Origin of the sequence: Streptomyces sp. NPDC097107, assembly GCF_044762405.1 — a bacterium.
GTDB classification, from domain to species: Bacteria; Actinomycetota; Actinomycetes; order Streptomycetales; family Streptomycetaceae; genus Streptomyces; species Streptomyces thinghirensis.
The window spans coordinates 112771-169537 of sequence record NZ_JBIWEF010000007.1 but is presented as its reverse complement, the minus strand read 5'-3'; the positions used below and the strand labels follow the sequence as shown (position 1 = coordinate 169537).

Genomic DNA, 56767 nt, shown 5'->3' with positions numbered 1-56767 from the left:
CTCCGGGTCCTCGGCGGCGGGCTGCACCAGCCCCTCCGACAGGTCCCGCAGCTCCACCTCGGGCGGCGCGGACGGCTCGTCCAGGATGCGGATCTCGGCGACCCGGTCGAGCCGGAAGGTGCGCCGGGCCTCGGAGCGGCGGCACCAGGCCTCCACGTACGTGTGCCCGACGCTGACCAGGCGGATGGGATCGATCTCGCGCTCGGTGACCTCGTCGCGGGCCGGTGAGTAGTAGCGGATCCACAGCCGGCGGCGCTCCGAGATCGCCCGGTCGACGTCGGCGAAGACGCCGCCCTCCGACTCGAAGGTGACGGACAGGCGCGAGCTGGCGCCCGCGGCCTCGCCGGCCGAGGTCTCCACCTTGGCGGTCGCCCGCAGCAGTGCCTGCCGGTCGCTCTCGCGCAGGCCGGGCAGGGTCGCCACGGCCCGGGCGGCGACGAGCAGCGCGGTGGCCTCGTCGGCGGCCAGCCGCAGCGGCTCGGCGGCGTCCGCGCCGAGGGCGGCCGGGTTGTGCCACCAGATGCGCTCGCCGTCGGTGTCGATGTCGAGCAGGTCGCCGCCGCGGAAGCTGGTGCCGCACATGGGCAGCACGTCGAGGTCGGAGACCAGCTCGTCCTCGGTGATGCCGAAGGCGCGCGCGACGTCCTCGACCCGGGCGCCGGGGCGCTCCCGCAGATACGTCACCAGGGACAGCATCCGTCGGGTCTGGTCGATGGCGTTCACTGGCCTGACCGGTTTGCCTGCCACTGTGTTGTCCGCTCCCCCTCAGCCCTTGGCGACGGCACGCAGCCGGTCCACCACGTCCGCACGCAACTCCGCGGGCTCCAGCACCACCACGTCCGGTCCGAACTCGACCAGCCAGGCGTCCAGGCCGTGCCCGTACGGAATCTCCAACTCGTCCCAGCCGCCACCGAGTTCCCGGACTCCGGTGGCCTTCGCACGAAGGGGGTATCCCGCGCCCGTACGCAGCCGGATCAGCGCGGAACGGTCGGCGGTCTCCCCCGCCCAGCTCGCGACCGTCTCACGGACCGTGACGACGTCGGGCACGGGCGCGGTGAACCGCGCGCCGCGCGAGCGCACCCGGCCGGTGATCCGGGAGAGCCGGAAGACCCGCTCGGCACCGCGGTCGCGGTCGAAGCCGGCCAGGTACCAGTGGCCGCGCCAGCACTCCAGCGCCCAGGGCTCCACGTGCCTGGGCTCGGGCTGGGCGGCGTTGGCCTTGCGGTAGTCGAAGAGGACCGGCCGCCGGTCCCGGCAGGCCAGCATCAGCGGCTCGAACGCGGCCTCGTGCACCGGGATGCGCGGCTCCAGGGCGCTGTGCGCCTCGTACGGGTCGACATCCTCGGGCAGCCCGGCCGCGCGCAGTTTCTGCAGCGCGCCGCTCGCGGCACCGGCCAGCCGGGCCTGCTGCCACACCTTGGCGGCGAGGCCCAGCGCGGCGGCCTCCTCGGCGTCCAGGGTGATGGGCGGCAGACGGTTGCTGTCGCGGCGGGCCAGGTAGCCGACCTCACCGTCGAGACCCTCGACGGTCTCGATGACCAGTCCGAGTTCCCGCAGGTCGTCCTTGTCCCGCTCGAACATGCGGTTGAAGGAGTCGTCGGAGCCCGCCGCGCCCTGGCCCGGCCTGGAGGCCTCGACGTAAGCCTCGATGGAGTCACGCAGCTCACGCTTGCTGAGTGGCCGCCGCGTCCCGAGCAGACACAGCGCCAGGTTCATCAGCCGCTCGGCCTTGGCAATGGCCATCGACGCCCTTCTCCCTATGGTGCTTACGACGGATGACCGTACCGCCCCGCGGTGGCCCGGCAAAAGCCGAGGGCCCATGCCCGGACAGGCATGGACCCCAGGTGACCGGCTCTGATCGCTGTCCGCTCGGACTTCGATCAGACTCCGAGCAGATCGACCACGAAGATCAGCGTCGAGCCGGGCGGGATCGCCGGGGTCGGGCTCTGGTCGCCGTAGGCGAGGTGCGCCGGGATGGTCAGCTGGCGGCGGCCGCCGACCTTCATGCCCTGCACGCCCTGGTCCCAGCCCGCGATGACGCGGCCGCCACCGAGCGGGAAGCGGAACGGCGTACCGCGGTTCCAGCTGGCGTCGAACTCCTCGCCCGTGCTGAAGGTCACGCCCACGTAGTGGACGGTCACGGTCTGACCGGCCTGCGCAACCGGGCCGTCGCCCTCCCAGATGTCCTTGATCTCGAGGTCCGCCGGGGGCTCGCCGCCCGGGAAGTCGACCTCGGGCTTGTCGATGCTCACGTGTTCAGCTCCTGCTTGTCTGCGGAAAGGCAACGGCCCAAGTCTTACATCTCGAAGGCGTCACATCTTCGCCAGGATGTCGACGGAGAAGACCAGCGTGGAGTCCTTCTCGATTCCGCTGCCCTCCGGCGGGCTGTCGCCGTACCCCAGGTCCGGCGGGATGACGATGAGGACGCGGCTGCCGACCTTCTTGCCGGTCAGGCCCTGGGACCAGCCCTTGACGACCTGCTGGAGCGAGAACGACGTCAGCTGCTTCCTGCCGTACGTCGAGTCGAACTCCTTGCCGCCGTCCCAGACCACGCCCTTGTACTGCACGAGCACGCTGTCCTCGGCGCCGACCTCGGTGCCCTCGCCCTCGAGGACGTACTCCGCCACGAGCTTCTTCGGCGCGTCGGCCTTCGGCAACTCGATGGAGGGCGCCTTGCCGTCGGTGTTGGTGCCGACCTTGGGCAGGGCGGCGTCCTCCTGGGGGACTTCCTTGCCCTTGGCTGAGCTCTTGGCGTTGAAGGTGTCCTGCACGTCGACCACGAAGACCAGCGTGTCGGAGCCCTTGATGCCCGCCTGCTCGTTGCCCTGCTCGCCGTACCCCCAGGTGGGCGGCACGGAGAACTGGACGCGGCTGCCGGTCTTCTTGCCGGCGAGCGCGTACCGCCAGCCGTCGATGATGCTGCCCTGGGCGAGCTGGATGACCAGCGGGGTCTTGCGGTCGTAGGAGTTGTCGAAGACCTTCGCGCTCTCCCAGATCTGGCCCAGGTAGTTCGCCGACACGAAGTCGTTCTCCGCGATGGCCTTGCCGCCACCTGCGACGACCGTCTTGACCGCGAGGTCCTTGGACGGCTCGCCGCTGCCCTTGGCGACGGTCGGCTTCTCGTCGAACTTCGTCCCCGCGGTGATCGCCGGCAACGGACCGTCGACGATCTTCGGCGGCGGCGGTGCCGACGTACCCGACGCCTCGGGCGTCGCGCTGTCGCCGGTGCTGCTCGAGCCGGAGTCTTCGTCACCGCATGCGGCGAGCGTGACCAGTCCGGCGGGGACGGCGATGAGGAGTGAGCGTCGGCGCACGGTGGGGGCCTCGTATCGGTGTCGGTCGGTCCTGTTGAAGTGCGCGCAACTCTACGGCGTGAGAAGGGCACCGTACGGCTAACGTACGGTGCCCGTGTGGCGTTCCGCCCTTTCGTGCGGAAACGCGTGTCTCACCTCGGCCGGCTCACATTCCGGCGATCAGCTTCTCCACCCGGTCGTCCACCGAACGGAACGGGTCCTTGCACAACACGGTGCGCTGCGCCTGGTCGTTGAGCTTGAGATGCACCCAGTCGACGGTGAAGTCCCGGCGCTGCTCCTGGGCCCGTCGGATGAAGTCGCCGCGCAGCCGGGCCCGAGTGGTCTGCGGCGGAACGGACTTGCCCTCGAAGATCTTCAGGTCGTTGGCGACCCGGGCGGCCCGGCCCTTCTTCTCGAGCAGGTAGTACAGGCCACGGCGGCGGTGGATGTCGTGGTAGGCGAGGTCTATCTGCGCGACCCGCGGGTGCGACATGGTCATGTTGTGCTTGGCCCGGTACCGCTCCAGGAGCTTGTACTTCATGACCCAGTCGATCTCGGTGTCGATGCGGTCGAGGTCCTCGGCCTCGATCGCGTCCAGTGTGCGGCCCCACAGCTCCAGCACCCGCTCGACGGTGCCGGTGCGGATGCCGCGGCGCTCGCAGAAGTCCACCGCCTTCTCGTAGTACTCCCGCTGCACCTCCAGCGCGGACGCCTCGCGGCCACTGGCCAGGCGCACCTTCCGGCGCCCGGTGATGTCGTGGCTCACCTCGCGGATCGCCCGGATCGGGTTCTCCAGGGTGAGGTCGCGCATCACCGTGCCCGCCTCGATCATGCGCAGCACCAGGTCGGTGGCGCCGACCTTGAGCAGCATGGTCGTCTCGGACATGTTCGAGTCGCCCACGATGACGTGCAGGCGCCGGTAGCGCTCGGCGTCGGCGTGCGGCTCGTCGCGCGTGTTGATGATGGGCCGGGAGCGGGTGGTCGCCGAGGAGACGCCCTCCCAGATGTGCTCGGCCCGCTGGCTGACGCAGTACACGGCACCGCGCGGCGTCTGCAACACCTTGCCGGCGCCGCACAGCAGCTGCCTGGTCACCAGGAACGGAATAAGGATGTCCGCGAGCCGGGAGAACTCCCCGTGCCGGGCCACGAGGTAATTCTCGTGGCAGCCGTAGGAGTTGCCGGCGGAGTCGGTGTTGTTCTTGAAGAGGTAGACGTCGCCCGCGATTCCCTCCTCGTGCAGGCGTCGTTCGGCGTCCACCAGGAGTCCTTCGAGAATGCGCTCGCCTGCTTTGTCGTGGGTGACGAGTTCGGTCACGTTGTCACATTCGGGTGTGGCGTATTCCGGATGTGATCCCACGTCGAGATAGAGGCGGGCCCCGTTGCGCAGAAAGACATTGCTGCTGCGGCCCCATGACACGACACGGCGGAAGAGGTACCGCGCCACCTCGTCAGGCGACAGGCGGCGCTGTCCCCTGAACGTGCACGTGACGCCGTACTCGTTCTCCAGCCCGAAAATGCGGCGGTCCATGACTGAACATTACGCCTGATGACCCGAACTGAAACGGGGTTCGACGGCACGGTTTGGATCATTTTCCGATGAAGCCGCAACCACCGCTCCCCCGGCGGGAGCTGCGAGGACCCGGCCCGTGCACGCCAGCACGAGCAGGGACACGGTCCCTGCCGCCCCGGGCAGCGCGAAGCCCCACAGCACCCCGCCGTGCTCCACGACGGGCCCGGCGAGGCCCGTACCCACCGAGGCGCCCACGGTGAACGTCGTCACCAGCCACGAGAACGCCTCCGTCACCGTGCCGCGCGGCGCGTGCCGGTCGACGAGGACGAACGCACAGGCGATGCACGGTGCGAGGAAGACGCCCGCGAGCACCGTGAGCAGCACCATGGCGACGGCGTCCGGCATCAGCAGCAGAGGCAGGTAACACACCGCCAGCAGGGCCACCAGCACGCGCAGTCGGCGCGCGGGATCGCCGGTCCACTGGCGGACCCCGTAGACGGCCCCGCCGACGAGCGCCCCGAGCCCCAGGGCAGCCATCAGCCAGCCGTAGACGGCGTCGCCGCCGTGCTCGTCCGCGTACGGCACGGAGGCGACGGTGATGGACCCGAGCGCCATACCGATGAACAGGAAGGCGCCCAGCAGCGCGAGCAGCCCGGACGAGCGCAGCGCGCCCAGCCAGTGCGCCTCGCGCGGCGCCGACCGCCACGCGCGCGAGGGAGGCGACACCACCACCGACAAGGCGCCCAGCACACCCACCGCGTTCAGCACGAGCAGGGCGACCATCGGCGACCACAGCGACACGCACACCGTCACGAGCAGCGGCCCGACGGTGAACATGACCTCCTGCGCGATGGCGTCCACGGCGTACGCCGTGTGCACCTGGTCGTCCTTGCGCAGCACGCTCGGCCACAGCGCCCGCAGCCCGCCCTCCAGCGGGGGCGTGAACAGCCCCGCCGCTCCCACGGCCACGTACGCGAGCGCGACCGTCCCGGTGCCCGCGAGGGCGAACACGGCCATGGCCAGGCCCGACAGCAGGGCGGCCGGCAGCTGCACCCGCGGCTGACCGTGCAGGTCCACGAGCCGCCCGAGCACGGGCTGTCCCACGGCGTTGGCCACCCCGTACACGGCGGCCAGCGCTCCCGCGAGGCTGTAGGAGCCGCCCTCGGCCCGCACGAACAGCACGATCGCGATGGCCGCGGTGGCGTTGGGCAGCCGCCCCACGAGCGTGCCGACGAGCAGCCTGACGGCATGCCGCGCCCGAAGAATGTCCAGGTACCCGGCGACCACGACCCACCCCCTCCTCCGAACCGACCACTGAGGTTTTACGTATAACGTCTGTCGCCATACGTACCATGTCGCCTGTTCACGAGTCCAGACGAAAGCGCAGGCGAACGGTGGCACGAGGCAGCACCCGCCCCACGAGCCGGGACGTCGCCCAGGCCGCCGGCGTCTCCCAGGCAGCGGTGTCCCTGGTCCTCGGCGACAAGTGGCGCGGCCGCGTGTCGGAGCCCACGGCCCAGCGGGTCCGGGAGGCCGCGCAGGAACTGGGCTACCGCCCGAACCTGGCCGCCCGCAACCTGCGCCTCGGCCGCACGCGGACGGTGCTGCTGGTCGTCCCCGCGCTGACCACGGAGTTCTTCGCGGAGGTGTACACGGGCGCCGCGCGGGTCGCCGCCGAGCACGGCTTCGGGGTGGTCCTGTATCCCTCCCCCGAGGGCGTCGGCCCGGCCCGGGACCCCTTCGCCTCGTCCCAGGCCGCCCTGGACGGTGTCATCGCGTCCTCGATGGCGGCCGACGCGCTCAGCGCGATCCGGGGCGACCAGCTTCCCCTCGTCATGCTGGACAGCGATCCGGAGGGCAGCCTGGGCGCCGCGACGGTCAACCTGGACATCGCCGACGGCATCCGCCAGGTCGCGGAGCACCTTCTGGCCCTCGGCCACCGCCGCTTCCTCCACCTCGCGGCGGACGTCCCGTCCTGGACCTTCGAGGTGCGCGCCCGGGAACTGGCCGCACGGCTGGCCGCCGCCCCCGGCACCGACCTCCGCACCGTCCACGCCCCCATCTCCATCGAGGGCGCCCAGAGCGCCACGGAGGCCGCGCTCGCCGCTACGGGGCCCCGGCCCACGGCGCTGGTCTGCGACGACGACAAACTCGCGGCCGGCGCCTACAAGGCGGCCCGGCGGTCCGGGCTCCGCGTCCCCGACGACCTCTCGGTGACCGGTCTGGACGACCTCGGCCTCGCCACGGCCGTCGACCCCGAGCTGACGACCGTACGCCTGGACGCGGAACTCTTCGGTGAGCGCGGGATGCGCGCCCTGCTGGCGGTCATGGAGGGCCGGGCACCCGAGGAGGGCGACATCCCGGTGCACCTGGTCGTACGGGGCTCCACGGCACCGCCACCGCCAGACTGAGCGGCGCCGGGGCACATGGCACCCGGCGCCGCGCGAAGGCTTCCGTGCAGCGGCTGGCCGCTACTCCTCGCCCTTGTCCCCGCCCTCGTCCTCGTCCGGCAGGGGCAGGTCGTCAGTGCCGGCGGCTCCCGCCGCCGCTCCCGAATCCAGCAGTCGCGACAGCTGCGCCCCCACGATCCGCTTGAACTTCCGCTTCTGGGGCCGCGTGCGGTCCAGCACCGCGACTTCCAGCCGCTCCGCCGGGATCTCCCGCTCGCTGCCGTTCGTGTCGCGGGACAGCGACTGCACGGCCAGCTTCAGCGCCTCGGCCAGTGTCATGCCGTCCCGGTGCCGCTGGTCCAGGTAGCCGCTGATCTGCTCGGCGTTGCCCCCGACCGCGACCGAGCCGTGCTCGTCCACGATCGAGCCGTCGTGCGGCAGCCGGTAGATCTGGTCACCGTCGGCGCTGTCGCCGACCTCGGCGACGACCAGCTCCACCTCGTACGGCTTCTCGGCCTGGCTGGAGAAGATCGTGCCCAGTGTCTGGGCGTACACGTTGGCCAGGCCGCGAGCCGTCACATCGTCACGGTCGTACGTGTAGCCGCGCAGGTCGGCATAGCGCACGCCGCCGATCCGCAGGTTCTCGTACTCGTTGTACTTGCCGGCGGCCGCGAAGCCGATCCGGTCGTAGATCTCGCTGAACTTGTGCAGCGCGCGGGACGGGTTCTCGCCGACGAACACGATGCCGTCGGCGTACTGCAGCACGACCAGGCTGCGGCCACGGGCGATGCCCTTGCGGGCGTACTCCGCCCGGTCGGCCATGGCCTGCTGGGGTGAGACATAGAACGGCGTCGACACCGGTTATCCATCCCTTTCTGGAGACGTCACTGGACCACCTGACAACACGGCCGCACCCGCTACAGCAGCGCGGCCCGCGGGCCGTCGGGGTGTTCGAGCCGCCGCTCCAGCACCGCGCGGGCGAGTGCCGAGCCCTCGTCCTCGCTCAGCCGGCGGAAGCCGTCCTCGGTGATCACAGTGATGATCGGGTAGATCCGGCGGGCGACATCGGGACCACCGGTCGCCGAGTCGTCGTCTGCCGCGTCGTACAGCGCCTGGACCACGAGCGTCGTGGCCTGCTCCTCGGTCAGGTCCTCGCGGAAGAGCTTCTTCATCGCGCCCCGGGCGAAGATCGAGCCCGACCCGGTGGTCGCGTAGTTCTGCTCCTCGGAGCGCCCGCCCGTCACGTCGTACGAGAAGATGCGGCCCCTGCCCCGGTCCACGTCGTACCCGGCGAACAGCGGCACCACGGCCAGCCCCTGCATGGCCATGCCCAGGTTGGACCGGATCATCGTGGACAGACGGTTGGCCTTGCCCTCCAGGGACAGCTGGGCCCCCTCGACCTTCTCGAAGTGCTCCAGCTCCAGCTGGAACAGCTTCACCATCTCCACGGCCAGTCCCGCCGTGCCGGCGATGCCCACCGCCGAGTACTCGTCGGCCGGGAAGACCTTCTCGATGTCCCGCTGAGCGATCATGTTGCCCATGGTGGCCCGCCGGTCACCGGCGAGGACGACACCGCCGGGGAACGTCACCGCCACGATCGTGGTGCCGTGCGGCGCCTCGATCACACCCTGCACCGGCGGCAGCTGCCGGTTGCCCGGGAGCATCTCCGGCTGGTGCTCACCGAGGAAATCCATGAACGAAGAGGACCCGGGCGTCAGGAAGGCAGCTGGTAGACGCCCGGTGCTGCGAGTGTTGGCTTCCACGCGATTCCTTCCACGTATGCGACAGCTATGCCACGGACCCTACCCGGCTGCGGGCAGTGATCCACATACTCGGCGGGAACCATGGAACGAACACCCCGGCCCCCGTCTCGGGCCGCGCGCGGCACGGTTTCCCACCGCACCGCGCGCGACACCCTCACGTTCTGCTCGTCCGCCCCTCATACGGCCCGCGGGCCTGTGAAGCGAAGGAGAAGCAGGCCCTCAGCAGGCCTACTGGCCACCCTTCTGCACGAAGGACCGCACGAAGTCCTCCGCGTTCTCCTCGAGGACGTCGTCGATCTCGTCCAGGACGGAGTCCACGTCGTCGTTCAGCTTCTCCTGGCGCTCCTTGAGGTCCTCGGAAGCCTGCGCGTCCTGCGCCTGCTCCTCGACCTCCTCGGTGGAACGCGTGGCCTTCTGCTGCCCGCCGCCGGTGTCCTTGGTCGCCATAACCCTCACCCCGCTCGGTTCGCCCGACACAGTTGCTCGGTCAAGATCAGACCCTACAAGCCGGGTCCGACATCGGCCCCGCACTTTCCTCAACGTACGGGTGCCACCTCGATGGTTCCCGGACCCGGGTGTTTCCACCCTGTCCGGCCGATTCTCCCGTGTACCCGCTCGGCCCGGTCACCCGCCCGACAACACCTTGACCAGGTCTTCCGCGGTGCGGCAGCGGTCCAGGAGCTCCTTGACGTGATTACGCGTTCCGCGAAGCGGTTCAAGGGTTGGCACCCGCTGGAGCGAGTCCCGGCCCGGCAGATCGAAGATCACCGAGTCCCAGGAGGCCGCCGCGACGTCGTCCGCGTACTGCTCCAGACAGCGCCCGCGGAAGTACGCGCGCGTGTCCTCCGGCGGCTTCGTACGGGCCCGCTCGACCTCCGTCTCGTCCAGCAGCCGCTTGATGCGGCCGCGGTCCAGCAGACGGTTGTACAGGCCCTTGTCGGGCCGTACATCGGCGTACTGGAGGTCCACGAGGTGCAGCCGGGCCGCGTCCCAGTCCAGGTCGTCGCGGCGCCGGTAGCCCTCCATGAGCTCCCGCTTCGCCACCCAGTCCAGCTCGCCGGCCAGGCTCATCGGGTCGTTCTCGAGCCGGTTGAGGGTGTCCTCCCAGCGGCCCAGGACGTCCTTGGTCTGGTCGTCGACGTCCGCGCCGTACCGTTCCTCGACGTACTTGCGGGCCAGCTCGTAGTACTCCATCTGGAGCTGCACCGCGGTCAGTGTCCGGCCGCTGCGCAGCGTGACCAGGCGCTTCAGGGACGGGTCGTGCGAGACCTGGTGGAGGGTGCGCACCGGCTGGTCCACGGCCAGGTCGACGGCGATGAACCCGTCCTCGATCATCGACAGCACCAGGGCCGTCGTACCCAGCTTCAGATAGGTCGAGATCTCCGACAGGTTCGCGTCGCCGATGATCACGTGCAGTCGCCGGTACTTCTCGGCGTCCGCGTGCGGTTCGTCGCGCGTGTTGATGATGGGCCGCTTCAGCGTCGTCTCCAGGCCCACCTCGACCTCGAAGTAGTCCGCGCGCTGACTGAGCTGGAAGCCGTGCTCGTGTCCGTCCTGGCCGATGCCGACGCGGCCGGCGCCGGTGAAGACCTGGCGGGAGACGAAGAAAGGCGTCAGGTGGCGCACGATGTCCGAGAAGGCGGTCTCCCGCTTCATCAGGTAGTTCTCGTGCGTGCCGTAGGAGGCGCCCTTGTTGTCGGTGTTGTTCTTGTAGAGGTGGATCGGCTGGGCACCGGGCAGCTGGGCGGCCCGCTCGGCGGCCTCGGCCATGATCCGCTCGCCGGCCTTGTCCCACAGCACGGCGTCCCTCGGATTGGTGACCTCCGGAGCGCTGTACTCGGGGTGGGCGTGGTCGACGTAGAGGCGTGCCCCGTTGGTGAGGATCACATTGGCCAGGCCGATGTCCTCGTCGGTGAGCTGGCTGGAGTCGGCGGACTCGCGGGCGAGGTCGAAGCCCCGCGCGTCCCGCAGCGGATTCTCCTCCTCGAAGTCCCAGCGGGCCCGGCGGGCCCGGTGCATCGCCGCCGCGTAGGCGTTGACGATCTGGGACGAGGTGAGCATGGCATTGGCGTTCGGGTGGCCGGGGACGGAGATCCCGTACTCCGTCTCGATGCCCATTACTCGCCGTACGGTCATGCGGCCCTCCTTGCCCGGCGGCGCCCGTCGTGGGCGCCGCTCAAGTACCGCTGGCGCTCCGATGCGTGTGCGGTGCCCGTCCCCGCACTGCGCGACTCGGCGGTACGGAAGAGCCTAGAACGCCTTTGCGCTGGTGGGGAGATCATTTGCGGCATTGCCTTGCTCCAGTCGGGGCTCCGGAAAACAGTCGGCTGCGGGTACCCGCTGAGGGCACCCGCAGCCGCCCCGCCTTTTACAGGTACTGACCGGTGTTCGCCACCGTGTCGATGGAGCGTCCGGTGTCCGCGCCCTGCTTTCCGGTGACGAGCGTACGGATGTAAACGATCCGCTCGCCCTTCTTTCCGGAGATCCGGGCCCAGTCGTCCGGGTTGGTGGTGTTGGGCAGGTCCTCGTTCTCCTTGAACTCGTCCACGCAGGCCTGGAGGAGGTGGGAGACGCGAAGGCCCTTCTGGTTCGCTTCCAGGAAGTCCTTGATCGCCATCTTCTTGGCGCGGCCCACGATGTTCTCGATCATGGCGCCGGAATTGAAGTCCTTGAAGTAGAGGACTTCCTTGTCGCCGTTGGCGTAGGTGACCTCCAGGAAGCGGTTCTCCTCGGATTCGGCGTACATCTGTTCCACCGCGGTCTGGATCATGCTCTGGACGGTGGCCGCCCTGTCCTTCTCGTGCTCCGTGAGGTCGTCCACGTGGAGCGGGAGGCGCTCGGTGAGGTACTTGCCGAAGATGTCCTTGGCCGCCTCGGCGTCCGGACGCTCGATCTTGATCTTCACGTCGAGCCGGCCGGGCCGCAGGATGGCGGGGTCGATCATGTCCTCACGGTTGGAGGCACCGATCACGACCACGTTCTGCAGGCCCTCCACACCGTCGATCTCGGCGAGCAACTGCGGGACGATGGTGTTCTCCACGTCCGAGCTGACACCGGAGCCACGGGTACGGAAGAGGGACTCCATCTCGTCGAAGAAGACGATGACGGGCGTGCCCTCGCTGGCCTTCTCGCGGGCCCGCTGGAAGACCAGACGGATCTGCCGCTCGGTCTCACCCACGTACTTGTTGAGCAGCTCGGGACCCTTGATGTTGAGGAAGAAGCTCTTGCCCGCGGCCTGGCCGGTCACCTCGGCGACCTTCTTGGCCAGCGAATTGGCGACCGCCTTGGCGATGAGCGTCTTGCCGCATCCGGGAGGCCCGTAGAGCAGGACGCCCTTGGGCGGACGCAGCTCGTGCTCCCGGAACAGGTCCGGGTAGAGATAGGGGAGCTCGACCGCGTCGCGGATGGCCTCGATCTGTCCGCCGAGGCCACCGATCTGCTCGTAACCGATGTCGGGAACCTCTTCGAGGACGAGTTCCTCGACCTCGCTCTTGGGAACGACCTCGTAGACATAACCGGAGCGGGGTTCGAGCAGGAGTGCGTCGCCGGGACGGATGTTGATCCCGCGCAACGGCTCCGCGAGGCGCACCACCCGCTCCTCGTCGGTGTGCCCGAGCACCAGGGCTCGCTCGCCGTCCTCGAGGATCTCCTTGAGGGTGACGATGTCACCGACGCTCTCGTACTCCATGGCCTCGACCACGTTGAGAGCTTCGTTGAGCATCACTTCCTGGCCGCGCCTGAGCTCGTCGAGTTCGACGCTCGGGCTGACGTTCACCCGTAGCTTGCGGCCGCCGGTGAAGATGTCTGCGGTGCTGTCCTCGTTCGCCTGCAGGAAGACACCGAAGCCCGCCGGTGGCTGGGCCAGCCGGTCGACCTCTTCCTTGAGGGCCACGATCTGGTCGCGGGCCTCGCGGAGTGTTCCGGCGAGTCGTTCGTTCTGGGCGGACACGCCGGCCAGGTTGGTCTGCAGCTCGACAATCCGCTCTTCGAGAATTCTCGTGTGCCGCGGAGATTCGGCGAGCTTGCGTCGCAGGACGGCGATCTCCTGCTCAAGGTAGGCCACCTGCCCGGCCGGGTCCTCGGACCCGCGTCCCGGGCGGATGCCGCGGTTCATGTCGTCGTCGTGGGCTGCCACGGTCCTCACCTCCTCCAAGGGGAGCTGGACGCTTCCAGACCCTACCTGGGTGGGTGTCGATTGAAACCCCTAGATCACAAAGACTGTCGGGGTGTGTCCGATCTTCACCCTTGCGCTCTCCCTCACGCCAGGGGAATACCCACGGAACGTGAGTGGAACCCAGCCGGAGGTAGGGTCGAAGCGTTCAACACCCGTCAGAGCTGGCCGGATTCCCGAACGGCTCGGCGCAGGAAACGGCAGGAGAGATGACCGTGCAGCAGGAGGCCGGAGTCGACGGCGAGGCACTGGAGGTCTGGATCGATCAGGACCTGTGTACCGGCGACGGCATCTGCGCCCAGTACGCGCCCGAGGTGTTCGAGCTGGACATCGACGGTCTGGCGTACGTCAAGGGCGCCGACGAGGAGCTTCTGCAGGCCGCTGGAGCGACAACGCCCGTGCCGTTGCCGCTCCTCACGGACGTGGTCGACTCCGCGAAGGAGTGTCCGGGCGAGTGCATCCACGTACGTCGCGTTTCGGACAGGGCCGAGGTCTACGGTCCGGACGCAGAGTGACCGAACCGTGACCCAATCTGCACGCTCCGTGACCGCTGTCTGATGTGTCACACCACCCGTCGCAGGGCCGCGGTCACACGGCCCGCGACTGGGACGGCGTGTCGCGGACGAACGCACCGTTCTCCCACTGCCACTTCACGTCCTCCGTGACGTCGGGGCAGCAACTGGGCACGTCGGCCGTCGAGTAGCCGAGAAGCGTGGCGTGGACGGCGCCGTCGCGCACCGCGAAGTCGGTGACCGTCCGGCGGTCCCGGGGGTTCACGAGGGTGGCCACGACGCGGGGCCTGCCACCGTCCGCGTCCCGCGTGATGACGTACACCCCGTCGGGCGGGGTTCCCATGGGCGCGTCGCAGTGCACGACGGCCACCGTCTCGGGCCGGCCGTCGCCGTCGATGTCGCCGGACGCCTTCTTCTGCACGACTGCTTTGACCGGACCGCACTCCAGGGGAAAGCCGACGGCCGCCGGATCCGGCGGGGTGCCGTGCGCCGGGGCGTTCTTCGTCTGGGGGGCGGCGGTCTGCGCCGCCGTCGCGGCGTCGGGCTGAAGGACCGAGGAGAGGGCCACCACGCCGGCGAGGGCCGTGGCGGTGGCGACCCAGTGGATCGGGCGGGCGTGGGTGTGTGACAGATCCGGAACGGCGGGGTGCTGCACGAGGAGTGTCTCCTGTGAGGGCTGTGCCGGCGGGGGGTGGCCAGCATCGTGCCACACGTCACAGTGCGGGGGAACGGCGGGGTGGGTACTCGGCCAGGCTGCGCCGTTCCGCGCCGCGTCTCCAGGTTCGGCCGCGGGGCCCGGTCCAGCCGCGGGCCGGTCAACGCGAAAGCGCCGTGGTGGACTTCCCGAAGGGTCTCGGGAACTCCGCCACGGCGCCTGTACGTTGATCGCGGCACGGGCCGCCTCAGCGGCCGGAGCCTCCGCCGGCGTTGGGGCCGTCGTAGTCCTCGCCGTAGGCACCCTTGGCGGGGCGACGGCGGCGCATGGGCGGCTCGACGCCGTCCGCGAGGCGGCGGGCGGTCAGCAGGAAGCCGGTGTGGCCGATCATCCGGTGGTCCGGGCGGACGGCCAGGCCCTCGACGTGCCAGTTGCGGATCATCGTCTCCCAGGAGGTCGGCTCGTTGAAGCAGCCGATCTCGCGGATGGACTCGACGGTCCGGGCGAGCTGGGTCGTCGTCGCGACGTAGCAGCACAGGATGCCGCCGGGCACGAGCGCCTTCTTGACGACGTCCAGGCACTCCCAGGGGGCGAGCATGTCGAGGATGACGCGGTCGACGTCGGTGTCGGACAGGTTGTCCTGGAGGTCGCCGACGGTGAGCTGCCAGGCGGGGTGCGGGCCGCCGAAGTAACGCTCCACGTTCTGCCGGGCGATCTCGGCGAAGTCCTCGCGGCGCTCGTAGGAGTGCAGCATGCCCTGGTCGCCGATGGCGCGCAGCAGGAAGCTGCTGAGGGAGCCGGAGCCCACACCGGCCTCAACGACGCGTGCGCCGGGGAAGATGTCGGCGAAGGCGAGGATCTGCCCCGCGTCCTTCGGGTAGACGACGGCTGCCCCGCGGGGCATGGACAGGACGTAGTCGGGGAGCAGGGGGCGCAGCGCGAGGTAGGCGACGTTCCCGGTGGTGCGGACAACGCTGCCCTCGGGAGCACCGATCAGTTCGTCGTGGGGGAAGGAACCCTTGTGGGTGTGGAAGTTCTTCCCGGCCTCGAGCGTGAACGTGTAGTGGCGGCCCTTGGGGTCGGTCAGCTGAACCTGGTCCCCGACCTTGAAGGGCCCGCGCCTGCGGGCGGCACCGGTCGGTTCGGACATGTGACCAGCCTACCGGTCCCCGGCGGGGCCGCCGACCACGCCGGTGACCAGGGCCGGGGGTCGGGTTGGTGGTCGGAGCCGGTGGTCAGGGCCGGTGGTCAGGGCCGGTGGTCAGGGCCGGTGGTCAGGGCCGGTGGTCAGGAGGGGCGGGCCATCGCCTTGACGAAGGCCCGCTCGACGTCGGCTGCGGACAGCACGCCGTAGATCTCGCCGGTCTCCTCGACCACCAGGTACTCGGTGGCCGGGTTGGCGCGCAGGGCGTCCAGGAGTTCCTCGCCGGACAGTTCGGCCGACAGGCGCATGCCGTCGGTGAGGTCCTGGGCGAGGGTGCTGACCGGTACCCAGGGGCGCCGGTGCTCGGGTACGCCGACGATGGCGGCCTCGCGGACCAGCGAGACGGGGGTGCCGTCGCCGTCGACGACGACCAGGGCGCGGGCCCCGGAGGCGTTGGCGCGGCGCAGCGCCTCGGACAACGGGGTGCCCGCCGGGACGGGGACGGCACGCCTGGTGAGGGCACGGGCGCGCAGCTCCGGGAGGTGTTCGCGCAGGCGGGCCATGCGCAGGCTGTTCCCGGCGCCGGTCCAGATGATCGCGGCGAGGATCGCGGCGAGCAGGGCGTCCAGGACGGTGTCCATGCCGACGTCGTCCGCGGCGCGGGAACCGAGGGACTGGGTGAGCAGCGGCAGGCCGACCAGCACGGCGATGGCGAGGGCCCGGCCGACCCAGGCGGCGGCGATCGTGCCGTGCATCGGCTTGCCGGTGATCTTCCAGACCACGGCGCGGAGCATCCGGCCGCCGTCGAGAGGAAGGCCGGGCAGCAGATTGAAGGCGGCCACGAGGAGGTTGGAGACCATCAGGCCGGCCAGCAGGACACCGGGGACGCTGTCGGGCTCGACGGGCAGCAGGGCGGCGTAGAAGACGCCGGCGAGGACGAGGGAGAGCAGGGGGCCGACGAAGGCCAGCACGAACTCGCGGCCGGGCGTCTCGGCCTCCTTCTCGATCTCGGAGACGCCGCCGAAGAACTGGAGCTGGATGCGGCGGACCGGGAGCTTGAAGCGGAGGGCGGCGACGGTGTGGGCCAGCTCGTGGACGAGGACGGAGGCGTAGAAGGCGACCGCGAAGAAGAGGGAGACCAGATAGCGGGCGGCGCCCAGCTCGGGCAGCACGCGGTCGAGCTGACCGCCGAACACCCAGGTGATCAGGGCGGCGACCAGGAACCAGCTCGGCGCGACGTACACGGGTACGCCGAAGGGCCTGCCCATCAGCAGCCCGCCCCCGGGCTCCGGCTTCCGCTGCGGGGGCCGGCCGGGACCGGGACCGACCTGGCTGTGGGCCTCGCGACCGTCGCGATCGGGCCCCGTGGGCGCGTGGGCGGGGCGGTCACCGCCGGAGGACGGGTCGGGCCGGCGGCCCTCGGTGCCCGTCGCGGGGGCGGGGCGGTCACCGCCGGAGGACGGGTCGGGCCGGCGGCCCTCGGTGCCCGCGCCGCTCACGGACGGCTCGGTGGACGGCCGGCCGGCGCCGTCCCCGCCGGGGGCCTGCCCGCCCTGCGCGTCGCCCGCGCCGGCGTGCTCGGGCGCCGGGCGCCGCGCGGAGCCGACGGGGTCGCCCTCGCGGGATGAGTGCTGCGAGTCCGAGTCCGGGGCGGGGTCCTGCGGGGTATTCGGTGCGGGCTCGCTCCGCGCGGGCTCGCTCCGCGCGGAGGCTCCCGCGGTGTTCTTCCGCAGGGTCTCGGGACCCGGCGACGGACGGCCCGGCGCCTCAGGAGCCGGCGACTCGGGTCCCGGCGACGGACGGCCAGGCGTCTGCTCGGGCGGGCCGGAGTCCGCGGGATCCGGCTGCTTGGACGCGGCGGCCGGGGCCGTGGGCCCTGCCTGGGGCTCGGCCGACTCGTCGTTGCCGGACCGCGGCTGCCCGCTCCCGCCGCTCACGTCCACGGTGTCCCCTCGTTCGAAGCGTCTCCCGCGCCTGCCGGGCGAGAGGGTCTCATGTCGATGGTATGCGTCCGTCGCGGCCCGTCCCGCCCCGGCACCCCTGTGCTTCCCTTCCGCCGCACGGGTCACGGCCGTCGGCTGGGTCACTGTCAGTGGCGGGCCGTAAGGTCTGTGGGCATGGAGACGAGCATCGAGGATGTCGCGGAGGACGCCGGCGGACCCGCCCGACCGGCGGCGACGGTGGCGGACCACGGAGACGCGACGGTGGACCCGGCGGCGGCCGCCGTCCCCTCACCCGTGCCTGTGGCCATAGCGCCGGCCTCGCTCTCGCCCTCCCGGGCCGGCGACTTCATGCAGTGCCCGTTGCTGTACCGGTTCCGGGTCATCGACCGCCTGCCGGAGAAGCCGAGCGAGGCGGCGACGAGGGGCACCCTGGTGCACGCGGTGCTCGAGCGGCTCTTCGACGCCCCGGCGGCCGAGCGCACGGCACCGCAGGCGAAGGCGCTGGTCCCGGGCCAGTGGGACCGGCTGCGGGAGAGCAGGCCGGAGGTGGAGGAGCTGTTCGCGGACGACCCGGAGGGCGAGCGGCTGGCTCGGTGGCTCGGCGAGGCGGAACAGCTCGTGGAGCGCTGGTTCGCCCTGGAGGACCCGAGCCGGCTGGAGCCCGCCGAGCGCGAGCTGTTCGTCGAGGCCGAGCTGGAGTCCGGGCTGCGCCTGCGCGGCATCATCGACCGGGTCGACGTGGCGCCCACCGGCGAGGTGCGGATCGTCGACTACAAGACGGGCAAGGCGCCCCGGCCGCAGTACGCGGAGGGCGCGCTGTTCCAGATGAAGTTCTACGCGCTGGTGGTGTGGCGGCTGAGAAAGGTCGTCCCGCGCCGCCTCCAACTCGTCTATCTCGGCAGCGGCGACGTGCTCACGTACGACCCGGTCCTCGCCGATCTGGAGCGGGTCGAGCGCAAGCTGCTGGTGCTGTGGGAGGCCATCCGGCTGGCGACCGAGACGGGCGACTGGCGGCCGCGCCCCACGAAGCTGTGCGGCTGGTGCGATCACCAGGCGCACTGCCCGGAGTTCGGCGGCACTCCCCCGCCCTACCCGCTGCCGGTGAGGGCGGCCGACGCCGGCCGCACCGAGCAGGGCAGAATGGGGCCGGACTAGCGAAGGAGACTTACGTGGCCATCCGCGTCCTACTGGTCGACGACCAGCCGCTGCTGCGCACCGGCTTCCGGATGATTCTCGAGGCCGAGCAGGACATCGCGGTCGTCGGCGAGGCCGGAGACGGCCTCCAAGCACTCGACCAGGTGCGGGCCCTGCAGCCCGACGTGGTGCTGATGGACATCCGCATGCCGCGGATGGACGGTGTGGAAGCGACCCGCCAGATCACCGGGCCCGAGCGGGACGGCCCGGCGAAGGTGCTGGTGCTGACCACCTTCGACCTCGACGAGTACGTCGTGGAGGCGCTGAAGGCGGGCGCCAGCGGTTTCCTGCTGAAGGACGCCCCGGCCAACGAACTGGTGCAGGCGATCCGCGTGGTGGCGAGCGGCGAGGCGATGCTCGCGCCGAGCATCACCAGGCGGCTGCTCGACAAGTACGCCACCCACCTGCCCTCCGGCGACGAACCGGTGCCGGATGCGCTGCACACGCTGACCGAGCGTGAGGTGGAGGTGCTGAAGCTGGTGGCCCGCGGTCTGTCCAACGCGGAGATCGCCGCCGACCTCTTCGTCAGCGAGACCACCGTGAAGACACACGTGGGTCATGTGCTGACCAAGCTGGGTCTGCGTGACCGGGTGCAGGCCGCGGTGTACGCGTACGAGAGCGGCCTGGTCCGCCCCGGCGCGCAGTAGACCGCTCGATACCCGTCCGAACGCGCGACACCGGCGCGTACGGAACCCGAAGGGCGCCCTCTTCTTCTCGAGAAGAGGGCGCCCTTCGGTCCTGCCGGCGGGACGTCAGCCGCTCACACCCCGGCCCAGCTCCCACAGCTGGAGCGTCGAGGAGGAGTTGAGCACGTACGCCGTGCCCGTGACGTCGTCACCGGCGGCGACGTACTGCTTGCCCTGCCACAGCGGGATCACCGGGGCGTCGTCGGCGGTGATGTCCTGGATCTCGGTGAGGCTGTCCACGGCGGAGAGCCGGTCTGCCTCGCGACGGGACTCGGGGATCAGAGTGTTCCTGATCTCCTGGTTCACGTACGGCGAGTTGAGGGTGTTGTCCTTGTCGAGGAACGGCGCGATGAAGCTGTCCGCGTCCGGGAAGTCGGGGAACCAGCCCATGCCGAAGACGTCGTACTCGCCCTTCAGCTCCGCCGGGCGGAACTTGTCCCAGGGCGCGCCCTCGATGTCGATGTCGAAGAGACCGCTGTCGTTCAGCTGCTTCTGCAGCTGCTCGAACTCCTGCTTGGTCGCGGCACCGTAGTGGTCCGTCGTGTAGTGCATGGTCAGCTTCACCGGCGTCTTGACGCCCGCGTCCTCCAGCATCCCCTTGGCCTTGTCCACGCTCGGGTCGCCGTACGTGTTGAAGAACGAGTTGGAGTGACCGGTGATGCTGGCCGGGACCATCGAGTACAGCGGCTCGGCCTGGGAGCCGTAGACCTCGGAGACGAGTGCGCTGCGGTTGATGAGCTGGGCCATCGCCTTGCGGACGGCCTTGTCCTTCACCGTCGGCGCGTCCGTGTTGAAGCCCAGGTAGCGGATCTCGAGACCGGCCACCTCGATCAGGTCGACGTCGCCGTCCGTGGCGTTGGCGAGCTTCCGGATCTGGTCCGGCGTCATCGCACGCGTCATCACGTCGATGTCACCCTTGTCGAGCGCGGTACCCATGGCCTCGGCATCGTCGAACGACACGACCTCGACCTTGTCGTTGTTCACCTTGAGACTCCCCTTGTAATCGGGGTTCTTGGTGAACACGGCCTTGATCATCTCGTCGTTCTTGACCTCGGCCTTCATGGTGTACGGACCGGAGCCGGTCAGCTCGAAGCCCGCGCGCAGCTTGCCCTTCTCGTAGTCGTCCGGGTTGACGATGCCCGCGACCGGGGTCGACAGCTTGAACGGGAAGGTTGCGTCGGCGGTGTTGAGGTGGAAGATGACCTCGCGGTCGCCCTGCGTCTCGACGGTGTCGACGGTCGACAGCAGGCCGTACACCTGGCTGTCGGCCTTGATGGACAGGGCGCGCTCGATGGAGAACTTCACGTCCTCCGCAGTGATGGCGTCTCCGTTGGCGAACTTCAGGCCGTCGCGCAGGGTGCAGGCATAGCGCTCGTTGCCGGTATCGGTGAATCCGCACTCCTCGGCGGCCTCGGGTACGGGTTCACCGTCGCCGCGGGGCTGGATCATCAGGGTCTGCGTGGTCTGACGCAGGATGTTCCAGGAGCCGACATCGTAGGCGTACGCCGGGTCGAAGGGCGCGGGGGCCTCCTCCGAGGCGGTGAACCGGTCCGTGGTGCCGACGACGATCGCGTCCCCGCCACTGCCGCTGTCGGACCCGCCGCAGGCGGCGAGCACCGGCGCGAGCAGGCCGACGACGGCCGGCAGCACCAAAGTCTTGCGGTTCATGCTCGAGTTTCTCCAGAGCTGTCGGTCCGTGTATCCGGCATGCAGGGGTGTCGCGGCGGATCACGGGGGTAGTGGCCGATGTTCTCTCGACGAGATTAGTCCGCGCCCGCACGGGGGCTCGCAGCAACCGGAGTTGAGGACTCATCACGGAGTGAAACCGGTCGTGGACACACCGAAAACCCGACAGTGGAAGGATTAGTGCAGGGTTTCACCAATCAGGACACAAGGGCGCCTCGACAACGTTCGCCAAGCGCGAACCAGCACAGCTACGCCACCGTGTCGACCCCTGACAGCGTGACGAACATCACACAGGGGCTTCTGTCGGCGAGTGCCTGAATTCGGCCATCCGGAAGGGCGGAATTCCCCCGCCGTGCGCCCCGCGTAGTCTCGCGCTGACGTTCCCGGAATTGCCGCGTTAACGCCGCCGCACGCTGGGTGAACGCCTAGCGCATTTGTGTCATCAGGCCGCGCAGAAATGTCAGGTCGACCTCTTCCAACGAGTCGACCACCGTGCGGCGTACGGCCGGGGTGATGGGGGCGACCGAGGGAACGGCCACGACGTGGCAGCCGGCGGCCTCCGCGGCGGCGACCCCGGTCGCGGTGTCCTCGACGACGGCGCATCGGGCCGGGTCCACCCCGAGCCCGGCCGCGGCGGCCAGGTACGGGTCCGGGTGGGGCTTGGTGCGCGGCACCTCGTCGCCCGCGACGGTGAGGCCGAAGTGCTGGGGCCCCAGCGAGGTCAGCACGCGGTCGATGATGCGCCGGTGCGAGGCGGAGACCAGGGCGGTGGGGATCTCGTGAGCGGAGAGCTCCGCGAGCAGCCGGGCGGCTCCCGGCATGAGCGGCAGGGTACGGCCGATGCGCTTCTCGAAGCCGTCGTTGAGCAGCACGCTGAGTTCGGCGAGGGTGATGTCGGCTCCGGTGGCCTCGATCAGGAATCCCGCGCTGCGGCTCATGGGGCCGCCGACGACCACGTGGCGCCAGGAGTCGTCGAGGGTGTGGCCGAGGGAGGCGAAGACCTCGACCTCGACGTCCCACCAGAAGCCCTCGGTGTCCACCAGGGTGCCGTCCATGTCGAGGAGCACTGCCTGGAGGGCGGAGCCTTCGGCCGTACGGGTTCCGAGCGCGGGGACCGTACTGGTCATCCACGTACCTCCTTGAAGGGACGACCAGGCCGGTTCCCACGAAGGGAACCGGCCTGCGGTGGACCGACCATTGTACGTCGTGCGGGACAGGAACGCCTGGTGTGGCCGCCGAAGCGGTACGGAGGCGTCCCACGGCGCCTCAGCGGGCGTTGAAGTACTTCGCCTCCGGGTGGTGGATCACGATGGCGTCGGTGGACTGCTCGGGGTGCAGCTGGAACTCCTCCGACAGGTGGACGCCGATGCGCTCCGGCTGGAGCAGGTCGGCGATCTTGGCGCGGTCCTCGAGCTCCGGGCAGGCGCCGTAGCCGAGAGAGAAGCGGGCGCCCCGGTACTTCAGGGCGAACATGTCCTCCATCTCGGCGGGGTCCTCCCCGGCGAAACCGAGCTCGGAGCGGACGCGGGCGTGCCAGTACTCGGCGAGGGCCTCGGCGAGCTGGACGGACAGGCCGTGCAGTTCGAGGTAGTCGCGGTAGGCGTTGGCCTGGAACATCCGGGCCGTCTCCTCGCCGATCCGGGAGCCGACGGTGACGATCTGGAAGCCGACCACGTCGGTCGCGCCGGACTCCTCGGGGCGGAAGAAGTCGGCCAGGCACAGGCGCCGGCCGCGCCGCTGGCGCGGGAACGTGAACCGGGTGCGCTCGTTGCCGGCCTCGTCGAGGACGATCAGGTCGTCGTCCTTGGAGACGCAGGGGAAGTAGCCGTAGACGACGGCCGCTTCCAGCAGGTTCTCCGTCTGGAGCCGGTCCAGCAGCCCGCGCAGTCGCGGCCGGCCCTCGGACTCGACCAGTTCCTCGTAGGAGGGTCCCTCGCCGGTCCGGGCCTGCTTGAGGCCCCACTGGCCCTTGAACAGGGCGCCCTCGTCGAGCCAGGACGCGTACTCCTTGAGCTGGATGCCCTTGACGACACGCGTGCCCCGGAAGGGCGGCGCGGGGACCGGGTTGTCGGTGGCGACGTCGGAGCGGACGTGGCCCTCCTCGGGACGCTCCTCGACCTCCACCGTGGCGGCGCGGACCCGGCGCTGGCGCAGTTCGGGCAGTTTCGCGCCGGGCACACCGCGCTTGATGCCGATCAGGGCGTCCATCAGGCGCAGGCCCTCGAACGCGTCACGGGCGTAGCGGACCTCGCCGTCGTAGATCTCGTGGAGGTCCTGTTCGACGTAGGCCCGGGTGAGGGCGGCGCCGCCGAGGATGACGGGATAGTCGGCGGCCAGTCCCCGCTGGTTGAGCTCCTCCAGGTTCTCCTTCATGATCACCGTGGACTTGACCAGGAGCCCGGACATCCCGATGACATCGGCACGGTGCTCGCCGGCCGCCTCCAGGATCGCGGAGACCGGCTGCTTGATACCGAGGTTGACGACGTTGTAGCCGTTGTTGGACAGGATGATGTCGACGAGGTTCTTGCCGATGTCGTGGACGTCGCCGCGGACGGTGGCCAGCACGATCGTGCCCTTGCCGTCGTCGTCCGTCTTCTCCATGTGCGGCTCGAGATGAGCCACCGCGGTCTTCATGACCTCGGCGGACTGGAGCACGAACGGCAGCTGCATCTGGCCGGAGCCGAACAGCTCACCGACCACCTTCATGCCGTCCAGCAGGGTCTCGTTGACGATGTCGAGGGCCGGACGCTCCGACAGGGCGTCGTCCAGGTCCCGCTCCAGGCCGTTCTTCTCGCCGTCGATGATGCGGCGCTTGAGACGCTCGTCCAGCGGGAGGGCGGCCAGCTCGTCGGCCTTGGAAGCCCGCAGCGACTGGGCGGTGGCGCCCTCGAACAGCGCCATGAGCTTCTGCAGCGGGTCGTAGCCCTCACGGCGGCGGTCGTAGATCAGGTCCAGAGCCGTGGTGACCTGCTCCTCGTCGAACCGCGCGATCGGCAGGATCTTGCTCGCGTGCACGATCGCCGAGTCCAGACCCGCCTTCACACACTCGTCCAGGAACACGGAGTTGAGCAGGATCCGGGCGGCCGGGTTGAGGCCGAAGGAGATGTTCGACAGCCCGAGGGTGGTCTGCACGTCCGGGTGGCGGCGCTTGAGCTCGCGGATACCCTCGATGGTGGCGACACCGTCGCCGCGGGACTCCTCCTGGCCGGTACAGATCGTGAAAGTCAGGCAGTCGACGAGAATGTCCGACTCGTGGATGCCCCAGTTGCCGGTCAGGTCCCCGATCAGCCGTTCGGCGATCTCGACCTTCTTCTCCGCGGTGCGGGCCTGCCCCTCCTCGTCGATGGTCAGCGCGATCAGCGCCGCCCCGTGCTCCCGCGCCAGCCGGGTGACCTTCGCGAAGCGGGACTCGGGACCCGCACCGTCCTCGTAGTTGACCGAGTTGATGACCGCCCGGCCGCCGATCTTCTCCAGCCCCGCCCGCAGCACCTCCACCTCGGTGGAGTCCAGCACGACCGGCAGCGTCGAGGCAGTCGCGAACCGCCCGGCCAGCTCCTCCATGTCCGCCACACCGTCACGGCCCACGTAGTCCACACACAGGTCCAGCATGTGCGCGCCCTCACGGATCTGGTCCCGGGCCATCTCCACGCAGTCGTCCCAGCGGCCCTCCAGCATCGCCTCACGGAACTTCTTCGACCCGTTCGCGTTCGTCCGCTCGCCGATCGCCAGGTAGGAAGTGTCCTGCCGGAACGGCACCGTCTGGTAGAGCGAGGCCGCGCCCGGCTCCGGACGCGGGTCGCGGACGGTCGGCGTGCTCTCGCGGACCCGCTCCACGACCTGGCGCAGGTGCTCGGGCGTGGTACCGCAGCAGCCGCCCACCAGGGACAGCCCGTACTCGCGCACGAACGTCTCCTGCGCGTCCGCCAGCTCCGGCGCGGTCAGCGGATAATGCGCGCCGTCCTTGCCCAGCACCGGCAGACCGGCGTTCGGCATGCAGGAGACCGGAACACGCGAGTGCCGGGCGAGATAGCGCAGGTGCTCACTCATCTCCGCCGGACCCGTCGCGCAGTTCAGGCCGATCATGTCGATACCCAGCGGCTCCAGCGCCGTCAGCGCCGCACCGATCTCCGAGCCCAGCAGCATCGTCCCGGTCGTCTCCACCGTCACCGAGCAGATCACCGGCACGTCCAGCCCCAGGGCGTCCAGCGCGCGCCGGGCACCCAGCACCGACGCCTTGGTCTGCAGCAGGTCCTGCGTCGTCTCCACCAGCAGCGCGTCCGCGCCGCCGGCGACCAGACCCTCCGCGTTGCGCTGATACGCGTCGCGCAGGACACCGTACGGGGCATGACCCAGGGTGGGCAGCTTCGTGCCCGGACCCATGGAGCCCAGCACCCACCGCTGCCGGCCGTCCCGCGCGAAGAACGCGTCGGCCACCTCACGGGCCACCCGCGCACCGGCCTCCGACAGCTCGTGCACACGCTCGGGAATGTCGTACTCACCGAGCGCCGAGTGGTTCGCACCGAAGGTGTTCGTCTCGACGCAGTCCACGCCGGCCGCGAAGTACTCCTCGTGCACCGAACGCACGATGTCGGGCCGCGTCAGGTTCAGCACCTCGTTGCAGCCCTCCAGCTGCTGGAAGTCGTCCAGCGAGGGGTTCTGCGCCTGCAGCATGGTGCCCATCGCACCGTCGGCCACCACCACACGGGTGGCGAGTGCCTCGCGGAGGGCGGACGCACGGGTCCGGGTGTCGGCGGACGGGGTGGACGGCGACGAGGCCATGAAAGGGCTCCCTAGGATGCGACGGCTGTCGGCTTTGCGCTGCCCGGTGCCGTCCGCTGGGAACGTCCCGGGGGAGAACGCACGCCGCCAGGGTAGCCGGGACCGGGGGCTGATGGTCGGGGCGTCCACGAGACGGACGAGTACGGCGGGGCGGACGCCCGCCGACGGTGCCCGCCGAAGGGGTGAACATCCCGGCTCCGGGACGGGCCGGGAACGGACTCGGGGCGGTCCGGAGACGCACCCGGGGCGGTCCGACAGGCCTGGAACGGTCCAGGGAGGTTTCCGGGAGCGGCCCGGAGACGCGCCCGGGGGCGGTCCGACAGACAGGCCGGGAACAGTCCGGGCAGGTTTCCGGGAGCGGTCCGGAGACGGGCCGGAACGGTCCGGACGCGGTCGGCGGGCCGCTGATGGGCGGCCCGGGACGCGGGTCCGGGCCATCAGGACGTGGCCGGAGTGCAACAGTTGCCCGCCGACCATTAGCGGGAGGTCGGCATCGACCGGTAGTGTTCGGCATTGCCGAACGACGTCAGCGACGCCGAGGTCGGCAGTCGAAGGGGACGGAGGCAGTACGTCGATGGCACGGAACATCCAGTCGCTCGAACGGGCGGCCGCGATGCTGCGCCTGCTCGCGGGCGGCGAGCGGCGGCTCGGCCTGTCGGACATCGCCTCGTCGCTGGGTCTGGCCAAGGGCACCGCCCACGGCATCCTGCGCACCCTCCAGCAGGAGGGCTTCGTCGAGCAGGACGACACCTCCGGGCGCTATCAGCTCGGCGCCGAGCTGCTGCGCCTGGGCACCACCTACCTCGACGTGCACGAGCTGCGGGCACGCGCCCTGGTATGGGCGGACGACCTGGCGCGGTCCAGCGGTGAGAGCGTCCACCTCGGCGTCCTGCACCAGCAGGGCGTCCTGATCGTGCACCACGTCTTCCGGCCCGACGACAGCCGGCAGGTGCTGGAGATCGGGGCCATGCAGCCGCTGCACTCCACGGCGCTGGGCAAGGTGCTGTCGGCCTACGACCCGGTCGCGCACAGCGAGGCCCTGGAGGCCGACCGCAGGGCGTACACGGACCGGACCGTCTGCGAGCCGGACAGGTTCGAGCACATCCTGGACATCACGCGCGCGCGTGGCTACGCGGCCGACGTCGAGGAGACCTGGGAGGGCATCGCCGCCATCGCCGCCCCGATCCACGACCGCAGGCGCATGCCGGTCGGCGCGGTCGGTATCAACGGGGCCGTGGAGCGGCTGTGCCGGGACGGCGAGCTGCGGCCCGAGCTGGTCGCGGCGGTGCGGGACTGCGCCCGCGCGGTGTCGCGGGACTTGGGCGCCGGGCGCTTCTAGGCACGCGGGCACGAGTCGGAAAAGCCGAGGGCCGGGACGCCGAACGCGTCCCGGCCTTCCGCGTTCCCCGCCGGGCGCGCCGGACCGAAGATCGATAACCCAGGACGATCAATAACGATCGTGCTTTCGATTACAGAGCTCTTGACGCATGCGCGACGCCGAAGCAAGACTCGCGTCCATCGGTCGGCATTGTCGAACACCTACCGGCAATACGCGTTAGAGTGTGACAACGCCAAGGGCCGCCATCGCTCTCATACCGAGGGCGCCGGAACACCCGGAGGGACCCGGGGGTTCGGCTTCCCCTGGACGAAGGACAAAGGAGTCGCGGGTGTCCAGCTCCGACATCTTCATCGGCGAGACCATCGGTACCGCCATACTCATCCTGCTCGGCGGCGGCGTGTGTGCCGCCGTGACGCTCAAGGCCTCCAAGGCCCGCAACGCCGGCTGGCTCGCCATCGCCTTCGGCTGGGGCTTCGCCGTCATGACGGCGGTGTACATCTCGGGCCCGCTCTCCGGCGCCCACCTCAACCCCGCCGTGACGGTCGGCATCGCGGTCAAGGACGGCGAGTGGGGCAACGTCCCCACCTACTTCGCCGGGCAGATGCTCGGCGCCATGATCGGCGCGGCCCTGGTCTGGGCCGCCTACTACGGCCAGTTCCTCGCCCACCTCACCGACCGCGAGATCGTCGGCGGGCCGGGCGCGCAGGACACCACGGCCAAGGCCGTCGAGGCCCAGGAGAAGGGCGCCGGCCCCGTGCTGGGCGTCTTCTCCACCGGCCCCGAGGTCCGCAACGCGGTACAGAACCTCTCCACCGAGATCATCGGCACCTTCGTCCTGGTGCTCGCCGTCCTCACCCAGGGCCTGAACGACGAGGGCAACGGCCTCGGCATCCTCGGCGGCCTGATCACCGCGCTGGTGGTCGTCTCGATCGGCCTGTCCCTCGGCGGACCGACCGGCTACGCGATCAACCCGGCCCGTGACCTCGGCCCGCGCATCGTGCACGCCCTGCTGCCCCTGCCCAACAAGGGCGGCTCCGACTGGTCCTACGCCTGGGTCCCGATCGCCGGTCCGCTGATCGGCGGTGCGCTCGCCGCAGGTGTCTACAACGTCGCGTTCGCCTGAGCGGGCATCCGCTCGGCCATCATCGAGCCGCAGAACACGCGCCGTACGCACCGGCCACCACCACGGAAACCCAGGAGCACACTGTGACCGACGCTCACACCGCAGGCCCCTTCATCGCCGCGATCGACCAGGGCACGACCTCTTCCCGCTGCATCGTCTTCGACCGCGACGGGCGCATCGTCTCCGTCGACCAGAAGGAGCACGAGCAGATCTTCCCCAAGCCGGGCTGGGTCGAGCACGACGCCACCGAGATCTGGACCAACGTCCAGGAGGTCGTCGCCGGGGCGGTCGAGAAGGCCGGCATCACCCGCGACGACATCAAGGCCATCGGCATCACCAACCAGCGCGAGACCACCCTCGTCTGGGACAAGAACACCGGTGAGCCCGTCCACAACGCCATCGTCTGGCAGGACACCCGCACCGACGCCCTCTGCCGGGAGCTGGGCCGCAACGTCGGCCAGGACCGCTTCCGCCGCGAGACCGGCCTTCCCCTGGCCTCCTACTTCGCCGGCCCGAAGGCCCGCTGGCTGCTCGACAACGTCGACGGTCTGCGGGAGCGCGCCGAGGCGGGCGATCTGCTCTTCGGCACCATGGACACCTGGGTCATCTGGAACCTGACCGGCGGGGTGAACGGCGGAAAGCACGTCACCGACGTCACCAACGCCTCGCGCACCATGCTGATGAACCTGCACACCATGCAGTGGGACGAGAAGATCGCCGAGTCGATCGGCGTGCCGACGCAGATGCTCCCGGAGATCCGCTCCTCCGCCGAGGTCTACGGCGAGATCACGGGCGGCCGGCTGGGTGACCTGCTCGGCGGCATCCCGGTCGCCTCCGCGCTCGGCGACCAGCAGGCGGCCCTGTTCGGCCAGACCTGCTTCTCCGAGGGCGAGACCAAGTCGACGTACGGCACCGGCACCTTCATGGTGATGAACACCGGTGACAAGCTCATCAACTCCTACTCGGGCCTGCTGACCACGGTCGGCTACAAGATCGGCGACCAGGACACGGTCTACGCCCTGGAGGGCTCGATCGCCGTCACCGGCTCGCTGGTGCAGTGGATGCGCGACCAGATGGGCCTGATCTCCACCGCCGCCGAGATCGAGACCCTCGCCCTGACGGTCCGGGACAACGGCGGTGCCTACTTCGTACCGGCCTTCTCCGGCCTGTTCGCCCCGTACTGGCGCTCCGACGCCCGCGGTGTGATCGCCGGCCTCACCCGGTACGTCACCAAGGCGCACCTCGCGCGCGCCGTCCTGGAGGCCACCGCCTGGCAGACGCGGGAGATCGCGGACGCCATGACGAAGGACTCCGGTGTGGAGCTGACCGCCCTCAAGGTCGACGGCGGCATGACCTCCAACAACCTGCTGATGCAGACCCTCGCCGACTTCGTGGACGCCCCCGTGGTGCGCCCGATGGTCGCCGAGACCACCTGCCTCGGCGCCGCCTACGCCGCCGGCCTGGCCGTCGGCTTCTGGAACAGCACCGACGACCTGCGCGCCAACTGGCGGCGGGCCGCCGAGTGGACCCCCCGCATGGACGCGGAGATCCGCGACCGTGAGTACAAGAGCTGGCTCAAGGCCGTCGAGCGGACCATGGGCTGGCTCGAGGACGAGGAGTAAGAACCGCAATGACCACTCAGTCCACCCTGCAGTCCGTGCCTGCCCTGGGGACGCACCCGGCCTCCGGCTCGAACCCGAGCCGGGCCGAGACCCGGGAGCAGCTCTCCAAGGCGTCGTACGACCTTCTCGTGATCGGCGGCGGCATCCTGGGCATCTCCACCGCCTGGCACGCCGCGCAGTCCGGTCTCAGGGTGGCCGTGGTCGACGCCGGCGACTTCGCCGGTGCCACTTCCTCCGCCTCCTCCAAGCTGCTCCACGGCGGTCTGCGCTACCTGCAGACCGGCGCGGTGAAGCTGGTGGCGGAGAACCACTTCGAGCGCCGTGCGGTCTCCCGCCAGGTGGCCCCCCACCTGGCGAACCCGCTCACCTTCTACCTCCCCGTGTACAAGGGCGGGCCGCACGGCGCGGCGAAGCTCGGGGCCGGTGTCTTCGCGTACTCGGCGCTGTCCGCCTTCGGTGACGGCGTCGGGCACCTGCTCTCCCCGGCCAAGGCCGCGCAGGACGTGCCGGAGCTGCGCACCGACAACCTCAAGGCCGTGGCCGTGTACGGCGACGACCAGATGAACGACGCCCGGATGGCGCTGATGACCGTCCGCGCGGCGGTCGATTCGGGCGCGGTCGTCCTCAACCACGCCGAGGTCACCGGCCTGCGCTTCACCAAGGGCCGGGTGACCGGCGCCGAGCTGAAGGACCGGCTGACCGGCGACGAGTTCGGGGTCAGCGCCCGCCTGGTGCTCAACGCCACCGGCCCCTGGGTCGACCACCTGCGCCGGATGGAGGACCCGAACGCGGCCCCTTCCATCCGCCTCTCCAAGGGCGCGCACCTGGTACTGAAGCGCACCGCGCCGTGGAAGGCCGCGCTGGCCACCCCGATCGACAAGTACCGGATCACCTTCGCCCTCCCCTGGGAGGACATGCTGCTGCTCGGCACGACCGACGAGGAGTTCGAGGGCGACCCGGCGGACGTGGCGGTCAACGACAAGGACATAGCCCAGATCCTCGACGAGGCCGCGTTCTCCATCCGCGACCAGCAGCTCGACCGGGACCTGATCACGTACTCCTTCGCGGGTCTGCGCGTGCTGCCGGGCGGTCCCGGTGACACGGCGAAGGCCAAGCGCGAGACGGTCGTCAGCGAGGGCCGGGGCGGCATGCTGTCCGTCGCGGGCGGCAAGTGGACCACCTTCCGCCACATCGGCCGTACGGTGATGAAGAAGCTGGAGGCGCTGCCGGGCCACCCGCTGGGCGACGACTTCGAGCCGATCGCCTCACTGCCGAAGAAGCTGCCGCTGCCCGGCGTGGCCAACCCGCGCGCGGTGGCGCACCGGCTGCTGGTGGACGGCCCGGCACCCGGCCCGCGCATGGCGGCGGACACCGCCCGGCACCTGGCCACCCACTACGGCTCGCTGGCCTTCGACATCGCCCGCCTGGCCAACGACGACCCGGAGCTGGCCGAGCGGGTCCACCCGGACGCCCCGGAGATCTGGGCGCAGGTCGTGTGGGCCCGGGACAACGAGTGGGCCGAGACGCAGGACGACGTGCTGCGCCGGCGGACCACGCTGACGATCCGCGGCCTGGCCACGGACGACGTCCGCGCGAAGGTCCAGGACCTGCTCGACAAGAAGTAGGACCTGGCCACCCGCTGCGTGAGGCGGCGGCTCCGCGCCGATGGAGCCGCCGCCCTCACGCGTGCGCGTCGCAGGGCCGCACCGACCTTCATAATGTCGAAAGACATCGGATGTCTGAGCGGCATCCCGGAGACACAGGGAGGTCGGCCGTGGCGGTCACCGACGAGGCGATCGAGAAGATCAAGGGCATGATCGTCTCCGGCGCGCTGCGGCCGGGCGACCGGCTTCCCAAGGAGAGCGAGCTCGCCGCCGGCCTGGGGCTGTCCCGCAACTCCCTGCGCGAGGCCGTGCGGGCCCTGTCCCTGATCCGGATCCTGGACGTGCGGCAGGGTGACGGCACCTACGTCAGCAGCCTGGATCCGCAGCTCCTGCTGGAGGCCATCGGTTTCGTCGTCGACTTCCACCGCGACGACACGGTGCTGGAGTTCCTCGCCGTGCGCCGCATCCTGGAGCCGGCCGCGACCGCGATGGCGGCCTCCCGGATCACCGACCGGGTGCTGGACGAGCTGGAGGGCGGGCTGGACGCCCTCGGCGCCGAGCCGTCGGCGGAGGAACTGGTCGCCTGCGACCTGGAGTTCCACCGGGGCATCGTCGGAGCCTCGGGCAACTCGGTGCTCTGCTCCCTCCTGGACGGTCTGTCCGGGCCCACCACCCGGGCCCGCGTCTGGCGCGGGCTCACCCAGGAGGACGCGGTCAGCCGCACCCTGTACGAGCACCGCGCGATCCTCGGCGCACTGCGCGACCGGGACGCGGAGGCGGCGCGTTCCTGGGCGACGGTGCACATCGCGTCCGTGGAGCAGTGGCTGCGCTCCACCCTCTGACCCGGGTCCGATCCGGCCTCGGCGTCGGGTGTCCGGCCGCCGGGAACGGGGCAGTGATGCGTTCACTCCCCCGCGCAAGGGGGCTGCGGGCGGTCCCTCGGCACGCCGTAAGGTTGGGGGGTACGCGAGGGCACGTCGGAAGGAGGCGCTGGGTGATCGAGCTCGAGGGGGTTCCCGAGCTGGTCGACCCGGTCATGGTGGCCGCGTTCGAAGGCTGGAACGACGCCGGCGACGCCGCCTCCACCGCGGTCGCGCATCTCGACAGGGAGTGGAAGGGCGAGGTGTTCGCGGCGCTGGACGCCGAGGACTACTACGACTTCCAGGTCAACCGCCCCACGGTGTTCATGGAAGCCGGCGTCCGCAAGATCACGTGGCCGACGACGAGACTGTCGGTGGTCCGGATCGGCGGCGACAAACCACGCGACCTGGTCCTCGTCCGCGGCATCGAGCCGTCCATGCGCTGGCGGTCGTTCTGCAACGAGCTGCTGGGCTTCGCCCACGAGCTGGGCGTCGAGCTGGTGGTCGTCCTGGGCGCCCTGCTGGGCGACACGCCACACACTCGTCCGGTCCCGATCAGCGGGACCACGTCGGACGCCGACCTCGCCCGGCGCATGGACCTGGAGGAGACCAAGTACGAGGGCCCCACGGGCATCGTCGGCATCCTCCAGGAGGCGTGCACGCACGCGGGCGTTCCGGCCGTCTCGCTGTGGGCCGCGGTGCCGCACTACGTGTCGCAGCCGCCGAACCCGAAGGCCACGCTGGCCCTCCTGAACCGGTTGGAGGACCTGATCGGCGTGCGTGTCCCGCTGGGCGATCTGCCCGAGGACGCGCGTGCCTGGCAGGTGGGTGTGGACCAGCTGGCCGCCGAGGACAGCGAGGTCGCCGAGTACGTCCAGTCGCTGGAGGAGGCCCGGGACACCGCGGAGCTGCCGGAGGCGTCGGGCGAGGCGATCGCCCGCGAGTTCGAGCGGTATCTGCGGCGCCGGGACGGCTCCGGACCGGGCGGGCCGGGTGGCCACGCCACTGCGGACGGCGACGGCTCCTCCGGGACGCCGTATCTGCGGGACAACCCCAGCGGCCGTGCGCGTCCGCCGAGGCCGCCGAAGACGAGCGGGGACGACGAGGAGTCGTCGGAGGACTGAACGAGCGGAAACAGGGGCGCTTCCCGGCGGGAAGCGCCCCTGTTTCCGTGTGGGCACTTGCTGTCTCGGTACGTGCGCCTGCTTACAGCGCCACGCCCAGCAGCGCGTCGACCGCGCGGGAGACGACGCCGGGCGCGCCGATGTCCGTGCCGCCGCTCTCCTGCTGGAGCGCGGCCCAGCGGTCGACGGCGTCGAGCGCTGCCGGGGAGTCCAGGTCGTTCGCGAGGGCCTCGCGGATCTCCTCGACGAGCGCCTCGGCGGGCGGGCCGTCGGGCCGGGAGACGGCTGCGCGCCAGCGCTCCACCCGGGCGAGCGCGTCCTGCAGCACCCGGTCCGTCCACTCCCAGTCGGAGCGGTAGTGGTGGGCGAGCAACGTGAGCCGGATGGCGGCCGGGTCGACACCCTCGCGGCGCAGCTGCGAGACGAAGACCAGGTTGCCCTTGGACTTGGACATCTTCTCACCGTCGAGACCGACCATGCCGGCGTGCACGTACGCCTTGGCCATGGGGAACTCGCCGGTGAGCGCCTGAGCGTGCGAGGCGCCCATCTCGTGGTGCGGGAAGGCCAGGTCGGAGCCGCCGCCCTGGACGTCGAAGCCCATGCCGAGGTGGTCGAGGGCGATGGCGACGCACTCGATGTGCCAGCCGGGGCGCCCGCGGCCGAGCGAGCCGCCGTCCCAGCTGGGTTCGCCCTCGCGAGCGGCCATCCACAGCATCGGGTCGAGCGGGTTCTTCTTGCCCGGCCGGTCCGGGTCGCCGCCGCGCTCGGCGGAGAGCAGCCGCATGGCGGCGGCGTCGAGGTGGGAGACGCCGCCGAAGTGGGGGTCGGACTCGACGGAGAAGTAGGTGTCGCCCTCCAGCTCGTACGCCGCGCCCGCGTCCCGCAGCCGCTCGACGAGCGGGACGATGCCGGGTATGGCCTCCACGGCGCCTATGTAGTGCCGCGGCGGCAGCATCCGCAGCGCCGTCATGTCCTCGCGGAAGAGGACGGTCTCCTTCTCGGCGAGGGCGGTCCAGTCGACACCGTCGCGCACGGCCCGCTCCAGCAGTGGGTCGTCGACGTCGGTGACGTTCTGGACGTAGTGAACCTGCCGCTTGTTGTCGAGCCACACGCGCTGGACGAGGTCGAACGCGTTGTAGGTCGCCGCGTGCCCCATGTGGGTGGCGTCGTACGGCGTGATGCCGCAGACATAGATGCGGGCGACGGGACCGGGGTCGAGAGTGACCAGGCCGCCGGTCGCGGTGTCGTGGATCCTCAGGTCGCGACCCTGACCAGGCAGGGCGGGGACCTCGGAAGCGGGCCAGGCATGCATGTCATGAGCGTAACCGGACGGGTGTTCCGTACACGAACCGGACCGGGTTGGATGGCCGGTAAGGCGCTCTTGCGCGAAACCGGCCGTTGTGCGGTGGGGGCGGTACCGGCTCGCTAGACCGGCGGCCAGGGGATGGCCGGCCACTCGCCGCTCGGTTCCGGGTGCCTCCCGGAGGCCAGCAGCGCGTCGACGCGCGCGCGCGTGGCGTCGAGTTCGGCGGGGGTGATCAGCGCGCCGAGCCGGATCGCCAGGGTCCCGCCGTCCTTCAGGGCTTCTCCTAGGGCGTCGAGCACCGTCAGGGCCTCCCCGGTGAGCGGGTCCCCCGCCCAGCCCCACAGCAGGGTCCGCAGCTTGTTCTCGGCGTGGAAGGTCACCCCGTGGTCGATGCCGAACAGCCGTTCCTCGTCCGCGGGCAGCAGATGGCCGCCCTTGCGGTCGGCGTTGTTGAGTACGGCGTCCAGTACGGCCAGCCGGCGCAGCCGCTCGTCGTCGGCGTGCACGAGCAGCGCGGTGCGGCCCTCACCGACCTCGGCGAGGGCGATCGCCTTCCAGCCGGGGCCGGGCTCCTCGTCCTCCACCAGGGCCAGCAGCTCCGTCTCCGGCACCGCCTCGATCCACAGCTGGCACATGCCCTCGCCGTACGGACCGTCGCGCAGCACGGTGGGCGGTACGAGGCCCCAGCCGGTCGCCTCGGACACCTCGTACGCGGCGACCTCGCGCTGGGCGAGGCTGCCGTCGGGGAAGTCCCACAGGGGCCGCTCCCCGGCGACCGGCTTGTAGATGCAGGCCGCCTCGCGTCCCTCGTGCGTCACCGTGCAGTACAGCGCCGCGTTGGAGGCGTCGCGGATGCGTCCGCGCACGGTCAGCTCGCCCCGGGCGAGCAACTCGGCGGCCGCCGCGTCGGTGGTCACGCTCCGCGGCGGTATCCGTTCTGGCGCGGACATACGTGTCCTTCCGGGTCGAGCGGGAGGCTGCACAGCGGGCACGGCGGCCGCCCGGCGTTGACGACGTCGAGGGCGCGCTTGGCGAAGGCCCTGGCCTGCGCGCCGGTGAGGCGGACCCGGAGCATCGGGGGGCCGTTCTCCTCGTCCTGGAGCAGCCGCTCCTCGGCCTCCGCCAGGTCCTCCTCGGACTCGGCGTCCAGTTCCACGAGGGCCTGCGCCTCGACGATCATGCGCTGGTCCTCGCCGTCCCAGGCCAGCGCCATGGTGCCGACCCGGAACTCCTCCTCGACGGGGGTGGCCAGCGGGGCGGTGTCGGCGGGCTCCGTGGGTGCCATGGCGGGGACGACGGTGCTGCCGCCGCTGCGCCGTACGACCTCGTCGAGGAGTTCGTCCATGCGCTCGGCGAGAGCGGCGACCTGGGTCTTCTCCAGGGCCACGCTGGTCACCCGGGAGCCTGCGGTGGCCTGGAGGAAGAACGTACGGCGCCCGGGCAGCCCGACCGTACCGGCCACAAAACGTTCCGGTTGGTCGTAGAGGAACACCTGACGGGACACGTCCTGTCTCCATGGAAGTCGGGGGAAGGTAGGCGGGGCACTGCTGCAACCGCTTCACCCTACTGCGGCCGACGATCACGGTGCGCCCGCACCACCACCGACGGGGGCCTGGTCACCAGGGGGCTCCTCGTGCGGGGCCAGGGAGGCGAAGTCACCGGTGTCGCCGAGGCGGACGAGGAACGGGCGCAGCCGGGTGTAGCGGATCGCGGTGACGGAACAGGGCTCGACGGAGATCCGCTGGAAGAGGTCGAGATGAAGGCCGAGTGCTTCCGCGACGAGGGACTTGATGATGTCGCCGTGGGAGCACATGAGGTAGACGGCGTCGGCGCCGTGGTCGCGCTCCACGCGCGCGTTCCACTCGCGCACCGCCTCGGCGGCTCGGGTCTGCATCGCGCGCATCGACTCGCCGCCGGGAAACGCCGCTGCGGAGGGGTGCGCCTGCACCACCTCCATCAGGGGCTCGTCCCTGAGCTCGGCGAGCTTGCGGCCGGACCAGTCGCCGTAGTGGCACTCCCCGATCCGTTCGTCGGTGTGCGCCTTCAGCCCGGGCCGGGCGTCGAGCAATGGGCGGATCGTCTCCTGGCAGCGCTGCAGCGGGCTGGCGACGATCTCTGAGAGCGGCAGGGCGGCAAGCCGGCCGGGCAGCGCGGCGGCCTGCGCGGCCCCGCGTTCGTCGAGGGCGACGCCGGGCGTCCAGCCGGCGAGCAGCCCCTCGGTGTTGGCGGTGGAACGTCCGTGCCTAACCAGGATCAGCGTGGGCATGCGGCCAGGGTAGGCGTACGGCGCGGTGCGAGGGCGCCGGGGCGAAGGGAGATTGCGTTCGGTGATCGTCGACTGTGCCGTCTACCGGGACGGGCACCGCACGGACGGACCCGAGGACCTCTCCGACGCGCTCGGCGGGGCGCGGACCTCGGGCGGCTTCGTCTGGATCGGTCTGCACGAACCGACGGAGGACGAGTTCGACCTGGTCAGCCAGGAGTTCGGGCTGCACCCGCTGGCGGTGGAGGATGCCCTGAAGGCCCACCAGCGGCCCAAGCTGGAGGTGTACGAGGACTCGCTCTTCGCCGTCCTGAAGCCGGTGGTGTACGAGCCGGAGAGCGACGCCGTCTCCACCGACGAGCTCATGATTTTCCTGGGCGACGCGTTCGTGGTCGTCGTCCGGCACGGCGAGGGCGCCCCGCTGAAGGCCGTACGGCAGCGACTGGAGCACGAGCCCGAGCTGCTCGGCAAGGGGCCCACCGCGGTGCTGTACGCGATAGCGGACGCCGTCGTCGACCACTACCTGGACGTCGCCGTCGAGTTGCAGAACGACCTGGAGGATCTGGAGGCCGAGGTCTTCTCCCCGGACGGCGGCGGCTCACGGCACACCGCGTCCCGGATCTACACCTTCAAGCGGCAGGTCCTGGAGTTCCGCCGGGCGACGGGCCCGCTGGCGCCGCCGCTGGCCCGGCTGGCGGGGACGGGGGCGTTCGGCGCCGGGGTGCCGTTCGTGAACGAGAGGGCGCGGCCGTTCTTCCGCGACGTGAGCGACCACCTCACGCGCGTGAACGAGTCAGTGGAGGGCCTGGACCGGCTGGTCTCGGACATCCTGTCGGCACACCTGGCGCAGACGAGCGTCCGGCAGAACGACGACATGCGGAAGATCTCCGCTTGGGCGGCCATGGCGGCGGTCCCCACGATGCTCGCGGGGGTCTACGGCATGAACTTCGACCACATGCCGGAGCTGCACTGGGAGTGGGGCTACCCGGCGGTGATCGTGCTGATGGCCGCTCTGGAGGTGCTGCTGTTCCGGCTGTTCAAGCGCCGGGGCTGGCTGTAGGGCCAGGCAGTCCGCGCGTCGGCCGTCAGGCGACCTCCGGGGCCGCGGCGGCGGGACCGCCGAGCGCGTCGCGCCGTTCGGGTGTCCGCAGCGTCACCATGCGGTGCCAGCCGGCCAGCCGCTCGTAGGCGTACATCGCGTGGATGCCCGCCGCGAGCATCGCCGACCTGGTGCGCGGCCAGCCGAGGAGGCACCCCATACGGTCCATCACCGCGAGGCTGACGTCCCGGTGGACGCGGATCTCGGCGAGCGCGCTCTCGCGCAGCGTCCGCTGGATGTACCGGCCGTGTCCGGCGGCGGCGAAGCGCAGCAGCTCCTCGTGGGAGTAGGCGAGGTGGTTGTCCTCGTCGGCCGAGATCATCCGGACGGCCCGGCCCAGGTCGGGGTGGTCCGCGAAGTACTCGAGGAGCATCGCCATCTGCTCGGCCGCGCGCTGCTCGGTGACCCGGCTGTGCGCGAGGTAGGTGATGATGTCCCGTTCCGTGAGGGGCGCGTCGGCCTTGAGCTTCTCGTGGGCGAGGCCGATGCCGTGCCGCTCCAGGAGCATGGTGTAGTCGGTCTCGGGGGGCACCGCGACGGGTTCGAGGCCGCGCCTCTTCAGCAGGGCGTGGAAGATGCGTCCGTGCTTGTCCTCGTCCGCGCCGTGCCGGGTGATCTTCGGGGCGAGCGCGCGCTCGCTCTCCGGTACGAGCGCCGCGATGCGCGCGTTCTCCCAGCCGCCCTGCGACTCGCCGCTGGCCGCGATGGAGCAGAAGAGACGGAACGACTCGTCGTTGTCGAGGATCTCCTGGAACAGACTCCTGGCCGAAAGCATGGGTGCCGCCTCTCTGCCTCTGCAGGGTTCCGCAGATTCCGCAAAGACCGAGTCAAGTGCGGGAGGTGAGGGGCGGCAACAGGTGCGGCGGGCAACTCAGCCAAAAGAAGGACGGCCGGTAACGCGGGGAGGCGTAACCACACGCGCGTGGGCGCGTTGTCCTCCGTGACGGCCGTGGCGGGGAAGACCCCCGAGCCCCCACCACGGCCGCAGAACCTACCGACGGACCTGGCTCGCTACGCGAGTCCGGCCCGCTCCAGGGCCTCCGTGCCGGCGCGGAGCGCGGCGAGCCGCTCGTCCAGAGTGAAGCCCGCGGGCGCGAGGGTCAGCGTGGTGACGCCGGCGGCGGCGTAGGCCTTCATCCGGTCCGCGATGCGGTCCACGGAACCGAGCAGCGTCGTCTGGTCGATCAGGTCGTGCGGGACGGCCGCGCCGGCACCCTGCTTGTCGCCGGACAGGTACTTGTCCTGGATCTCGGCGGCCTCCGCCTCGTAGCCCATGCGCTGGGCGAGCTGGTTGTAGAAGTTCTGCTTGCGGCTGCCCATGCCGCCGACGTAGAGCGCGGTGTAGGGCCGGAAGGTGTCGGCGAGCGTCGTGACGTCCTTGTCGTCGCCGAGGGCCAGCGGCAGGGTCGGGCAGACGTCGAAGCCGTCGAGGGTCTTGCCCGCCTTCTCGCGCCCGGCGCGCAGATGCCGGATCGCGGTGTCCTCCAGGTGGTCGGCGGACGGGAAGATCAGCAGGGCGCCGTCGGCGATCTCGCCGGTCTGCTCCAGATTCTTCGGGCCGATCGCGGCGATGTACAGCGGGATGTGCTCGCGCTGCGGGTGCACGGTCAGCTTGATCGGCTTGCCCGGGCCCCCGGGCAGCGGCAGCGTCCAGTGCTGCCCCTCGTACGACAGCCGCTCCCGCGTCATCGCCTTGCGCACGATCTCGACGTACTCGCGGGTGCGGGCCAGCGGTTTGTCGAACTTGACGCCGTACCAGCCCTCGGAGACCTGCGGTCCGGAGACGCCGAGGCCGAGGCGGAAGCGGCCCTGGGAGAGGGAGTCCAGGGTGGCGGCCGTCATGGCGGTCATCGCGGGCTGGCGGGCCGGGATCTGGAAGATGGCCGAGCCCACGTCGATGCGCTCGGTCTGGGCGGCGACCCAGGTGAGCACGGTGGCCGCATCGGAGCCGTAGGCCTCGGCGGCCCAGCAGACGGCGTAGCCGAGCCGGTCGGCCTCCTGGGCGACGGCCAGGTTGTCCGCGTCCATTCCGGCACCCCAGTAGCCGAGGTTGATCCCGAGCTGCATGGCCGATTCCCCTTACTGATGAGTAACGTCTTCTGGGCCCGACCTTAGCGCGGGAATTCGGTTGTCCACAGGCCCCCACAGCGCAAGCAGTGGCCAGTAATGTCGGCGTTCATGGAGCAGAGGCATCTCGGCCGCACCGGCCTGCGCGTGTCCCGCATCGGTCTCGGCACCCTGACCTGGGGCCGGGACACCGACGAGCATGACGCCGCGGACCTCCTGAAAACCTTCTGGGAGGCGGGCGGGACCCTCGTCGACACCGCGGACGTGTACGGCGACGGGGAGTCCGAGTACCTGCTCGGGCGGCTCATGGAGGGCCTGGTTCCGCGTCGGGACCTGGTGATCTCCACGAAGGCCGGCAGCGTGCCGGATCCCGACCGCCGCTTCGACGGTTCGCGCGCCCACCTGCTCTCCGCGCTCGACGCCTCGCTGGCCCGTCTCGGCACGGACCACGTCGACGTGTGGCACCTGCACGCCTTCGACCCGCACACGCCGCTGGAGGAGACGCTGCACGCCCTCGACGTGGCGGTGAGCAGCGGACGCGCCCGGTACGCGGGAGTGTCCAACTTCTGCGGCTGGCAGCTGGCCAAGGCGGCGACCTGGCAGCTGGCGGCGCCGGGCGTGCGGAACCGGCTGGCGAGTACGCAGATGGAGTACTCGCTGCTCCAGCGGGGCATCGAGCGCGAGGTGCTGCCCGCCGCCGTGGACCTGGGAGTCGGTCTGCTCCCCTCCTCTCCGCTGGGCCGCGGGGTCCTCACCGGCAAGTACCGCAAGGACTCGACGCCGTCGGACTCGCGCGGCGCGTCGGAGCATCTGGCCCCGTTCGTCGCCCCCTACCTCGACGACACGGCCGGTCACATCGTGGACGCGGTGGCGACGGCGGCGGACGGGCTCGCGGTGACGCCGCTCCAGGTGGCGCTGGCCTGGGTCCGGGACCGGCCCGGCGTGGTCGCCCCGATCGTCGGCGCGCGCAACGCGCAGCAGCTCACGGCGGCGTTGTCAGTGGAGACCCTTAGTCTTCCTGACGAGATCTGCCGGGCTCTCGACGATGTGTCGACGCCCGTGCACCGCTATCCCGATCACGACTGGAGCACGCTGTGAGCACGGAGCCCGAGCCCGCCTCTGAGGACACCGCGGACGCCGTGGACGCCGGGCCGCAGACCCCGGGCACCGCGAACGGAGCCGAGCCGGACACCGCCGGGATCGAGGTACCGGCCGACGGAGCAGAGGTGCCGGCCGACGGCCGGGCTCCCGACGCCGAGGCTGCTGCCGGTGGGACCGAGCAGCCGGCCGGTGACGATACGCGCATCGGCGGCGGTACGGGCATCGACAATTCGTCCGGAGACGATGCGGCCGGAGACGATGCGGCCGGGGACGAAGCGGCCGGGGAGGCCGGCGGCCCGGGGGAGGAGTTGCCCGCCGGGCAGCCGGGTGGTGGGAGCGCGGACGGCGGCGGCGCGGCGGCTCAGGTCTCCGAGGCCGAGGCCGAGCTGGCCGCTCAACGGCTTGTGCGGGAGCGGATCGAGCGGCGGAAGGCCGGGAAGCAGGCCCCGATCGACGCCGGGACCAAGCTCAGCGGCACGGCGGCCGATCTGCTCGCCGCGGTGAGGGCTGTGGAGAGCGGCGAGAAGCCGGCGGCCACGGTCTTCGGCGACCCCGAGCCCGCCCCGCGCCGTCCCGCCCCGGAACCGGTACGACAGCCTCGGCCGGCGCCGGCCGAGGCGACCGCCGGGCCCACTGGGCCCGCGCCGGAGACCGTCCAGTCCGTACGGCGCGTACTGGCCGAGGGCGGCGCTCCCGAGACGCTCGCACCGCAGACCGCCGCGCTCCTCGGTGAGGGCGCGGAGGAGGCGCTGCGCGCCGACCCCTGGCAGCTGCTCCGGGTCGGCGGAGTGCGGCCGGAGCAGGCCGACGGATTCGCCCGGGCGCTGCTGGGCGCGGCGTGCGGCCCGGACGACGAGCGCCGCGGCCGCGCGGTCACGGTGTGGCTGCTGGAGCAGGCCGCCCTGGCCGGGCACACGGCCCTGGAGCTGCCCCGGCTCACGGCCACGCTGGCCCAGCGCGGCGTGCCGGACCCCGACGCCGCCGTGCGGAGCACACTCGCGGAGGGCGAGGCGCTGGCCTTCCAGGACGCCCTGGAGGAGACCGGCGCACGCCAGGACTACACCACGGGCGGGGCGGAGGGGACGGACGAGGACGAGGAGCGCCCGGTCCGGGTCCTGATCGGTCTGGAGCGGTACGCGCTCGCCGAGGAGAGCCTCGCCGACGGCCTGGCCCGGCTGGCCAACTCGGCGCCGAAGCGGGACGGTTCCGCGGCGGACTGGGAGCGCGCCGCCGCCTCCGCGCAGGGAGCCGCCACCGACCTCATCCGCGCCGTCGCGGACCACGGGCTGGTCCTGCACACCGGCGGGGAGGCGTCCCTGGCCGAACCGGCGGTCCTGCTGCACGCCGCGCACACCCTGGGCCTGCGCGCCTGGGCCGCCGCACCCGGGCCGCTCGGCCGCGACCGCTTCGCCGTCCTGCTGGGCGACCCGCCGTCCGCGCCACAGCCTCCTGACTCCACCGCCCCGGACATTTCCGTCCCCGCCGGTCCCGCCGTCGTCACCCTGGCCGGGTTGCTGGCCGGGGCCGAGGGGCCGGGACGGGACGCGGACGGTGCGCTGGACCTCGATCTGCTGGTCGTGCTCGACGCGCCGCAGCTGGACGTCGAGGCGGGCGCCCTGCTGGCGGAGTCGCTGCCGGACGGGGCGCGGCTGGTGCTGGCCGGGGACCCGGCGGTGCTGGGGTCCGTGGGGCCCGGGCGGGTCTTCGCGGATCTGCTGGCGGCGCGCGTCTGCCCCCAGACCGCCTCCCGACGCCCGGACCCGGGCCCGCTCGGCGAACTGGTCTCCGGCCTCGGCATCGGCGAGCTGGTTCAGGTGGAGGCGCCCGGCAAGGAGGTCGTGATCGTGCCGGTGCGGGAGGCGGGCGAGGCCGTGCACCGCACCGTCCAGCTCGTCGCGGACTCGGTGCCGCGCGCGATCGGCGTTCCCACCGAGGAGACCCAGGTGATCACTCCGGGCCACGGCGGCGCGGCGGGCACACGGGCGCTCAACGCCGCACTGAAGGAGCGGCTGAACCCGGGCCCCGGCCGCTTCGGCGGCTTCGACCCCGGGGACCGCGTCGCCTACTCCCCCGTGCCGGGCCGTACGCTGCCGGGCCGGGTGGTGAAGGCCGACGCCGACGGGCTGCACCTGTCGTGCGCGGGCGAGGCCGTCGTCGTACCGAAGGAGCGGGTGGAGCAGTCCGTGCGGCACGGATGGGCGCTGACCGCGCACCAGGCGGTGGGCGGCCGTTGGCCGGCGGTGGTCGTGGTCCTGCCCGGCGATGCCGCGCAGGCCCTCAGCCGCCCCTGGATCTACACGGCGTTCGGCCGGGCCGCCCGCCACCTGTCCGTGGTGCACGGCGTGGAGCAGGCGCTGCCCCGTGCCGTGGCCGAGGTCCCGGCGAAGCCGCGCACGACCCGTCTGCCGGTGCTGCTCGCGCCGCAGGTGCCCGTGGAAGGCTGACCCGGGAGGGCGCCCGGCCGCCTGAGCCCCCACACCTCGCCCAGGCTTCCCCGCCGCCCTGCCGACCCGCCACGCTGCCGGACCGTCCTGGGTGAACGCGACGGCGGCGGTCACAGGGGCGATCCCCGTGACCGCCGCCGTCGGGCCGGCCGGCGCGTCGCGGCTCCAGCCGTTCAGCGACCCGCCACTCTGCGACCCGCCACTCAGCGGCCCGCCACTCAGCGGCCCGCCTACAGCCGCGCCCGCTCACCGTCCTCGTCACGGTCGTCGGCCTCGTCCCCGTGCGGGTCAAGGTCCTCGTCCGCGTCCAGGTCCTCGTCCAGATCCGTGTCGAGGTCCTCCTCCAGCTCCCGCACGCCACCGCCACCGGCCTCGTCGTCATCGTCGTCATCGAGGCCGTCGTCGAACTCGTCGTCGAAGACCGCGCTGACGTCGAAGCGGCAGACCACTCGTTGCGGGTCGGCCTGTTCGAAGGGGGCTTCCAGCCACTCGCCGGGTTCGGGGGCCTGGTCAGCGGCCGTCACCCAGAGCGTGGAGTCACCCTCCTCAAGGCCGAACTCCTTGTGCCGGGAGGCGATCTCGTCCGGCTCGAACTCGCCGAACAGGAGGCCGAGCGCCCCGTGAACCGTGCCGGAGGCCTCGACGCCCGCCTCCTCGTCGTCCGCCGCCTCGACCCGCCGGGCATGGGCCATCAGCCGCTGCGGCTCGGCCACGGCGTAGTCACGGCGGATCAGGACGCTCAGCGCGCTGGGCTCCTCGGGGCCCGTGTACGGCGGCAGCGAGTCGTCCGCGCCGGGGATCTCGAAGGGGGTGACCTCGTCGTAACGGTCGTAGAGCAGTTCGTCGTACGCCTCCGCGGCCGCGGCCAGCTGGTTGAACGCGTCGTAGACGGTCGGGTCGTCCTCCCCCGACCGGCGTTCGACCGCGGCCAGGTGGCGGTCGAGCGCGGTCTTGACCGCCTCGGCGGCGGCGCGTACCTCGGCAGCGGTGGGCTGCGCAGCATCAGACATAGTGCAGACGCTATCCGTACCGGGCCCCAGCCCGCACAATAGATGCGATGCCGGAATACGAATTTGTCGACGTGTACCTGCCGCGCGGGGTTTCCCGCAAGGAGACGACACGTCTGCTGACCGACCACGCCGAGTACGGACACTGGGAGTTGTACCGGCTGAGCCTGCTGCGCGACGGCAGCCGCAAGGTACGGCTGCGGCGGCGGATCATCCGCCAGGTACGCGCGACCTGGTGAGCCGGTACCTGGTGAGCCGGTGACCGGATTCGACCACGCGCGGGTGACGGAACCGGAGACGGAACGGGCCCCGCCGGTGCGGGGCCCGTGGTGCGTGCCGGTCGCCCGGCCCGAGGGGCGTCACGCCGAGGCGCGTGCCTTGCGGTAGAGCACCGTGCCCGCGAGCAGCGCGCCCGCGCCCACCGGCAGGGCGAGGCCCAGGGGCAGGTCGCTGCCGGTTTCGGCGAGTCGCGCGTCGCCCTGCGGCTGGGCGACGGTCTGGGTGCCCGGCTGGTTGACGTGCGAGGAGCCCCCCGGCGTCTCGTCGCCCGAGTCGGGCGGGTTGCCCGGAGTGCCGGGCTCCCCCGGGTCTCCAGGGTTACCCGGGTCTCCAGGGTTGCCCGGGTCCCCGGGGTCGCCCGGGTCTCCGGGCGGCGTCGAGTGATGTCCGCCACCGCCGTTGCCGCAGTCGTTGCCGGTGGTCGGGTTGAGGGCGCCGACGACGTCGACGCTGTTGCCGCAGACGTTCACCGGCACGTGGATCGGCGCCTCCACGTGGTTGCCGGAGCCGACGCCGGGCGAGTCGGTGGCGTGCCCGCCGGCGTGCGAGCCCCCGGGCGAGCCGTCCTGCCCCCGGGTGTCGCCGTAACCGCCGGACGCGCCGCCGCCCTGATTGGCGCAAGAGTTGCCCATCGCCGGATTGAGCACACCGATGACGTCGACCGTGTTGCCGCAGACGTTCACCGGCACGTGCACCGGTGCCTGCACCGTGTTGCCGGACAGTACGCCGGGCGAACCCGAACTCGAGCCGTGCGCCCCCGAGTCCGCCTGGGCGGTGCCGCCCGCGGCGGCGATCACGCCGGTGGCGGCCGCCATCGTCATCAGGCCCTTGCGGGTGACCTGTCGCATTTCCTGAATCCCTGCCTTGCCCTAGTCCCGCTAGTACCGGGAATGCCGATCCCGCTAGTACCGGGAATGCCGAGAACGCCGGGAATTCCGACGTCGCCGTCGTTCCCCACCCCGCGAAGGCTCCAGAGTCCGCCGGCCCCGGAGCACGTGGCACGCGCTCCGGGGCCGGCGGACTCAGACCCTCACGGGGCGAGGCACAACGTCACTTGTTGATGCAGACGTTGCCGAAGGCGGGGTTCAGCAGACCGATCACGGAGACCGTGTTGCCGCAGACGTTCACCGGGACGTGCACGGGCACCTGAACGACGTTGCCGGAAAGGACGCCGGGCGAGTGCACGGCAGCACCCTGGGCACCGGAGTCGGCGACGGCCATGCCCGCGCCCGCGAGAACCAGACCGCCGGTGGCGGCTGCGGCGGCGACGACCTTCTTGAACATTATTCCTCCTAGTTGGCAAACGCGATCCCAGCTTGCTGATCGCATCACCTGTAACGAGGAGGAACTAATGAGGCTACGAGCTTATGAGCACATTCACTCTTCCCGGTCGGCTCCCGCACGCGCGGCCGAATACCGTCGCGTGCGGAAGTCACGTTTCATCGGGCCAATCCGGACGTCTCGGCGAATCAGCGTCCGTCGATGAGTCAGGACGCGTCGATGAAACGGTCGAGCACCCGTACGCCGAACTGCAGCCCCTCCACCGGCACCCGCTCGTCCACCCCGTGGAACATGCCCGCGAAGTCCAGCTCCGGCGGCAGCTTGAGCGGCGCGAAGCCGAAGCAGCGGATGCCGAGGTCGTCGAAGGACTTGGCGTCGGTGCCGCCGGAGAGCATGTAGGGCACCGCCCGCGCGATCGGGTCCTCGGCGCGCAGGGCGGTCTGCATGGCGTCGACGAGCCGGCCGTCGAAGTCGGTCTCCAGCGCCTTGTCGGCGTGCACGTCCTCGCGCCGCACGCGCGGGCCGAGGATGCGGTCGAGGTCGGCGAGGAACTCCTCCTCGTAACCGGGCAGGAAGCGTCCGTCGACGTGCGCCGTGGCCTGGCCGGGGATGACGTTGACCTTGTAACCGGCGCCGAGCTGGGTGGGCGCCGCCGAGTTGCGCAGGGTCGTGCCGATCATCCGGGCGATGCCGCCGAGCTTGGCGAGGGTCTCCTCCATGTTCTCGGGGTCGAGTTCGGTGCCGAGCGCGTCGGACAGCTCGTCCAGGAAGGCCCGTACGGTCTTGGTGACCCTGACCGGCCACTGGTGCCGGCCGAGCCGGGCCACGGCCTCGCACAGCTCGGTGATCGCGTTGTCGTCGTTGGTCATCGAGCCGTGCCCGGCCGTGCCGTCGACGGTGAGCCGCATCCAGTGCATGCCCTTCTCGGCGGTCTCGACGAGGTAGAGCCGCAGCTTCTCGTTGACCGTGAAGGAGAACCCGCCGACCTCGCCGATCGCCTCGCTGACGCCCTCGAACAGCTCGGGGTGCTTGCGCACCAGGTGCTTGGCGCCATACGTCCCGCCGGCCTCCTCGTCCGCGAGGAACGCCAGCACGATGTCGCGCGGAGGCTTGCGCCCACTGCGCAGCCGGTCGCGGACGACCGCGAGGGTCATCGCGTCCATGTCCTTCATGTCGACCGCCCCGCGCCCCCACACGCACCCGTCCGCGATCTCGCCGGAGAAGGGGTGGTGGGTCCAGTCGTCCGCGTTGGCCGGGACGACGTCGGTGTGGCCGTGGATGAGGAGCGCCGGCCGGGACGGGTCCTCGCCCTCGATCCGGGCCACCGTGGAGGCGCGTCCGGGGTGGGACTCGAAGATCCGCGGTTCGAGTCCGACCTCGGCGAGCTTCTCGGCGACGTACTCGGCCGCCTTGCGCTCGCCCGGACCCGAGTGGTCGCCGTAGTTGCTGGTGTCGATCCGGATCAGCTCGCGGCAGAGGTCGACGACCTCGTCCTCGCCGGTGACGCTCCTGGCCGTGCCCGAGTCGCTCACGTGGTTCCTCCCGCTGTCACTGCTGACGTCACTGCTTATGTCACTGCCGATGCCACTGCTGGTGGGTCCCTCTCATCCTCCCCCTCCGGCCGTCCGCGCCCAAGGAGGGGGTGATCGGCCACCCCGGAAAGCCTGGTAATGTTTACGTCGTCGCCGCGGGCAGCAGCCCGCACGACAGACACCTTGTCCGGGTGGCGGAATGGCAGACGCGCTAGCTTGAGGTGCTAGTGCCCTTTATCGGGCGTGGGGGTTCAAGTCCCCCCTCGGACACCAGTCGAGACCCCTGCTGCGGCAGGGGTCTTCTGCTACTCCGGGGCGTGTCCCGGACCGGGCACAATGGCCGCCATGACCACGCCTTCCTGCCCGTGCGGGCTGTCCGAGCCGTACGAGAGGTGCTGCGGCCGCTTCCACGCGGGAGCCGCCTCCGCGTCGACCGCCGAGGCCCTGATGCGTTCGCGCTACAGCGCCTTCGTACGCCTGGACGGCGGATACCTGCTGCGGACGTGGCACCCGAGGACGCGTCCCGAGCGCCTCGACCTCGACCCGGGGATGCGGTGGACCGGTCTGGAGATCCTGGGCACGAGCGACGGGTCCGCCTTCCACTCCACCGGGACCGTGACCTTCCGCGCGTCCTACCGCGGTGGCTCGCTGCACGAGCGGAGCCGGTTCGAGCGCGTCGACGGGGCGTGGGTGTACGTCGACGGGGAGTTCCCGGCGTAGATCGGCCCGGCAGGGCTTCAGGGCGCCAGGATGTCCAGTTCCTGCAGCGCGCCGACGGTGATCTCCCGGGTCAGCCGCTCGGCGCGGTCGGCGTCCCGTGCCCGCACCGCCTCGGCGACCTGGACGTGCAGGGTCACGGCCGCCGGGTCGGGGTCCTCGAACATCACGTCGTGGTGGGTGCGCCCGGCCAGGACCTCGGCGACGACGCCGCCGAGGCGGGCGAACATCTCGTTGCCGGAGGCGGTCAGGATGACGCGGTGGAAGGCCACGTCGTGGAAGAGGTACGCCTCCAGTTTGTGGCCGCGCGAGTTGGCGACCATGCCGAGCGCGCACTCGGTCAGCTCGGCGCACTGCTCCGACGTGGCGTGCCGTGCCGCCAGGCCCGCCGCCACCGGTTCGACGGCCGAGCGCAGCACGGTCAAGGAGCGAAGCTGCCGCGGGCGTTCGGAGCCGGCCAGGCGCCAGCGGATGACCTGCGGGTCGTAGACGTTCCACTCGCACTCGGGCAGGACGGTGACGCCCACGCGGCGGCGCGACGCGACCAGGTGCATGGACTCCAGCACCCGCACGGCCTCCCGCATCACGGAGCGCGACACCTCGAAACGCTGTGCCAGCTCGTCGGTGCGCAGAACGCTGCCCGCAGGGTACTCGCCCGCTGTGATCGCGGGCCCGAGGGTGTCCAGTACGCGGCCGTGCAGCCCCCGGCCCGGTGTGCTCATGCACTCAGCGTACGGGCCGGATCACGGGAACAAAAAGTCAGACTTATATGTCACAGACTCTTGAATTCGTCGTACCTAATGGGTTTCAGTTACGTCGACATCACGTGTCGACGAAGACAGCAGACAGCGAGAGTGCGATGCAGCGACTGCACACCCCCCATGTCGTCGTGGTCATGGGCGTAGCGGGCACCGGTAAGACCACCATCGGCCCCCTGCTCGCGGCCCGGCTCGGCGTTCCCTACGCCGAGGGCGACGACTTCCACCCGCCGGCCAACATCGCCAAGATGACGGCCGGCACCCCGCTCACCGACGAGGACCGTTGGCCCTGGCTGGACGCCATCGGCGACTGGGCGCACGGGCGGGCGGGGCTCGGCGGGGTGGTGAGCAGTTCGGCGCTGAAGCGGTCGTACCGCGACCGGCTGCGGGCCGGCGCTCCCGGTGTCGTCTTCGTGCACCTCACGGGCAGCCGCGAGCTGATCGAGGAGCGGATGTCGCAACGGCAGGGGCACTTCATGCCGACGGCCCTGCTCGACTCCCAGTTCGCCACGCTCCAGCCCCTGGAGCCGGACGAGGCGGGAGTCGCGGTGGACGTCGCCGGCACCCCGGAGGAGATCGCCGAACGGGCGATGAACGCCCTGACGGACCTCCCCGAGCCGGCCCAGTAACCCCCCACACCCTCCCCCGGGGTCGTGCCGCCGTGCGCGGACGCGGCCCCGCACTCCCCCGAACCCCCATCACCGCAAGGGAACCACCGTGACCAGACTCAGCGTCGAGATGCTGGCAGCGGACACCGTCGAGCCGATCACCTCGGCCGGCCAGGCCCAGCTGGGCATCGCCGTGCTCCTGGGCATCGCCGTCATCGTCCTGCTGATCACCAAGTTCAAGCTGCATGCCTTCCTGTCGCTGACCATCGGGTCGCTGGCGCTCGGCGCGTTCGCCGGGGCGCCGCTGGACAAGGTCATCACCAGCTTCACCGCCGGGCTCGGCTCCACCGTCGCGGGTGTCGGCGTGCTGATCGCCCTCGGCGCGATCCTCGGCAAGATGCTCGCCGACTCCGGCGGCGCCGACCAGATCGTGGACACCATCCTCGCCAAGGCCAGTCCGCGTTCGATGCCGTGGACGATGGTGCTCATCGCCTCCGTCATCGGACTGCCGCTGTTCTTCGAGGTCGGCATCGTCCTGCTGATCCCGGTCGTCCTGATGGTCGCCAAGCGCGGCAACTACTCCCTGATGCGCATCGGCATCCCGGCGCTGGCCGGTCTGTCCGTGATGCACGGTCTGGTCCCGCCGCACCCCGGTCCGCTGGTCGCCATCGACGCGGTCGGCGCCAACCTCGGTGTGACGCTCGCGCTGGGTGTCCTGATCGCCATCCCGACGGTGATCATCGCCGGTCCGCTGTTCTCGAAGTACGCGGCCCGCTGGGTGGACGTCCCGGCCCCCGACCGCATGATCCCGCAGCGCGCCTCGGAGGAGCTGGAGAAGCGCCCCGGCTTCGGCGCGACCCTGGCCACCATCCTGCTGCCGGTCGTGCTGATGCTGGCCAAGGCGCTCGTCGACATCATCGTCGACGACCCGGAGAACCTGGTGCAGCGCAGCTTCGACGTGATCGGCAACCCGCTGATCGCCCTGCTCGCCTCCGTGATCGTCGGCATCTTCACGCTGCTGCGTCCGGCCGGCTTCGGCAAGGAGCGCCTCTCGGGCCTCGTCGAGAAGGGGCTCGCGCCCATCGCGGGCATCCTGCTGATCGTCGGCGCGGGCGGCGGCTTCAAGCAGACGCTGATCGACTCCGGCGTGGGCCAGATGATCCTGGAGATCTCCGAGGACTGGTCGATCCCGGCCCTGCTGCTGGCCTGGCTGATCGCGGTGGCGATCCGGCTGGCGACGGGTTCGGCGACCGTGGCGACCGTCTCGGCGGCCGGTCTGGTGGCGCCGCTGGCGGCCGACATGTCGACGACGCACGCGGCCCTGCTGGTCCTGGCCATCGGCGCCGGTTCGCTCTTCTTCAGCCACGTCAACGACGCGGGTTTCTGGCTGGTGAAGGAGTACTTCGGCCTGAACGTCGGCCAGACCATCAAGACCTGGTCCGTCATGGAGACGATCATCTCGGTGGTCGCGGGCGCTCTCGTCCTGCTCCTGTCACTGGTCATATAGCCGCACGACGCGACGTCATTCAGGAGTACGACGATGACGGCTCACCCCCTCTTCGACATCGGCGGGCGCACGGCCCTGGTGACCGGTTCCGGCCGGGGCATCGGGCTGGCCCTCGCCCGGGGCCTGGCGGAGGCCGGCTGCCGGGTGGTCCTCAACGGACGCGACGCCGACCGCCTCACCGAGGCCGCCGCCTGCCTCCCCGGCGACGTCCACACGGCCGTGTTCGACGTGACCGACGGTCCGTCCGTGGCGGCCGGCATCGCGGAGGTCGAGGAGCGGGTGGGCCCGCTCGACATCCTGGTCAACAACGCCGGCATGCAACTCCGGGCGCCGCTGCTGGAGTTCGCCGACGCCGACTGGCACCGCATCCTGGACACCAATCTCACCAGCGCCTTCCTGGTCGGCCGGGAGGCGGCGCGCCGGATGACGGAACGCGGCCACGGCAAGATCGTCAACATCTGCTCGCTGCAGAGCGAGGTGGCCCGTCCGGGCATCGCGCCCTACGCGGCCACCAAGGGCGCGCTGAAGATGCTCACCAAGGGCATGTGCGCGGACTGGGGCCCGTACGGCGTCCAGGTCAACGGTCTCGGTCCCGGCTACATCGAGACCGAACTGACCCGGCCCCTCGTCGAGGACGAGGAGTTCAGCGCCTGGGTCCGCCGGCGCACTCCGGCCGGCCGCTGGGGCCGTACCGAGGACCTGGTGGGCGGGCTGCTGTTCCTGGCCTCACCCGCCGCGGACTTCGTCGGCGGGCAGATCCTGTACGTCGACGGCGGCATGACGAGCGTCCTGTGAACCCCGCACGCGACTCGCTCGCCGCACTCGCCCCACTCTCCGCCGAGGAAGCGGCTTCGATGCTCGGCTGTGTCGTCCACGGCGCCGGCGATCTGCGCGTCGAGGAACTGCCGGTCCCCCACCCCGGCCCCGGCGAGGCGCTGGTCGCCGTCCGCTACGGCGGCGTGTGCGGCTCCGACCTGCACTACTGGCGACACGGCGGGGTCGGCGACTTCCGCCTGGAGGAGCCGATGCTGCTGGGGCACGAGGTGGTCGGATCAGTCGTGGCGTACGGCTCCCCGGACACGGTCACGGACACGCCGGGCCCGGCCGCCGGTACGGCCGTCGCCGTGCACCCGGCGACCCCGTGCGGAGTGTGCCCGGAGTGCGCGGACGGGCGGCGCAACGTCTGCCGGGACACCCGTTACCTCGGCAGCGCTGCCCGCGTCCCGCACGTCCAGGGCGGCTTCGCGGCGCGGGTCGTCGTCCCCGCCGAGCAGCTGCGGCCCCTGCCCGCCGGTCTCGACCCGCGCCGGGCCGCCCTCGCGGAGCCCCTCTCCGTCGCGCTGCACGCCGTACGCCGGGCCGGGGACCTGACCGGCCGGCACCTGCTGGTCACCGGCGCCGGGCCGATCGGCTGCCTGGTGGTCGCGGCGGCGAAGGCGGCGGGCGCGGCGCACGTGACGGTGACGGACCCGCTGCCCGCCGCCCTGGAGTACGCGCGGGCCGCCGGCGCCGACACCCTCGTGCGGGCCGACGCCCCCGAAGACGCCGGGCGGCCGGCCGAGGTGGACACGGCGATCGAGGCCTCGGGGGTGGCCGCGGGGCTGGACACCTGCCTGCGGCTGGTCCGGCGCGGCGGTGTCGTCGTGCAGCTCGGCATGCTGCCGCCGGGGCAGAGCCCCTTCGCCGGGAACCTGGTGGTGAGCCGCGAGATCGAGCTGCGCGGGGCGTTCCGCTTCGACGACGAGTTCGACGAGGCGCTGGAACTGCTCGCGGCCGAGCCCGCGTTCGACGCGCTGGTCAGCACGGTGGTGCCGGTCCGGGACGCGGAGTCGGCGTTCGTGCTGGCCGCGGACCGGAGCCGGTCCTGCAAGGTGCTGCTGGACTTCGGCGCGGAATCCGGCTCCTGAGCCACTCCCCCGGTACTTCCCCGGCGGGGGAGTACCGGGGATGACGGGAGACTCCGGGTGCGCGTCCGGAAGTGGGCACGTCGGGGGCGGCATGGACCCGCTCACGGCGTCGGCGTCCCCGTGCGGGTCAGGAGGACGCCGCCTTGTCCAGCTGGAACGCCTCGTTGCCCTGGCCGATGCGGGCGTGCCGCTCGGGTGCGCGGGAACGCAGGACCAGGCCCTGCACGAGGCCCGCGATCGCGGCGAGGCCGATGATGCCGGGCAGCATCCAGCTCAGGGAGGAGCCGGGGCCCGCGCCGACGAGGACGTCGAAGTCCTTGACCGTGTAACCGGCGATCACGACGAGGGCCACGCCCGCGACGGTGGAGGTGGCCAGCCGCACGCCCTGGGTGCCGGCGGCGCCACGGCGGACGAAGAAGGCGACGACGGAGAACGAGGCCGCGGCCATCAGCACGATCACGCCGAGGGCCCCGATGTTGCCGCCCCAGGTGAACAGGTGCAGCACGGGCTGGGTCGGGTCGCCGTTCGGCTTGTCGTCGGCGATCGCGAAGCCGATGACCACGATCGCGGACACGGCGGTCTGGAGCAGCGAGCCGGTGCCCGGGGCGCCGCTGGAGCCGCTGGTCCGCCCGAAGGCGGCGGGCAGCAGCCCCTCCCGCCCCATGGCGAAGGCGTACCGGGCGACGACGTTGTGGAAGCTGAGCAGGGCGGCGAACATGCCGGTCACGAAGAGCACGTGCAGGACGTCGGTGAAGGTGCCGCCCAGCCGTTCCTCGGTGAGGAAGAACAGGAGCCCGGCGCTCTGCTCCTGCGCTGTGCCGACGATCCTGTCGGGCCCGGTGGCGACGGTCAGGGCCCAGCTGCTGAGCGCGAAGAAGACCGCGACCCCGCCCACCGCGAGGAACATGACACGCGGCACGAGCACGTGCGGCCGGCTGGTCTCCTCGGCGTACACGGGCGCCTGCTCGAAACCGAGGAAGGCGGCGATGCAGAAGCACAGCGCGGTTCCCACGCCCGCTCCCGTCAGGGTGTCGGGGTTGAAGGCGTGCAGCGACAGCCCCTGCGCCCCCGGATCGGCGACGGCGGCGATGTCGAACACGACTACGAGCACGACCTCGATGAGCAGCAGAACACCCAGCACGCGCGCGTTGACGTCGATCTTCAGCGAGCCCAGCGTGCCGACCGCGAGCACGGCCAGCAGCGCCGGTATCCACCAGGCGACCTCCAGGTCGGCGTAGGTGGCCAGGAGCCCGGACACCTCGAAGCCGAAGATGCCGTAGATGCCGACCTGGAGGGCGTTGTAGGCGACCAGCGCCACCATGGCGGCGCTCGCGCCGGCGGTGCCGCCGAGTCCGCGGGAGATGTACGCGTAGAAGGCCCCCGCGTTGTGGACGTGCCGGCTCATCTCGGCGTACCCGATGCTGAAGAGGATCAGCACCACGCCCAGCAGCACGAAGAGCAGCGGCTGCCCGACGATGCCCATCACCGCGAACGTGGTGGGCATGACCCCGGCGACCACCATCAGCGGGGCGGTGGCGGCCAGCACGGAAAGAAGCAGGCCCCCGGTACCGAGCCGGTCGGCGCGCAGCGCCCGCTCCTGCCCCTTGAAGGTGCTGATGGCGCCACCGCTCGCGGATCTGCTCGTACTCGAACTGCCCGTGGTCATCGGAGGACGTCCTTCTTTCGTGGGGTCGGGTGCGTCGGGGGTCAGGCCGTACCGAGCGCACTCGCGCGGGCGGCTCGGAAAGCGGGGTAGGGATCGCGGTCCGGGTACGACCACGGGGCGGGCGTGACGTGTTCGCCGATGCGGTGGAAGAGGGCGGCGGCCTCGGCGCCGCGGCCCTCGCAGAATTTGGCGTGGGCGAGGAAGTTAAGGTCGATCAGCCGGCGCGGGTGACCGTCCTGCTCCCACTCCAGCCACCAGTCGAAGGCCGCCTTCATCACCAGCCGGGCGCGGCGGCCGGCCCAGTGGCCACAGGCGTTGGGGTCGGCGGACTCGTGGCCGGCGGCGGCGAGCACGCGGTAGCGCTCGGCGTGCGCGACGACCGGGAGAATGGCCAGCGGGGAGTCGGCGGGGGCCTGCTCGGCGGCCCAGTTGGCGAAGTCGTACACCTCGTGCAGCGGGTCGGCACCGCCGTCGCCGCCGCGTTCGGCGAGCCGGGCCACCATCAGGTGATGGGCGTGATGGTGATCGGCGTATCGCGCCCGCACCGCCTCGAAGACCCGGACGACCTCGTCCACCGCGCCGAGTGAACGCTCCAGCATGAGGAGCCCGAGCCAGGGCGTCGGATCGTTCGGAACGAGCGCGGCGGCGTCCCGGCACACCTCCCGGACCCGGGCGGGCTTCTCCTTGCCGCGCAGGGCGCGGTGGACCAGCGCGAGGGCGAGCAGTATCGAGGCGTCGGCGGAATCGGGCTCGGCCAGCAGCCACTCGCGGGCCCAGGGTGCGCTGTGGGACTCCTTGGCGAGCACGGTCATCCGGTGCCCGCGGCGGTCCCAGTCGTCGCCCGTGTGGACCAGCAGGGAGCGGGCGGACTGCCACCGGCCCTGGGTCAACGCGGCACGGGCGGAGGCGAGTTCGGCGTCGTCGAGGGCGTCGTCGAAGGCCTGGGCCGCGCGTTTGCGGCCGCGGCCGAGGGGAGGCGGAGGTGGGGACACCGCGGAAAACTTCCTCACGCGACGCGGTAGGTCGTCGTAGCCGGTCTGCCATGAACTGATCACGCACAGCAAAGCGGCAGCCAACGCTTTCCGTCAAGGGCCGGCATCCCGTTACACGCGTCAACTGGCGTATTGTCAACGGCACTTGCCCCACACCGCCACACCACCCCCTCCCCATTTCCCGGGCGCGGGCACGGCCGCTGCTTGGATGGGCGGATGAGCGCTGCTGACGAGATCCTCGACATCGTCGACGAGAACGACCGCGTCACCGGGCAGGCCCGGCGGGGTGACGCGTACGCCCAGGGCTTGCGTCACCGCTGCGTGTTCGTGTTCGCCCGGGACCCGGCCGGACGCGTCTTCGTCCACCGCCGCACGGCGACCAAGCTGGTGTTTCCGTCCCTGTACGACATGTTCGTCGGCGGGGTCGTGGGCGCGGGCGAGTCCTACGACGACGCGGCGCTGCGGGAGGCGGAGGAGGAACTGGGGGTGACGGGGCTGCCGCGCCCGACGTTCCTCTTCAAGTTCCTGTACGACGACGGTGCCGGGCCGACCTGGTGGTCGGCGGTGTACGAGGTGCGCTGCGAGGGGCCGGTTGCTCCGCAGGTGGAGGAGGTGGCCTGGCACGGGTTCCTCACGGAGGCGGAGGTGGAACGGCGTCTCGGGGAGTGGGAGTGGGTGCCGGACGGCTTGGCCGCGTATGCGCGGCTGCGGGCTTGGCGGGGGTGAGGTGTCGTACGTGACTGGCGTTCGCGGGGTGCCCGGCGTGGGCGCGGGCCGGGGGCCCGCGGCCCGGCGTTACGGGGTGCCGCCGCGCCCACCCGTGCCGCCCCTGGGG

General features: G+C 71.2%; 50 protein-coding genes and 1 tRNA gene (1 of these 51 cut by a window edge). 21 read left to right on the top strand and 30 right to left on the bottom strand.

Annotated elements, in window-relative coordinates:
* From ACIQ1J_RS18515 to ACIQ1J_RS18490, 6 genes are all read right to left on the bottom strand, one after another.
* Window positions 1-747, bottom strand: partial view of a helix-turn-helix transcriptional regulator gene (locus ACIQ1J_RS18515; protein WP_403557854.1) — the 5' portion only. Its footprint begins 324 nt before the window's first position; only the first 747 of its 1071 coding nucleotides appear in the window; its start codon is at window positions 745-747; the stop codon falls past the left edge of the window.
* An 18-nt stretch (window positions 748-765) separates the two neighbouring features.
* Window positions 766-1743: a helix-turn-helix transcriptional regulator gene (locus ACIQ1J_RS18510; RefSeq protein WP_403557852.1), complete on the bottom strand. Its 978-nt coding sequence runs from the start codon at window positions 1741-1743 to the stop codon at window positions 766-768.
* A 137-nt stretch (window positions 1744-1880) separates the two neighbouring features.
* Complete coding sequence (locus tag ACIQ1J_RS18505; protein WP_121746021.1) at window positions 1881-2252, bottom strand: FKBP-type peptidyl-prolyl cis-trans isomerase; 372 nt, start codon at window positions 2250-2252, stop codon at window positions 1881-1883.
* 60 nt (window positions 2253-2312) lie between these two features.
* Window positions 2313-3314 carry an FKBP-type peptidyl-prolyl cis-trans isomerase gene (locus tag ACIQ1J_RS18500; RefSeq protein ID WP_403557850.1) on the bottom strand — a complete coding sequence of 334 codons (1002 nt, stop codon included), beginning with the start codon at window positions 3312-3314 and terminating at the stop codon, window positions 2313-2315.
* A 145-nt stretch (window positions 3315-3459) separates the two neighbouring features.
* Window positions 3460-4821 carry a Pup--protein ligase gene (pafA, locus tag ACIQ1J_RS18495; RefSeq protein WP_210961742.1) on the bottom strand — a complete coding sequence of 454 codons (1362 nt, stop codon included), beginning with the start codon at window positions 4819-4821 and terminating at the stop codon, window positions 3460-3462.
* 9 nt (window positions 4822-4830) lie between these two features.
* Window positions 4831-6090: an MFS transporter gene (locus ACIQ1J_RS18490; RefSeq protein WP_403557848.1), complete on the bottom strand. Its 1260-nt coding sequence runs from the start codon at window positions 6088-6090 to the stop codon at window positions 4831-4833.
* Between the two features lie 107 nt (window positions 6091-6197).
* Between ACIQ1J_RS18490 and ACIQ1J_RS18485 the strand changes: the two genes are divergently transcribed.
* Complete coding sequence (locus ACIQ1J_RS18485) at window positions 6198-7214, top strand: LacI family DNA-binding transcriptional regulator (protein ID WP_403557847.1); 1017 nt, start codon at window positions 6198-6200, stop codon at window positions 7212-7214.
* A gap of 60 nt (window positions 7215-7274) precedes the next feature.
* Here the strand turns inward: ACIQ1J_RS18485 and prcA are convergent, their stop codons facing one another.
* The 5 genes from prcA to arc form a co-directional block, all read right to left on the bottom strand.
* A complete protein-coding gene (prcA, locus tag ACIQ1J_RS18480) occupies window positions 7275-8051 on the bottom strand; it encodes a proteasome subunit alpha (RefSeq protein WP_210961745.1) in 777 nt (258 codons plus the stop codon).
* 59 nt (window positions 8052-8110) lie between these two features.
* The gene (gene prcB, locus ACIQ1J_RS18475) at window positions 8111-8956 is read right to left on the bottom strand and encodes a proteasome subunit beta (protein ID WP_121746026.1); all 846 of its coding nucleotides are present in this window, start codon (window positions 8954-8956) and stop codon (window positions 8111-8113) included.
* Window positions 8957-9184: 228 nt separating this feature from the next.
* Window positions 9185-9403: a ubiquitin-like protein Pup gene (locus ACIQ1J_RS18470; protein ID WP_053128307.1), complete on the bottom strand. Its 219-nt coding sequence runs from the start codon at window positions 9401-9403 to the stop codon at window positions 9185-9187.
* A 177-nt stretch (window positions 9404-9580) separates the two neighbouring features.
* Window positions 9581-11092, bottom strand: coding sequence for a depupylase/deamidase Dop (gene dop, locus ACIQ1J_RS18465; RefSeq protein WP_374196430.1), 1512 nt, complete (start codon window positions 11090-11092; stop codon window positions 9581-9583).
* A 232-nt stretch (window positions 11093-11324) separates the two neighbouring features.
* A complete protein-coding gene (gene arc, locus ACIQ1J_RS18460; protein ID WP_210961746.1) occupies window positions 11325-13091 on the bottom strand; it encodes a proteasome ATPase in 1767 nt (588 codons plus the stop codon).
* A 245-nt stretch (window positions 13092-13336) separates the two neighbouring features.
* On the opposite strand from arc, the gene ACIQ1J_RS18455 reads away from it, so the two are divergent.
* Window positions 13337-13642: a ferredoxin gene (locus ACIQ1J_RS18455; protein WP_210961747.1), complete on the top strand. Its 306-nt coding sequence runs from the start codon at window positions 13337-13339 to the stop codon at window positions 13640-13642.
* Window positions 13643-13715: 73 nt separating this feature from the next.
* On the opposite strand, the gene ACIQ1J_RS18450 is transcribed toward ACIQ1J_RS18455, so the two are convergent.
* The 3 genes from ACIQ1J_RS18450 to ACIQ1J_RS18440 form a co-directional block, all read right to left on the bottom strand.
* Window positions 13716-14294 carry a hypothetical protein gene (locus ACIQ1J_RS18450; protein ID WP_403557842.1) on the bottom strand — a complete coding sequence of 193 codons (579 nt, stop codon included), beginning with the start codon at window positions 14292-14294 and terminating at the stop codon, window positions 13716-13718.
* Between the two features lie 247 nt (window positions 14295-14541).
* Window positions 14542-15444: a tRNA (adenine-N1)-methyltransferase gene (locus ACIQ1J_RS18445; RefSeq protein WP_403557840.1), complete on the bottom strand. Its 903-nt coding sequence runs from the start codon at window positions 15442-15444 to the stop codon at window positions 14542-14544.
* Between the two features lie 137 nt (window positions 15445-15581).
* The gene (locus ACIQ1J_RS18440; RefSeq protein ID WP_403557838.1) at window positions 15582-17381 is read right to left on the bottom strand and encodes a site-2 protease family protein; all 1800 of its coding nucleotides are present in this window, start codon (window positions 17379-17381) and stop codon (window positions 15582-15584) included.
* A gap of 174 nt (window positions 17382-17555) precedes the next feature.
* Here ACIQ1J_RS18440 and ACIQ1J_RS18435 point away from each other — a divergent pair, with 174 nt between their 5' ends.
* Window positions 17556-18536: a RecB family exonuclease gene (locus ACIQ1J_RS18435; RefSeq protein ID WP_403557836.1), complete on the top strand. Its 981-nt coding sequence runs from the start codon at window positions 17556-17558 to the stop codon at window positions 18534-18536.
* A 14-nt stretch (window positions 18537-18550) separates the two neighbouring features.
* On the top strand, window positions 18551-19222 hold the full coding sequence (locus tag ACIQ1J_RS18430; RefSeq protein WP_121746033.1) for a response regulator transcription factor: 672 nt from the start codon (window positions 18551-18553) through the stop codon (window positions 19220-19222).
* Between the two features lie 105 nt (window positions 19223-19327).
* Here ACIQ1J_RS18430 and ACIQ1J_RS18425 read toward each other — a convergent pair whose 3' ends face one another.
* From ACIQ1J_RS18425 to metH, 3 genes are all read right to left on the bottom strand, one after another.
* Entirely contained in the window at window positions 19328-20929 is a 1602-nt protein-coding gene (locus tag ACIQ1J_RS18425) for an ABC transporter substrate-binding protein (RefSeq protein WP_403557833.1), read from the bottom strand.
* Window positions 20930-21372: 443 nt separating this feature from the next.
* Window positions 21373-22074 carry an HAD family hydrolase gene (locus ACIQ1J_RS18420; RefSeq protein WP_386322421.1) on the bottom strand — a complete coding sequence of 234 codons (702 nt, stop codon included), beginning with the start codon at window positions 22072-22074 and terminating at the stop codon, window positions 21373-21375.
* 139 nt (window positions 22075-22213) lie between these two features.
* Complete coding sequence (gene metH / locus ACIQ1J_RS18415) at window positions 22214-25726, bottom strand: methionine synthase (protein ID WP_403557831.1); 3513 nt, start codon at window positions 25724-25726, stop codon at window positions 22214-22216.
* A gap of 574 nt (window positions 25727-26300) precedes the next feature.
* On the opposite strand from metH, the gene ACIQ1J_RS18410 reads away from it, so the two are divergent.
* From ACIQ1J_RS18410 to parJ, 6 genes are all read left to right on the top strand, one after another.
* Complete coding sequence (locus tag ACIQ1J_RS18410) at window positions 26301-27065, top strand: IclR family transcriptional regulator (protein WP_403557829.1); 765 nt, start codon at window positions 26301-26303, stop codon at window positions 27063-27065.
* 328 nt (window positions 27066-27393) lie between these two features.
* Window positions 27394-28188, top strand: coding sequence for an MIP/aquaporin family protein (locus ACIQ1J_RS18405; RefSeq protein WP_121746039.1), 795 nt, complete (start codon window positions 27394-27396; stop codon window positions 28186-28188).
* An 83-nt stretch (window positions 28189-28271) separates the two neighbouring features.
* Window positions 28272-29810 (top strand): glycerol kinase GlpK, encoded by a 1539-nt coding sequence (gene glpK / locus ACIQ1J_RS18400; protein ID WP_403557827.1) that lies wholly within the window; start codon window positions 28272-28274, stop codon window positions 29808-29810.
* A gap of 8 nt (window positions 29811-29818) precedes the next feature.
* Entirely contained in the window at window positions 29819-31435 is a 1617-nt protein-coding gene (locus tag ACIQ1J_RS18395; RefSeq protein ID WP_403557825.1) for an FAD-dependent oxidoreductase, read from the top strand.
* A gap of 149 nt (window positions 31436-31584) precedes the next feature.
* Window positions 31585-32256 (top strand): FadR/GntR family transcriptional regulator, encoded by a 672-nt coding sequence (locus tag ACIQ1J_RS18390; protein WP_403557823.1) that lies wholly within the window; start codon window positions 31585-31587, stop codon window positions 32254-32256.
* Between the two features lie 152 nt (window positions 32257-32408).
* Window positions 32409-33398, top strand: a complete 990-nt coding sequence (gene parJ, locus ACIQ1J_RS18385) for a filament polymerization regulator ParJ (RefSeq protein ID WP_403557821.1) — start codon at window positions 32409-32411, stop codon at window positions 33396-33398.
* Window positions 33399-33480: 82 nt separating this feature from the next.
* On the opposite strand, the gene mshC is transcribed toward parJ, so the two are convergent.
* From mshC to ACIQ1J_RS18365, 4 genes are all read right to left on the bottom strand, one after another.
* Window positions 33481-34710: a cysteine--1-D-myo-inosityl 2-amino-2-deoxy-alpha-D-glucopyranoside ligase gene (mshC, locus tag ACIQ1J_RS18380; RefSeq protein ID WP_210961759.1), complete on the bottom strand. Its 1230-nt coding sequence runs from the start codon at window positions 34708-34710 to the stop codon at window positions 33481-33483.
* 113 nt (window positions 34711-34823) lie between these two features.
* Window positions 34824-35654 (bottom strand): SCO1664 family protein, encoded by an 831-nt coding sequence (locus ACIQ1J_RS18375; protein WP_403557819.1) that lies wholly within the window; start codon window positions 35652-35654, stop codon window positions 34824-34826.
* A complete protein-coding gene (locus tag ACIQ1J_RS18370; RefSeq protein ID WP_055416088.1) occupies window positions 35618-36208 on the bottom strand; it encodes a DUF3090 domain-containing protein in 591 nt (196 codons plus the stop codon). Before ACIQ1J_RS18370 ends, ACIQ1J_RS18375 begins: the two co-directional genes overlap by 37 nt.
* A gap of 75 nt (window positions 36209-36283) precedes the next feature.
* Window positions 36284-36970 (bottom strand): histidine phosphatase family protein, encoded by a 687-nt coding sequence (locus ACIQ1J_RS18365; protein WP_210961761.1) that lies wholly within the window; start codon window positions 36968-36970, stop codon window positions 36284-36286.
* 61 nt (window positions 36971-37031) lie between these two features.
* Between ACIQ1J_RS18365 and corA the strand changes: the two genes are divergently transcribed.
* A complete protein-coding gene (gene corA, locus ACIQ1J_RS18360; RefSeq protein WP_403557816.1) occupies window positions 37032-38027 on the top strand; it encodes a magnesium/cobalt transporter CorA in 996 nt (331 codons plus the stop codon).
* A gap of 25 nt (window positions 38028-38052) precedes the next feature.
* Here the strand turns inward: corA and ACIQ1J_RS18355 are convergent, their stop codons facing one another.
* Both ACIQ1J_RS18355 and ACIQ1J_RS18350 read right to left on the bottom strand, forming a co-directional pair.
* A complete protein-coding gene (locus tag ACIQ1J_RS18355; RefSeq protein WP_403557814.1) occupies window positions 38053-38841 on the bottom strand; it encodes a ferritin-like domain-containing protein in 789 nt (262 codons plus the stop codon).
* Between the two features lie 236 nt (window positions 38842-39077).
* On the bottom strand, window positions 39078-40133 hold the full coding sequence (locus ACIQ1J_RS18350) for an LLM class F420-dependent oxidoreductase (RefSeq protein WP_210961764.1): 1056 nt from the start codon (window positions 40131-40133) through the stop codon (window positions 39078-39080).
* A gap of 111 nt (window positions 40134-40244) precedes the next feature.
* Between ACIQ1J_RS18350 and ACIQ1J_RS18345 the strand changes: the two genes are divergently transcribed.
* Both ACIQ1J_RS18345 and ACIQ1J_RS18340 read left to right on the top strand, forming a co-directional pair.
* Window positions 40245-41231 carry an aldo/keto reductase gene (locus ACIQ1J_RS18345; RefSeq protein ID WP_403557812.1) on the top strand — a complete coding sequence of 329 codons (987 nt, stop codon included), beginning with the start codon at window positions 40245-40247 and terminating at the stop codon, window positions 41229-41231.
* Complete coding sequence (locus ACIQ1J_RS18340; protein ID WP_403557810.1) at window positions 41228-43678, top strand: helix-hairpin-helix domain-containing protein; 2451 nt, start codon at window positions 41228-41230, stop codon at window positions 43676-43678. Before ACIQ1J_RS18345 ends, ACIQ1J_RS18340 begins: the two co-directional genes overlap by 4 nt.
* A gap of 230 nt (window positions 43679-43908) precedes the next feature.
* Here the strand turns inward: ACIQ1J_RS18340 and ACIQ1J_RS18335 are convergent, their stop codons facing one another.
* Window positions 43909-44688, bottom strand: a complete 780-nt coding sequence (locus ACIQ1J_RS18335) for a hypothetical protein (RefSeq protein WP_403557808.1) — start codon at window positions 44686-44688, stop codon at window positions 43909-43911.
* 47 nt (window positions 44689-44735) lie between these two features.
* Between ACIQ1J_RS18335 and ACIQ1J_RS18330 the strand changes: the two genes are divergently transcribed.
* Window positions 44736-44924, top strand: coding sequence for a DUF5703 family protein (locus tag ACIQ1J_RS18330; RefSeq protein ID WP_055416095.1), 189 nt, complete (start codon window positions 44736-44738; stop codon window positions 44922-44924).
* Between the two features lie 120 nt (window positions 44925-45044).
* Here ACIQ1J_RS18330 and ACIQ1J_RS18325 read toward each other — a convergent pair whose 3' ends face one another.
* From ACIQ1J_RS18325 to ACIQ1J_RS18315, 3 genes are all read right to left on the bottom strand, one after another.
* Window positions 45045-45812, bottom strand: coding sequence for a chaplin (locus ACIQ1J_RS18325; RefSeq protein ID WP_403557806.1), 768 nt, complete (start codon window positions 45810-45812; stop codon window positions 45045-45047).
* 202 nt (window positions 45813-46014) lie between these two features.
* Window positions 46015-46248 (bottom strand): chaplin ChpH, encoded by a 234-nt coding sequence (gene chpH / locus ACIQ1J_RS18320; protein WP_121746052.1) that lies wholly within the window; start codon window positions 46246-46248, stop codon window positions 46015-46017.
* Window positions 46249-46451: 203 nt separating this feature from the next.
* Window positions 46452-47777, bottom strand: coding sequence for a M20/M25/M40 family metallo-hydrolase (locus ACIQ1J_RS18315; protein ID WP_403557803.1), 1326 nt, complete (start codon window positions 47775-47777; stop codon window positions 46452-46454).
* A 185-nt stretch (window positions 47778-47962) separates the two neighbouring features.
* On the opposite strand from ACIQ1J_RS18315, the gene ACIQ1J_RS18310 reads away from it, so the two are divergent.
* Window positions 47963-48050, top strand: a tRNA-Leu gene (locus tag ACIQ1J_RS18310).
* A gap of 72 nt (window positions 48051-48122) precedes the next feature.
* The gene (locus ACIQ1J_RS18305) at window positions 48123-48497 is read left to right on the top strand and encodes a YchJ family protein (protein ID WP_403557801.1); all 375 of its coding nucleotides are present in this window, start codon (window positions 48123-48125) and stop codon (window positions 48495-48497) included.
* Between the two features lie 17 nt (window positions 48498-48514).
* On the opposite strand, the gene ACIQ1J_RS18300 is transcribed toward ACIQ1J_RS18305, so the two are convergent.
* On the bottom strand, window positions 48515-49216 hold the full coding sequence (locus ACIQ1J_RS18300) for a FadR/GntR family transcriptional regulator (RefSeq protein WP_403557799.1): 702 nt from the start codon (window positions 49214-49216) through the stop codon (window positions 48515-48517).
* 137 nt (window positions 49217-49353) lie between these two features.
* On the opposite strand from ACIQ1J_RS18300, the gene ACIQ1J_RS18295 reads away from it, so the two are divergent.
* The 4 genes from ACIQ1J_RS18295 (at window position 49354) to ACIQ1J_RS18280 (ending at window position 53274) form a co-directional block, all read left to right on the top strand.
* The gene (locus tag ACIQ1J_RS18295; RefSeq protein WP_210961771.1) at window positions 49354-49881 is read left to right on the top strand and encodes a gluconokinase; all 528 of its coding nucleotides are present in this window, start codon (window positions 49354-49356) and stop codon (window positions 49879-49881) included.
* 88 nt (window positions 49882-49969) lie between these two features.
* The gene (locus tag ACIQ1J_RS18290; protein ID WP_403557796.1) at window positions 49970-51367 is read left to right on the top strand and encodes a GntP family permease; all 1398 of its coding nucleotides are present in this window, start codon (window positions 49970-49972) and stop codon (window positions 51365-51367) included.
* Between the two features lie 33 nt (window positions 51368-51400).
* On the top strand, window positions 51401-52162 hold the full coding sequence (locus ACIQ1J_RS18285; RefSeq protein ID WP_403557794.1) for an SDR family oxidoreductase: 762 nt from the start codon (window positions 51401-51403) through the stop codon (window positions 52160-52162).
* A 59-nt stretch (window positions 52163-52221) separates the two neighbouring features.
* On the top strand, window positions 52222-53274 hold the full coding sequence (locus tag ACIQ1J_RS18280; RefSeq protein ID WP_403558221.1) for an L-idonate 5-dehydrogenase: 1053 nt from the start codon (window positions 52222-52224) through the stop codon (window positions 53272-53274).
* A 127-nt stretch (window positions 53275-53401) separates the two neighbouring features.
* On the opposite strand, the gene ACIQ1J_RS18275 is transcribed toward ACIQ1J_RS18280, so the two are convergent.
* Both ACIQ1J_RS18275 and ACIQ1J_RS18270 read right to left on the bottom strand, forming a co-directional pair.
* A complete protein-coding gene (locus tag ACIQ1J_RS18275; protein ID WP_403557792.1) occupies window positions 53402-54940 on the bottom strand; it encodes an APC family permease in 1539 nt (512 codons plus the stop codon).
* 41 nt (window positions 54941-54981) lie between these two features.
* Complete coding sequence (locus tag ACIQ1J_RS18270) at window positions 54982-55932, bottom strand: hypothetical protein (protein WP_210961775.1); 951 nt, start codon at window positions 55930-55932, stop codon at window positions 54982-54984.
* Window positions 55933-56148: 216 nt separating this feature from the next.
* Between ACIQ1J_RS18270 and ACIQ1J_RS18265 the strand changes: the two genes are divergently transcribed.
* Window positions 56149-56658, top strand: coding sequence for an NUDIX hydrolase (locus ACIQ1J_RS18265; RefSeq protein WP_403557790.1), 510 nt, complete (start codon window positions 56149-56151; stop codon window positions 56656-56658).
* The last annotated feature ends 109 nt before the right edge of the window (window positions 56659-56767 follow it).

Bases quoted from the DNA above. Each gene is read 5' to 3' on its own strand.
- ACIQ1J_RS18510 (WP_403557852.1), bottom strand. From the start codon at position 1,743: ATGGCCATTGCCAAGGCCGAGCGGCTGATGAACCTGGCGCTGTGTCTG.
- pafA (WP_210961742.1), bottom strand. From the start codon at position 4,821: ATGGACCGCCGCATTTTCGGGCTGGAGAACGAGTACGGCGTCACGTGC.
- ACIQ1J_RS18470 (WP_053128307.1), bottom strand. From the start codon at position 9,403: ATGGCGACCAAGGACACCGGCGGCGGGCAGCAGAAGGCCACGCGTTCC.
- dop (WP_374196430.1), bottom strand. From the start codon at position 11,092: ATGACCGTACGGCGAGTAATGGGCATCGAGACGGAGTACGGGATCTCC.
- ACIQ1J_RS18455 (WP_210961747.1), top strand. From the start codon at position 13,337: ATGACCGTGCAGCAGGAGGCCGGAGTCGACGGCGAGGCACTGGAGGTC.
- ACIQ1J_RS18445 (WP_403557840.1), bottom strand. From the start codon at position 15,444: ATGTCCGAACCGACCGGTGCCGCCCGCAGGCGCGGGCCCTTCAAGGTC.
- ACIQ1J_RS18435 (WP_403557836.1), top strand. From the start codon at position 17,556: ATGGAGACGAGCATCGAGGATGTCGCGGAGGACGCCGGCGGACCCGCC.
- ACIQ1J_RS18425 (WP_403557833.1), bottom strand. From the start codon at position 20,929: ATGAACCGCAAGACTTTGGTGCTGCCGGCCGTCGTCGGCCTGCTCGCG.
- ACIQ1J_RS18420 (WP_386322421.1), bottom strand. From the start codon at position 22,074: ATGACCAGTACGGTCCCCGCGCTCGGAACCCGTACGGCCGAAGGCTCC.
- metH (WP_403557831.1), bottom strand. From the start codon at position 25,726: ATGGCCTCGTCGCCGTCCACCCCGTCCGCCGACACCCGGACCCGTGCG.
- ACIQ1J_RS18410 (WP_403557829.1), top strand. From the start codon at position 26,301: ATGGCACGGAACATCCAGTCGCTCGAACGGGCGGCCGCGATGCTGCGC.
- ACIQ1J_RS18395 (WP_403557825.1), top strand. From the start codon at position 29,819: ATGACCACTCAGTCCACCCTGCAGTCCGTGCCTGCCCTGGGGACGCAC.
- mshC (WP_210961759.1), bottom strand. From the start codon at position 34,710: ATGCATGCCTGGCCCGCTTCCGAGGTCCCCGCCCTGCCTGGTCAGGGT.
- ACIQ1J_RS18375 (WP_403557819.1), bottom strand. From the start codon at position 35,654: ATGTCCGCGCCAGAACGGATACCGCCGCGGAGCGTGACCACCGACGCG.
- ACIQ1J_RS18365 (WP_210961761.1), bottom strand. From the start codon at position 36,970: ATGCCCACGCTGATCCTGGTTAGGCACGGACGTTCCACCGCCAACACC.
- ACIQ1J_RS18355 (WP_403557814.1), bottom strand. From the start codon at position 38,841: ATGCTTTCGGCCAGGAGTCTGTTCCAGGAGATCCTCGACAACGACGAG.
- ACIQ1J_RS18350 (WP_210961764.1), bottom strand. From the start codon at position 40,133: ATGCAGCTCGGGATCAACCTCGGCTACTGGGGTGCCGGAATGGACGCG.
- ACIQ1J_RS18345 (WP_403557812.1), top strand. From the start codon at position 40,245: ATGGAGCAGAGGCATCTCGGCCGCACCGGCCTGCGCGTGTCCCGCATC.
- ACIQ1J_RS18335 (WP_403557808.1), bottom strand. From the start codon at position 44,688: ATGTCTGATGCTGCGCAGCCCACCGCTGCCGAGGTACGCGCCGCCGCC.
- ACIQ1J_RS18330 (WP_055416095.1), top strand. From the start codon at position 44,736: ATGCCGGAATACGAATTTGTCGACGTGTACCTGCCGCGCGGGGTTTCC.
- ACIQ1J_RS18325 (WP_403557806.1), bottom strand. From the start codon at position 45,812: ATGCGACAGGTCACCCGCAAGGGCCTGATGACGATGGCGGCCGCCACC.
- chpH (WP_121746052.1), bottom strand. From the start codon at position 46,248: ATGTTCAAGAAGGTCGTCGCCGCCGCAGCCGCCACCGGCGGTCTGGTT.
- ACIQ1J_RS18305 (WP_403557801.1), top strand. From the start codon at position 48,123: ATGACCACGCCTTCCTGCCCGTGCGGGCTGTCCGAGCCGTACGAGAGG.
- ACIQ1J_RS18300 (WP_403557799.1), bottom strand. From the start codon at position 49,216: ATGAGCACACCGGGCCGGGGGCTGCACGGCCGCGTACTGGACACCCTC.
- ACIQ1J_RS18295 (WP_210961771.1), top strand. From the start codon at position 49,354: ATGCAGCGACTGCACACCCCCCATGTCGTCGTGGTCATGGGCGTAGCG.
- ACIQ1J_RS18285 (WP_403557794.1), top strand. From the start codon at position 51,401: ATGACGGCTCACCCCCTCTTCGACATCGGCGGGCGCACGGCCCTGGTG.
- ACIQ1J_RS18280 (WP_403558221.1), top strand. From the start codon at position 52,222: ATGCTCGGCTGTGTCGTCCACGGCGCCGGCGATCTGCGCGTCGAGGAA.
- ACIQ1J_RS18275 (WP_403557792.1), bottom strand. From the start codon at position 54,940: ATGACCACGGGCAGTTCGAGTACGAGCAGATCCGCGAGCGGTGGCGCC.
- ACIQ1J_RS18265 (WP_403557790.1), top strand. From the start codon at position 56,149: ATGAGCGCTGCTGACGAGATCCTCGACATCGTCGACGAGAACGACCGC.